This window comes from Evansella clarkii (assembly GCF_002019695.1).
Lineage (GTDB): Bacteria > Bacillota > Bacilli > Bacillales > Salisediminibacteriaceae > Evansella > Evansella clarkii.
On the sequence record NZ_KV917376.1, the window covers coordinates 1,855,404 to 1,913,074 of the forward strand.

The following is a 57,671-nucleotide window of genomic DNA, read 5'->3' on the forward strand; positions in this document are numbered from 1 at the left end:
GAAGCTTTTCAACGATACTATGGCTTACCTGTCGACGGTCAGATCAACCAGACTACTAGAATGAAACTCCAGGAGGTTTTATCTTCACCATACCAGCTGGGAAAGCGTAGTAGGGAAATTCAAGAGTTAAAGCGAGGGCTTGTGAAATTGGGGTTTGGAACGCATTGGACAAATCCCACAGCTTTTTATGGCCAAGATACTGCTAACGAGGTATTAGCGTTTCAACAATACTATGGTCTTCGACAAAATGGCATTATGGATCAAATTTCTATAATTAAACTAGAGGAGATATTATCTTCACCTTATCAGTTTGGAAATCGGAGTGCTGAAATAAGATCTCTTAAATGGAATTTAGTAAAAGTTGGCTTCGGTACACATTGGGTGAACCCTACAACATATTATGGTTCAGATACTGTTAATTTGGTAGAGGATTTTCAAAAGCACTACGAGTTAAGGGTAAACGGAATCGCAGATGAAGTGACCAGAAGTAAATTGGAGAAATTGGCAAATAGATAAGTTGAAACATAAATACAAAAAAGCCGACATGTTGAAACAATGAACAACCCCCCGTCAAGTAGACAGCGGAAATAATAAAAATGTATTAAGCGGCCTTAGCTCTGTATTCACAGGGACTGTGGCCGTTTAGTTTTTCCTGGTAACGGTCATGGTTATAGAACTGTATGTAGTCATCAATGTCTTTTTGTAGTTCTTCGAAAGTATTGTATGAACCAAGCCTGTATTTTTCCCACTTCACTTTGCCCCAGAACGACTCCATCGGGCCGTTGTCAATACAACGGCCAACACGGGACATGCTTTGCTTCATATTCGCCTGTTCGATCATTCTCTTAAAAGGACGGGAGGTGTATGGAAATCCTCGGTCACTGTGTAATAGTGCCTGTGAATCAGGTGCTGCCTTCAGAGCTTTTTTCAGCGTTTTAAACACGAGCTCATTGTTGTTTGACTTACCAAGTACATAAGAGATCACGCTGCCATCATGGAGATCCATAATGGCACTGAGGTAAGCCTTACGGTTACCATACTTCATTTCTGTCACATCAGTTACCCACTTCTGGTTTGGGCGATCTGCCTGGAATTCGCGATTCAGTACATTTTCAGCTTGTATGCTCGGGTGAAGAGTATTTATAACGGCTTTTCTTACGGCGAATGACAGACAAGAGGTTAGCACTTTTCATAAGACGGAGAATACGTTTATGGTTCAAAGTCTCCTTAAAGATCCGGTTCATCGAAATCCTCATTCTCCGATAGCCATAAATACCCTTCAACTTATGTTGAAGAAGAGTCATCTCTTTCATAACCCTTCGATTTAATTTCTCTCTGGCCGAAGGTCTGCGATTCTTCCATTTGTAATATCCCTGCCTGGAAACATGAGCAATGTCACAAAGTAATTGGGCAGACATATTTTCTTCCGTGCTGAGTTCGTATATAGCAGTGTACCGGTTATGGTACCGGGTCTCATTCAGTACCGCCTCCTTTCGATTTCCTCCAACTTTTTTAAAAACGCATTTTCCGCACGAAGACGCTCGTTCTCTATTTTAGCTTCTTCATTTCTTTTTCTTCTTTTGTCAGCTCTTTTTCCGTTCTTTGCTTTCCCCGATTATCCTGAAGAGCTTCTTCTCCACCTTGAAGGTACTTTCTTACCCAGCTGTAAATCTGCGCATAGGAAACCTTGTGAATTTCCATTGACCTGGTATAATCTTTCCCATGAGCCAAATAGTCTTTAACGATTTCAACCTTTTCCTCGAAACAAACCTTCTTTCCCATGGTCATAGAGCGACTCAATCCTTTCCTGTCATTCTTAAGTGCTTTATGACCATTATAAAGCTCAACCCAACCGATGAGAACGGTTCTGGTTGAGATCCCATATTTCCTTATAACCTCTCTTTGTGAAAATCTACCGGAAAGATAGTCATGAACGGCAGCCTGTTTGAGTTCCGCCGAATAAAGTGTATGACCTTTTACCGGTTCAAGGCTATCGGCGACGTACTCTCTATAGAGGGTCCCCCAATCATTGATAGTCCCTGCATTTACACCATATTTTCTGGCTATCTCCTCGCCAGAGAGGTCTCCTTCATTATATTCAGCAATAATCCTTAGTTTTTCTAATGCCGTAAAGTTTTTTCTAGAGACAAAAAACTCCCCCAATGGTAAACAGATTTTGTGTATTTCATCTGTCTACCTTTAGGGAAGCATATCACCACTTGCCGGTCTCTTTTGTTTATATAATTTATGGATAGGAGCCAATAAAAAAAAGAAAAGAAAAGAGACAGTAATTTGGCTCTTTTCTTTTTTATATTATCTGAAATAATTCTGCACACCTTCTAGAATCCCTTCTGCTGCGCGTTGCCTGTAAGATGATTGATTCAACTTAGCCGCATCGCCAGAGTGGTCCATAAAACCTACTTCTAAAAGTGCACTAGGTATTCTTGTTTCTCTGATAACATGGTAGTTACCTTCAGCTACCCTGCGATAATTTGTACCCATTTTTCTGACTACTGCGTCCTGAAGTGAGTTCGCAAGTCTGATACTATTAGATCTTTGATACTTGCCATGCCAGAATGTTTCTGTCCCATTGGCAATACCGTTAAAAGCGTTCGCATGTATACTAATAAATATATCAGCATTAGAAGAGTTAGCTAGTGAAGAACGCTGAGCTAATGTTAGATAGACATCTGTTGATCTTGTCATTAAGACAGTGGCTCCTTGTCTTTCAAGTAATTGCTTGGCACGAAGGGTAATGTCGAGAACTAGTGCTTTTTCAAGCATACCATTAGCTATGGCTCCTGAATCACTGCCCCCGTGACCTGCGTCAAGCATGATTACCTTCCCTCTCAGCGAACCATTTCCGGATGGAGGGTTGCCCATTTCAATAAACTGCCCAGAAACATAACCAACAGAATTATTAAAACTAATTTGATGCCAACCGTTGCCTTCAGTATTCCTAATTTCTACTGTTGAACCATTTGGCAAAGAACCAATAGTGCCATAACTTGTCCCCGGGCCACTTCGAACGTTTAAGCTGGTAGCAGTAACATAGCCAGTTTTATATGTCGGTTGACTAGTTTCCTCAATAAATTGTCCTGAAACATAGCCGACGGAATTATTAAAGCTGATCTTTATCCATCCGTTACTTTCCCGATTAAGTATTTCAACCTGGGTGCCGTTAGGTAAGGAACCAATTGTACTATGACTAGTACCTGGACCGCTTCTGACATTCAGGCTAGTAGCTGTCACTGTCCCATAGCTGGATACTTCGCTGGCAAGTTCAACGATTTTAGCTCGGGTTACTTCATCAATTATCCCATTTACAGCCAAACTGTTAGTACTCTGGAATTCTCTGACTACTTTCTCGGTATCAGCGCCAAAATAATTAGTAGGGTTAGACCAGTGAGTGCCATATCCTGCTTTAACTAAGTCTTCTTTAACCGATAGGACTTCATTGCTTCTCGCTCCACGTTGTAATGGGCTAGAAAGGACTTCGTTTATCTTATTCAGTGTAGCCTGATCGCCTCGGCCATTGACAGATAGTCCGTAGTAGTTCTGAAACTCACGAACTACCTTTTCTGTATCCGATCCAAAATAAGTAGTTGGATTCGACCAGTGGGTGCCGAAGCCAAGACTCATCAGGTCATGCTTGAAATCTACTACACTCTCATGTCTCGTCCCAAGCTCTAAAGAAACAGGCTGAAGTTCCTTCACTTTCCTTAGTGTGACTTCCTCAGCGATGCCGCTTACAGCCAAGCCATTAGCATTTTGGAACTCACGAACTACTCTTTCTGTATCCGAGCCGTAATAGGTAGTTGGATTGCTCCAGTGAGTGCCAAAGCCCGCTTTCATTAAGTCTTGTTTAAATGACTGGACTTCACTGCTTCTAGCCCCCAGCTGCAATGGACTTGAAAGGACTTCGTTTATCTTATTCAGTGTAGCCTGATCTCCACGGCCATTGACAGACAGTCCGTAATAGCGCTGAAACTCACGCACTACCTTTTCTGTATCCGGTCCAAAATAAGTAGTTGGATTCGACCAGTGGGTGCCAAAGCCAAGGCTCATCAGATCATGTTTAAAGTCAACCACACTCTGATGCCTTGTACCAAACTCTAATTTAACGTTTGGTGCGTGGCTCTGCGGCAAAAGCTCTTCTATTTTCCTTAGGGTCACCTCGTCCGCAATCCCGTTAACAGCAAGGCTGTTAGTTTCCTGAAATTCCTTGACTACTTTTTCCGTATCCGAACCAAAGTAAGTAGTTGGGTTTGTCCAGTGCGTGCCGAATCCAATTCTCATCAGGTCCTCTTTTAAAGACTGGACTTCACTGCTTCTTGCCCCGAACTGAAAAGGACTTGAAAGCACCTCGTTCATCTTTTGGAGAGTTGCCTGATCCCCCTTACCAGTGACGGCCAGACCGTAGTATTCCTGAAGCTGACGGACTACTATCTCAGTGTCAGAACCGAAATATGTGGTAGGATTTGTCCAGTGCGTACCGAATCCAAGCTTCATTAAGTCATGCTTGAAATCTACTACACTTTCATCCCTAACTCCAAATTCAAGGGAAGCAGCACTAACCTCACTTTCTGAAGTAACTGCATATAAGGCAGAGATAGTTAGCAACATAATTAATATTATTTTTTTAGGTGTAAATATTTTACTCCACCTCCTTTCTTTCTTGATATTAATTTTATCGGTTAAATGACAATTAATTCAAGGGACTTTTGGAGGTATAAGCGGAAATTTGTCGTATTAAGCATGGTTATGTCTTCATTATAGGAGGGAAGGCAGGGAAATAGTACACAAAAAGAGGGGGGAACATAAGGTAGGAATAGCTATAAACTTAGGAAAAAAGAAGAATTTATATTTTTTATGGTCATATTAAAGGGTTCTAAAGAACGAAAAATACACGCAATTCTCTATACTTATTTATGGTATAATATTTTATTGCTTTACTATTAAATTTATATTAATCATCCTTTGGAAAGGTTTGTTAGATCGATGAAAAAAACTAAAGTATTATTTTTTATCTATCAAATGGGAGCTGGCGGTGCCGCAAGAACTCTGCTGAATATTATTAATAACCTGGACAGGGATAAATTCTCTCCTGTTCTTGTTACACTGAATTTTAATGGCTCGTATGAACAAGAATTAAAAGAAGACGTGGATTTTATAAAGCTGGATACAAAGAGGCTCAGCCGGTCTGTATGGAGCCTGGTAAAAATTATCAGAAACAGGAAAATTGACTTAGTTTTCAGCACTATACCAAGGGTAAATACGATAGCTGTCCTTGCATCAAAACTATCCTTAACAAAAGTTAAAACAGTAATAAGGGAAGCGGATAACTTAGGGGGGACTTTCAAAACCAATTTACAGCTTATTGGATTTGGGCTTGTTTATAAATTGTCCTCCCAGATCGTCTCCTTATCAGAAGGCGTTAAAGAAAACCTGGTAAAAAGATATAAAATTAAACCTAAAGATATTGAAGTGATTTATAATCCGGTAGATCTTGAACGAATTAAACAAAATATTAATGAAGGGATAATACCGGATAACTATAAAGAATTATTTAGTTCTTCTGATAAAGTAGTAATCACCGCTGGCAGGTTAGTAGAACAAAAAGATCAGAAAACACTTTTAGAAGCATTTTCCCAAGTAACTGAAGAAATTAACAGTCGCCTTGTCATCCTGGGAGAAGGACCACTGGAAAAGGAATTGAAGCGAAAAGCAGAAGAGTTAAACATTCATGACAGGGTTCACTTTATTGGTTTCCAAAGCAACCCATACATTTATTTTAAACATGCAGACTTATTCGTTCTTTCTTCTGTCCATGAAGGCTTCAGCCATGTTATCGCTGAAGCGCTTGCCTCCGGGACACCTGTTGTTTCCACAAACTGCAAGTCTGGACCTGAAGAAGTGTTAGATAAAGGTAAGTACGGTCTTCTGTGCGAAGTCGGGAATGCCGAAGAGATGGCGGGAAAAATGCTCCATGTACTGACAGCAGACAGCGGGAGAGTAAGTGAAATTATTAACAAAGGACATGACAGAGCGAGCCATTTTGATGCGAACAAGATTGTAAGACATTACGAACGAGTCTTTACTGCCGTATTGGGAGAAGAATCATAACTTTAAGCAACAGGAGTGTTATAAGAGGTGAATGACACCAAAAAAGTAGTACACATTACAACTGTACACCATCCATTAGACCCAAGAATTTATTACAAACAGTGTCACTCTCTGCAAAAAGCAGGGTACGATGTAACATTAATAGCTCCTTCGTCGTCTGATTTAAAAGGGGAGAATACCGTTCCTGTTATTCCCCTGAAGAAGTATAAGAACAGATTTATAAGTATGTTATTGTCCCCGATTGAAGCATACAAAAAGGCAAAAGAATTAAAGGCGGATTATTATCATTTTCATGATCCGGAATTTTTGCCTGCTGCCTGGCTTCTTAAGAAAAAACACAATACGGTTTTTTATGATATACACGAGGACTATGAAACTGGAATTGTAACCAGGGATTATTTAACGAAACCATTGAGGATTGTTATTAGTAAAATATATAAGTTAATTGAGAAAGTTTTCTCGAAGAATATGGAATTGGTGCTGGCGGAAAAATATTATAAAGAGAAATACCCCCGTGGCAATTGCGTTTTAAATTATCCTATCTTAAATGAAAACCTTATAAATAAAAGACGGGACACTTCTAAAGTTGAGAACAAGCTGCTCTATACAGGAAATGTAACAACCGACAGAGGAGCACTTACTCATGCTGCACTGCCAAATATTGACGAGAATATGTCAGTATACTTTTACGGCAGGTGTCCGGAGTGGCTTGCGGAGCAAATGCTCGAAGTGGCCGGAGAGAATAAGGAACAGCTTTATATTGAAGGTATTAATCGTTATGTGCCAAAAGAGGAAATCGATCACAGCTATATTAGTAAACAATGGTTAGCAGGACTTGCTCTGTTTCCTCCATCTGAGCATTATAAAAAGAAAGAACTGACTAAGTTCTTTGAGTATATGACAGCAGGAATTCCCATAATATGTTCAAATTTCAAAGTATGGAAGGACTTTATTGACAAATATCGTTGCGGAATAGCTGTAGATCCTTATAATGAAGAAGAAATCAGGCAAGCAATAAACTATTTAAGATCAAATCCTGCAGAAGCGAAAAAAATGGGGGAAAACGGACGTAAAGCTGTTCTGAAAGAATTAAATTGGGGAAAGGAAGAAGAGGAACTAATCAGCCTTTATCAGAGGATGCAGGCTGACAGTACTCCGAAATAACAATGTCCCTACAAATATTGGTGGTTCTAAATGAGCTATATAAATGAACGAAAGCATAGAGAATTAATTTCAGTTATCACACCTGCTTATAACGCAGAGAAGTTTATCGATAGTACAATCGAGTCTGTTCTTTCTCAAACGTACCCGGAATGGGAAATGATTATAGTGGATGACTTTTCTTCAGACACAACAGCAGAAATTGTAAGAGAATATGCTCTTAAAGATCAAAGGATAAAACTTATCCAGCTTGACGTGAACAGCGGCCCGGCTATAACAAGAAATACGGCTATCCAAAATGCCAGAGGGCGTTACCTGGCTTTTCTCGACAGCGACGATCAGTGGCTGCCTGAGAAACTGGAAAGACAGTTAAAGTACATGCAGGAAAACAAAGTTGGTTTTTCATTCACAGGATACGAATATATGGACGAACAAGGAAACCTTTCTGGTAAAAAAGAAACTGTGCCGGAGTTGGTGGATTACAACGCCCTTTTGAAGCAAAATTTAATTGGGTGCCTTACAGTTATGCTGGATACAGAAATAACGGGACAAATTGAAATGATTAATATCCGTTCCCGGCAGGATTATACTACCTGGCTGAACCTCACTAAAAGAGGAATAAACGCACATGGAATACAGGAGGTACTAGCCAGATACAGGGTAGTGCAGCATTCTCTGTCAAGCAACAAACTGAAAATGGCAAAACAGAACTGGAGAGTTTATAGAGATATCGAGAAATTAAGTTTCATGAAGAGTGTTTATTATTTTATGTATTATATTTTTTATAAAGTAAAGAAGTATGTACTGAATTAAAAGAAGGAAAAATACGGTTAACATACCACTGATTAAAGATGTTAAAAATCATATTTCCTGTTATAGTATATGAGAAAATTTAGTACATCGATAGTCGAGGTTTTTACTTTAGTTAGGCGGTGTAACTTTATATCATGCGTGATTATATTAATGAAATGTTGAAGAGGAAAGACCTTTTAATATATCTGGTAAAATCCGGCCTGAAGGCGGAACACCGTAACAGCTATTTAGGCTATTTTTGGTGGCTTTTAGATCCGCTCCTTAATGTATTAGTTTATTACTTTTTAATTGGAATTATTCTGGGCGGGGGCGGGGATAATTTCGCTGTATACCTGGTTATTGGTTTAGTAGCCTGGAGATGGATGAATACAACAGTCAATTCATCAGCAAGGGCTATTATGAAATATTCTTCTATTATTAATCAGGTTTACTTGCCAAAGTCTATTTTTCCACTATCAATGTCTTTTACACAGACATATAACTTTGTATTCGGCCTGGTAGTTGTTGCGGTATTCCTGGCATTTTCCGGTATTATGCCAGGCTGGCAGATAATTTACCTTCCGTTAATAATTTTAGTTCAAATGCTGTTTTTACTGGCAATAAGTCTTTTTGTTGCATATATCTGCGTATTTGTACGGGATATTGATAATATTCTTTCACATATACTTCGTATATTCTTTTATGCTTCCCCAATTATTTGGGAAGGTGGCCGTTTGAGAAATACTGAATACAGCTGGGTTGTTGATATTAACCCTGTGGCAATAATAATAGATTCGTACAGAGCAGTACTTATGTGGCAAGCTAACCCTCATTTTACTGGATTGTTAATTATTGGCACAGCTTCGCTTGCTGCTATTGCTGCTATGATTTATTATTATAGCCGAAATGAGCACAAAATTATTAAAGCACTATAAAAAGAGGTTTTTGATATGTCATTAACTGAAAATAAAACTGAATTTAATAGCTCCGGAGAAGTTGTTTTGCATGCTAAAAACCTGGGAGTTTCTTTCCATTCTGGCTATCGGACAGACGATTATAAATCTCATGTTATTAATTTCTTCAAGAAAGATAAAGAACGTGAAGAGAGCAAAATAACATGGCCTTTAAAAAATCTTGACTTCAAGGGGTATAAAGGTGAAATTCTTGGAATTATTGGTTCAAATGGAGCTGGAAAAACAACATTATGTAAATTGATCTCCGGAATTTTACGCCCTGATGAGGGAGCAATTGAAGTGAATGGAAGAGTTTCCGCTCTTTTTTCCTTAGGGATGGGGTTCAATAAAGAACTGACTGGCCGGGAAAATGTATATTTAAATGGTATGATGCTTGGGATTGAAAAAAATAGAATTAATGAATTTATAGATGATATACAAGAGTTTTCCGGATTAGGGGACTTTTTAGACCGACCAATGAAATACTACTCAAGTGGTATGAAGGCAAGATTAGGTTTTAGCGTGGCAGCTCATCTTGAGCCTGAGATTCTTATTCTCGACGAAGCTCTTAATACTGGAGATATTGGCTTTGGCCGAAAAGCTGCTGGAAAGATGAAAGAATTGGTTTCAAAAGCTAAGATGGTTATTCTTGTCACCCATAGTCTTCGTTACGCAAAGAAAAACTGCGACAGATTGATTTGGCTTGACAAAGGATCTATCCGGGAAGTAGGCGACCCAAAAGAAGTAGTTGAGAAATATAAAGCGTCAGTTCCAAAAACAGAACGAAAAGCAAAGAAAAAGTTAGAAATTGCAAAAACAGAGCAGGATATAAAAGACAGAACCGTGGTAAAAGCAGAAAATATGGGAGTTTCGTTTAATATGAAAAAAGAAACTTTCTGGGCTCTTAAAAATATCAGCTTCGAAATTAAAGAAGGTGAAGTAATTGGTATTATAGGCCATAATGGAGCGGGGAAGAGTACTCTCTGTAAAGTAATGACCAGAATCCTTGCACCAGATGAAGGAGATATAGAGCTAAATGGGGAGACCAGTTCTCTGCTTGGCTATGGCACAGGCTTTAACGCACAGTTGTCCGGAAGAGACAATATATTTTTAAATGGAATGCTGCTTGGGATTCCTAAAGAAAGAATTGAAGAGGATTATGAGAAAATCATCGAGTTTTCAAGTTTGAAAAAAGCAATTGACAAACCTGTGAAAAATTATTCGAGCGGGATGCAGGCAAGACTTGGGTTCAGCATTGCCGCAACATTACAGCCGGATATTTTCATTATTGATGAAGCCTTATCGACAGGGGATATGGCTTTTAAGCAAAAAGCCAGTGAGAGAATCCAGGAAATGATGGGACAAGCTAAAGCTGTAATTATTGTATCTCACAGTATGACTTTTGTAGAAAAAATTTGCACACGAGTTCTTTGGGTTGATAAAGGTGAAATTGTTTTTGATGGGGATCCTGAAGAAGCTGTAAAACGATATAAGGAAAAGTATGATAACGATAAAAAAAGTAAGTCGAAAAAAGATAAAGCCTCTGAACAGAAAACAAAAGGACGCAGTGAGAGAAGTACTTCAAAGGGAAAAAAGGCTTCTGAGAACAAAAACGAGGCAAGCAAAACCGATCTAAATAAAACAAGTAATGAATAGGTGTTGAAGAAAGATGCTAAAAGGTTTAGTGAAAAAGTCTTCAAATGTATTAGAGCGCTCTTCTCTTAAATTAATCGGCCCCAAGCAAAGGGAAATGATAAAGAACAGCTTAACTGACAGGCAAAAACAGTTCATCAAAAAGTTTATGTTCGCAGGAAAATGGCAGAGGCGAGAGATTAAAGAAGTTAAACACCGCCTTTATAATCTGGGATTTACAAAGCGGGGATACGAAGACTTGCAGGCGATGGCTGAAAAAAAGGATGAACCCTACCTTAACAGGCTTGCATTCTGGGAATTAGCACTCTGGCATGCGAATCAGTATAACAAAGCTGATGCACAGAAAGCGCTGGAGTACTTCTCAGAGGCGTTAATAGAGGAAAAAGATCCGGTGAAGCTCCGTCAGACCGCAATAATGAAAGCAGAAAGCCTTGAAATTCTCGGGGAAACGGATCGTGCTAAAGATGCCATTTCCCGCAAACTGGTATCTGAACAACATCCTGATTTATATCTCGCTGCTTCTAACCTGGAAAAAACGATGTCTGAGAGATTACAGTGGATTAACAAAATGTACAGCTATTATAATCTCGCTGGTATCTCTCTTGAAGAAACAAAAATGGATAAACCTGCTTATGACCGGCTGGTTGTGAAGCAGGAGCAAGTTACATTAGATCAGGAACAGAATAGTATTAACCCGAAAATCACTGTCATTATGCCGGTGTATAATGCCGAAGATGTGATAGACACCTCTCTGAGTTCTGTACTTGTTCAGACCTGGACAAACCTTGAAGTACTTGTAGTAGATGACTGCAGTAAAGATAACACAGTAAAAATTGTTGAAACTTATGTAAACAAGGATCCGAGGGTCCGCCTTTTAAAAGCTGAAAAAAATGGCGGCGCTTATATGGCCAGAAACCTTGCGCTAAAAGAAGCGACAGGAGAATTCGTAACAATTCATGACGCTGATGACTGGTCCCACCCGCAAAAGATGGAAATACAAGTACGGCATCTGATAGATCACCCTGATATTAAAGGGAACACCTCACAGCAAGCCAGAGCAACAAATGACCTGAAATTTTACCGAAGGGGTAAACCAGGAATCTATATCTTCAGCAATATGTCTTCTTTTATGTTCCGGAGAAAAGAGGTAATGAAAGAACTTGGATACTGGGATAGTGTCCGTTTTGCGGCCGACTCGGAATTTATCCGCCGTATTAAGAAGGTATTTGGAGAAAAATCGGTAACTGAAGTCCCAACTGGTCCCCTCTCTTTCCAAAGGCAGACAGAAACGTCTCTGACCGGAAACTCTGCCTTTGGATACCATGGATATAAAATGGGCGCCAGAAGAGAGTACGAGGAAGGGCATGATTACTTCCACGCTATATCGGAAAATCTTTATTATGATTTTCCTCAAACAAAACGGCCGTTCTCAGCACCTGAGCCAATGTGGCCAAATAAGGAAGAAAAAACAGAGGGCTATCGCACTTTTGACGTTATTCTGGGAGCAGATCTTCGGACAGATGCTGAAAAAGTAATTCGCGATATAGAAAAAATAAAGGCTTCAAAAGGGGAAAAGTGTCGTATAGGTCTCATCCAATTATCCGAATACACTGTCAGCCCGGATAAAAAAACCGACTCTGAAATCAGGGAACGGTTAGAGGATACAGTTCAGACAATTGTTTATGGAGAGAAAGTGCGTTGTGAGTATTTGCTGATACTAAACCCGGCAGCACTTAATGAGTGGCAGAAATATATTCCTGAAATAGATGCAGACGAAATTCACGTTATAGTTAATAAACTCCCTGGCAATGAGGTTAAATACAATATAGCCCATTGCCATATACACTTACAAGAGTATTTCGGAAAACCAGGCATATGGTTTCCTGTAACTTCGGAAATAAGAAACGGACTGACAAATAAGTGTGCTGCAGAAATTAGGGAAGTAAATATAGCAGAAAAGGAATGGCAACTGGAGGAGATTAATGGTGAACAAAAATGAATTCTCTCCAGTCTCAGGAACAGATAAAGACATATCTAAGGACGGAAATTGTGAGAAAGGACAAACTTCTAAAGACAAAATTAGTCCAGCCAGAGAGCAAATTCTTCTGCAGAAACTAATAAAGCGCGATGCACAGCTGCAAAAAGAACAAAAGATGAGAATGCAAGCAGAAAAAGAACGTTCTTTAGCTGAAAAAAATTATAATACAGTAACTAACAGCAGTTTGTGGAGACTATCATGGCCTGCAAGAAAATCTTTTAAAATGATGAAACGGACATTTAATTATCTCAAAAGGAAACTGCTTGGTTCAAAATATATTACCTTAGCTAAAGAGGCCGAAGAACTCGCAGTGAAAAACAGCAAACTGGAGAGGCAAGTAAAAGCTTTAAAAGTAAAACTGGATGCTTCTTTTCAAGAAAATAAGGAGCAGGAAAAACAAAAAAAACACCTTCAGCTGCAATTACAAGAGTTAGATGGTGCAGATTTAACGGATATAATCAAACAATCAAAGGACGAAGGCGAGATAATAGAGGTTCTGGACCTTATAATAAGGAACAGAGCCAGCTTAAATGAAGATTATACTAATGCCCTAAAATTTGCCGCTAAATCTTATATTAATACTGAAAAAAATATTAAATATATGATTTATGAGAAAGTGTTAAAAGGGCTCCAGCTGGAGGAAATTCCGGAGTTTATCACCAGAGAAGCAGAAAAAGAACCAGGGCTGCCGCTAAATGAAGTATCTTCTTTCAAATCAAATTTAACAAGAAGATTAAGGCTGTTAAGGCTAGGAAAAACACTGCCCGAATGGATTCTCGATAATAAATCAGTTGCTTATTCTTTTATTGATAATCTTAAAATCAGAAGACCCTGGGTGAGTGATGAAATTTATAAGTTCACAGAGCTCCCAAAGCACGACGGAATCGTCATAAAACCGCGGGATGGAGCAGGTTCGCGAGGCGTCTATCTATTATCATCACTTGAAGAAATTCAGGATGTTAAAAGATCTCAGACATTAAACGGCTGGGAAGAGCTTGAGACTTTTGTTAAAGAGGACTTTTCTTTAGGCTGGGTAGATAAAGATGAATGGATTATAGAGGAACTAGTTTATGAAACTATAGACAAAAAAATCCCCGCACGGGATATTAAATTCTATTGTTTTTACGGAAAAGTTGGTTTAATTTTAGAGGTGGTCCGTTATCCGGAAGTAAAATACTGCTGGTGGAGCCCTGAAGGGGCTCTTACGGATACAGGGAAGTATAAGGACCAGTTATTTGAAGGTAATGGTGTCACTGCAGAACATATAAAGCAGGCAGAGAAAATTAGTCTGGAAATTCCAGCTCCATTTGTAAGAATAGATTTTCTTAAGACCGGTGATGAACTGGTATTTGGTGAGTTCACCCCGAAACCGGGCAATTATGACCACTTCAATCATTATTATGATAAGCTTTTAGGTGACTATATTCTCGAAGCAGAACACCGTTTAGTCAATGATTTATTAAGTGGCAAACAGTTTCAGAATTATAAAACAATTAATTCAAAATAAAGCGGAACATAAGGCAAATAATAGACTGGATTAAGAAGATTTAGGAGGCAGCAAATAAATGGAACAGAATAACGCCGAATGGCTTCCCCATTTAACAAGCGAGGTAGTGGCAGATGCCCGGGGTCCGGAACTGGACGCATATGCTGTAGCACTTGAAGGATGGAGAAGAGGCCTGATTTTAAAATGGCATGTGAAGGATTCAGAAAAGTTCAGTGAGATGAAAACATGGTTTGATGACAAGCCTGGTAAATTGTTTTCGCTAAGTTTAGGAACTAAAACTCACTATTTCTTCAGGACCAGAGGTGACAAGGTTACGAATGAAGCGGTGGAAATAGGCGGGGACAAAGTAAAGACCAAGGTAAGGCTAACTAAGGCGGGAATCTCTGTTCCGGAAGGCAAATCTTTTTCTGAAGGCGCCCAAAAAATTGATGATATAGTAAAATATGCTTCATCTATTGGCTATCCTGTTGTATTAAAACCAGGAAATGGCAGCTTCGGCAGAGGTGTGTTTACTAATATAAAGGATGAAGAAGGTTTAGTCAGAGCATTAATTTATTACAGAAATAATGAAGAGTTTAAACAGGAAGAAATAATTGCAGAACAATATATTCCAGGAAAAGATTATCGAATTTATGTGGTTAATGACCAGGTAGTAGGGGCAATAAACCGAATACCAGCACATGTTACAGGAGACGGGACAAGCCCTATCGAGAATTTAATAAGGAATAAAAATGAAGACCGAGCCCAAAACCCAAGATTAGTCAGTTGTCTAATCAGTGTTAATAAAGAGCTGGAAGACTTCCTTTCAAAGTCTGGTTATACTGTCGATAGTATTCCTCCCGAAGGGGAAAGAATATATCTTACGGAAAAAAGTAATATTTCCATTGGAGGAGACCCGATAGATGTTCTTGATGAACTTTCTGAAGATCTAAAAGACATTGCCATTAAGGCTATACAGGCAATACCAGGTTTATCCCATGGTTCAGTTGATATTATCACAGATAACAGAAAATCTGAAAAAGATGGAGCTGTTGTACTCGAGGTTAATCCTACCTCTCAGATTGGTGCTATTTTGTTCCCGCTGAAAGGAAAAGCACGTGATATACCTTCAGCTCTAATAGATTATTATTTCCCTGAAACAATTGGGATAGAAACAGATAAAGAAAGAATCTACTTTGACTTTCCTGATATGCTGGAACCACTGTTAACACGGTCAGCCACGATCTCTACTGTCTCCCATACACCTGTAGGTAAAATATATGCTAAAAAGTATACAGTATCTGGGGATGTACAAGGGATTGATTATCATAGAGGTTTGAGAAAACAAGCGTTTGAACGAAAGTTAAGTGGCTTTGTAACAAATCTTGATACTGGGGATATAGAAGTTGTGGTAGCAGGAACGGACCAGGACAGTGTAGATGACTTTAAAAAAGCATTGACTGATGACCCTGACAGGTCAACTGTTAACGATATTCATGAGGAAGTATATAAAGCGCCTGTAAAAGTAGGATTTGAAGTCAAGGGTGATCTTAAAACCTCCTTAGAAGAACTTAGAAGAATAAATCAGAGAATGGAAGTTTTAAAAAGAGAGCTCAAGGTAGCTACTACTCAATACCGAAGTTATGAGAGAAATATTTTTTGGCAAGCTACCTGGCCTGTAAGAAAAGTTGCAGATATAACAAAGTCTTTAGTTAGATTAATAAAAGGGTGATATAGGGATGGAAAAAAATTATATAATAACACTTCCCCATCTGACCAACGAAGTTATAACAAGTGCAAGGAAAACTAAACTTTGTGCATATGCTGTAGCAATCGAGGGATGGCGGAGAGGATTAAAATTAAAATGGTATACAATAGATTCAGGAAAATTTGACCATATGATTACTTTTGGAGTCAACCCCCCAGGCCGGTTGTTCTCTCTAAGTTCCGATGAGCGTACTCATTATTTCTTCAGAACAAGAGGAGATAAAGTAACAAAACAGGCTGTAGAAATAGGGTCGGATAAAGAAGAAACAAAGGTATGGCTTACTAAAGGTGGAGTGCCGGTACCTGAGGGGAAAAAATTCACCGAAGAGGTTACGGATGAAGAGATTTTGAAAGAATGTTCTTCACTTATCTTCCCTATTGTACTAAAACCTACTAATGGAAGTTTAGGTAACGGGGTTGTAACAAATATAAAAGATTTACAAGAATTAAAAAAAGCATTGATATATGTTCGTGAAGAACTAGGTTACCCTGAAGTAATTGTGGAACGATATATTTATGGAGAAGAATACAGGGTTTATGTCATAGAAGACAAGGTAATTGCCGCATATAATAGGTTGCCTGCAAATATTGTAGGTGACGGGGTTCATACTATTGAAGAACTAATAGAATTAAAGAATGAACAAAGACGAGATAATGCCAGGTTAACCAGCTGCCTTATAGAGATAGATAAAGAAGTACTTGAATTTATTGAAGCATCAGGATATACACTTGACAGTATTCCCAAAAAAGGAGAAAAAATTTTTCTGAGAGTAAAAACGAATGTTTCTGCTGGGGGCGATCCGATTGATGTAACTGATAAACTTCCCGAAGCAATAAAACAAATTGCTGTTAATGCAATAAAGGCAGTTCCCGGGTTACATCATGGCGGAGTCGATATTATCGGTGACTTTAATGAGCCTGAATCCGCCGTTGTTATTGAATTAAACCCTACCGCACAAATAGGGGGAATTTTATTTCCGATGAAAGGCCGGTCAAGAGATATTCCCGGAGCGATAATTGACTACTATTTTCCGGAAACTAAGGGAATTAAAACAGACAAGTCAAAGATTTATTTTGATTTCAGTACTGTTTTAGAACCCTTGCAAAACAGGTCAGGTATGGAAGTAGAAGTTAACAATGCTCCGTTAGGGAAAATATATTCAAAGAAATATACAGTTACTGGATCTGTAAGACGCTTAAAATATCATGAGTGGATAAAAAAGGAAGCATTCAATAAGAAGCTAAATGGTTTTGTGAAAAACTCGATTAATGGGGAAATCGAAGTAGTAGTTTCAGGAGTTAATAAAGAAACAGTAAATGAATTCAAACAAACATTGAAGAATAGCGAATTTGCAGAAGTTACCAAGGTCCAAGAGGCTGCCTGGCATTCTCCTGTAAAAGTAGGATTTGAAATAAATGAAGGAATTAACACTACAAGCCTCAGGTCAGTGTCTTCAAAGCTGAGAAAAGCTGAAAAAGAATTAAAAAAGCTGGAAAAAGACACAAGAAGAATGAAAAAAAATTTGAAAAATATCGAGCGCAGCCGGTCGTGGAGGATTACTCAACCACTACGAAAGATCGGAGAGATATTTAAGAATAATAATAGGGTAAATAAAATTGACAAGTTATAATCTTAAAAGATATTTTATCTTCTCCTCAAAAACGGTGATTTTGGCACTGCAGTCTGGAAGTACAACCTTTTGAGGATTAACGAAGTTATGGGGGTAACACAAAATGGGAGATGGAAAAAAATGGTTACAGCATTTGGAAAACGCTGTACCCAAAGAGGCTTATGGATATAAACTTTGTATGTATACTATTGCTCTGGAAGGGTGGAGAAGGGGCTTAGATTTAAAGTTTTTTAATATTTATATTGAAAATAAAGTTACAGTTAGATTTTCATTAGGATCGGGAGATAAGGAATTTAAGTTTGCGGTTTCAAGAGGAAGTATCGTAACCAGTGAAGCAATAAGAATTTGTGTAGATAAAACACGTACTAAGGACTACCTCTTTAAAGCTGGAGTTTCTGTACCACAAGGCAAAAATTTTACCGAAGAAACCTCTGATGAAACGATCGTAAATTATTCCCAAACATTAGGATTTCCTCTTGTTCTAAAACCATCAGATGGCGGAATGGGTAAAGGAGTTATTCCTAATATAAAAAATGAGTCGGAAATGAAAGAGGCTCTGCAATATGTACGAGGCGATTTAAATTACAAAGAAGTTATAGTAGAGCAATACGTAAAGGGAGACGATTTCCGCATTTATGTTGTAGGGGATCGTGTTGCTGGTGCAGTAACCAGGATTCCTGCTAATATACTAGGAAACGGAAAAAATACTATTAATGAATTAATCAAGTTCAAAAATATTGAAAGAAAAAAAAATCCTTATCTATACAGCCGCCTTATAAAAAAAGACAGAGAACTACTTAATTTTATTAAGGCTGCGGGCTATACTCTGGATAGTGTTCCAGAGGAAGGAAAAAGAATTTTCTTAAGAGAAAAAAGTAATGTCTCAGCTGGAGGAGACCCTGTAGAAATAACAGAGGAACTTACACCAGAAATTAAAAATATGGCTATTAATGCTATTAAAGCAGTTCCAGGTTTAGTACAAGGTGCAGTAGATATGGTGGTTGATAAGAAAAATAACACTGGTGTTGTTTTAGAAATAAACTCAAAAGCTCAAATCGCTGCACATTTATATCCTGAAAAAGGAAATGCACAAGATGTGCCGGCGGCAATTATTGATTACTATTTCCCAGAAACAATTGACAATCAAGGAAAAAAACTTTCGAATTATTATTTTGATTTCAAAAGTATTTTATCACCGCTCTCTAATGGACTTATGAAAGAAGTAAAAGTGCCTCCTGCCCCTAAATATAACTATCCCGTTAAAAAGTATATTATATCGGGAAAAGTACAAGGAGTAGGATACAGAAAGTGGTTACAGAAAAAAGCTCTAAGTTTAAAGATTAATGGATACGTGAAAAATCTGAAAAATGGTAAAGTGGTTATATTTGCAGCAGGCAGAAAAGAAAATATTCATACTTTTACAGATATAATTAATAATCAAAGCCCCAAAAAAGCCAAAGTAAGGAAAGTTAAAGAAAGTGATGGTAACAAGCCTGTAAAAGTAGGATTTGAGATTATTCAAACAGAGGAAAAGCCCGGAGGAAAATGGATAAGTAAAGAAAATGAAATGCTGAGAAAAGAACTTGAACAAACTCAGAAGAAATATGAAAACATGAAAAATAGTAATAGTTGGCGATACACAGTTCCGGTTAGAAAAGTAGCAGACCTATTGAAGGGAAGAAAATAGGCGTGCTTAGATAAATTTTAAATCTGGCTTTTAGAGCGAGCCCGGAGGTGACTAGGGTGAAAAACATTTCAGTTTGGCTGCCTCACCTCAACAGAGAGGTAGTAAAAGGGGTACGTGGTTTTAAACTTTGTGCTTATTTAATTGCATTAGAGGGCTGGCGTCGTGGCTTAACTCTTACATGGTATTCGAATTCTAATAACGTAAATAATATTAAGAAATTAGGTAATAGCTACAATGGGAAGTTCTTTTCACTGAGCTCAAAAGATAGAACACATTATTTTTTTAGGTCAAGAGGAGATTTAGTTACAAATGAGGCGGTTGATATAACCAGAAATAAAGAAGAGACAAAAAAATGGTTAAAAAAGAGTAATGTACCGTTTCCGGAAGGCAAAAGGTTTGAAGCGCCAGTATCTGATGAAGAGATAATTGAGTATGGTACAAGTCTGGGCTTTCCATTAGTTGTTAAACCTACCTCAGGCAGTCTAGGCCAAGGGGTAATGACTAATTTAAATGATGAGGCTGCTTTGAGAGAGGCAGTTCTGTATGTACGTTCTGAACTTAATTTTAAGGATATCATTGTAGAGCAATTTATTTGCGGAGAAGACTATCGTGTGTATGTAATAGGTGACAAAGTTGTTGGGGCAGTTAAAAGAAAATCAGCAAATGTGGTGGGGGACGGTAAAAATACCATCCGTGAACTAATAGCTAAAAAAAATCGCAGAAGAAAAAAGAACCCTTATCTTTACACTAGATTGATTAACGTAGATAAGGAAGTAGACAGCATGATACAAAAGCTTAACTATACTATGGAAAGCATACCCAAAAAAGATGAAATTATATTCTTGAAAGGAAAAAGTAACCTTTCCTCTGGTGGAGATTCCGTAGATGCTACTGACGAATTAACAGAAGAAATGAAACAGGTTGCTATTAACTCTTTAAAAGCAGTACCAGGTTTGCCTCATGCTGGCGTAGATATAATATCAGATAAAACAAATACTGTATTAATTGAGATTAATCCTACTGCTATAGTCGGGTCACATATTTATCCGATGGAAGGAAAGGCTCGTGATATACCATCGGCAATTATTGATTACTACTTCCCTGAAACCATTAACGATCAAAATCAAAAGAGTAGAATGTACTTTAATTTCAAAAGTATACAAGAGCCACTAGCAAGTGGGATTACAAGTGAGATTAAAATTGCTCCTCCCGCGAAGGGAGACCTTTCGGCAAAGAAATATACTATAATTGGAGAAGTACAGGGAGTCGGATTTCGGCAATATATAAGAAGAAAAGCATTTGAATTTAGTTTAAGTGGCTGGGTTAAAAATACTGAGGACGGTAGTATCGAAGTAGTAGTATGTGGTAAAGAGAGTCTAGACTTAGACCGGTTTAAATTAATATGTGTAGAAGGCACAGAGAGAACAAATGTAAAAGAAGTAAGGGAAGAGCCATGGCCTGAAATGGTTATGTCCAGCTTTGAGATACTTGATGACTCTGAGAAAAATCAAAAAAAGAAAAATCACAAGGAAATTGAAGAATACAAAAAAGAAATTGAAAACTTAAAAACTCAATTAAATGAGAGAAATGATATAATCGTTGCTAACAAACAACAGTTAGAGGAAATTAGTAATCTTAACTTGGAAATTAAACAAGAAAAAGTAAAAGCAGAAAAGGAACTAAATAAAATAAAAAACAGCCGAATTTGGCGTTATACGCAGCCGGTTAGAGATATTCTTACAAGCAAAAACAAAAATTAACTTCATTACTCCCGCAACGATATTATTTTGATAGAAAGTGAAGTGAAAGGGATGCCACAAAAGGTTATTGGAATATTAGGCGGAATGGGTCCTGCAGCTACTGGAGAACTTTTTAATAGAATTGTAAACAACACAGTAGCAAAAACTGATCAGGAACATGTGAATATGATAATTATAAATGATCCCCAAATCCCTGACCGAACTAATTATATACTTGGGAAAGGGGAATCTCCTCTCCCGAGGATGATAAATAATATTAAAAAATTATATTATGCGGGAGCAGAGGTAGTAATTATACCATGTATGACAGCTCATTCTTTTTTAGAGGAATTGCAAAAAGAATCTCCGGTGCCGATTGTAAATGCTATTGAACTAGTGGAAAGTTATTTTAAGTCTTTTTACCCTTCAATTAGTAAAATAGGATTACTGGCAACTACCGGTTCTGTAAAATCAGGAGTATACAATAAATATATCTCAAAAGAGATTATTGTGCCCGACGAAGATAATCAAGGAAAACTCATGAATACGATCTACAGTGAAAACGGTATAAAAGCAGGAAATACATCTAAAGAGACAACCGATGAAATAATTACCATCATAAATACTTTGAAAGAGAAAAATATTGAGGCTGTTATTGCAGGGTGTACGGAATTAAGCCTAGTATTAGACGATAACAACGTAAGACTGCCGGTAATTGATCCAGTATTGCTTTTAGCAAAAAAGGCAGTTGAGTTAGGGAACAATTGTTCAATTTTAAACGTAAGGTGACAAGCAGGATTAAAAGGTTCCTTCTTTAACCGAGAAGCCTTTTATGGGGGAGGATGTTTCAATATACTTCCCTTTCTGGCAAAGTAATAAATATCGTTTTATTTGGAGGGCACCATGGGAATATTATCATTTTTTAAAAAAAATAACACTGGTAATATAAATGCAAACAAACTATCTATTACAGATCATACAAACTCTGTGGAAATGCCACCAGAAGCCGACTTTGTAAAGGAGCGGCAAGAAGAAGGGATCGGTATGAAATCGGCATTGGTGGAGTATGCTGCTCTAAAGAGAGGACATAAAGTGGACAGGTTATCTGAAAAAATAATAATCGTCCATACAAACTACGGACATACTTTTGCGTTTACGCAGATGAATGGTATTAGTTCCAGCAGAATAGGAAAGTATTTGTGTGACAGAAAGCATGATGCCAGGTACATTTTGAAAGGTAAGGATATATCTGTAGTGGAATCTGAAGTCTTTGGATTTTATGAATATAACCAGGCCGTGAGTTATATTAATAAAATAGGTTTTCCAGTGGTTGTTAAACCAACAAATATGTCAAGAGGAAAAGGTATAACAACGAACATTAAATCTATAGATGAGTTTCAAACTGCTTGGGAAAAGGGATTTAATGCTTATAAAAGTAACAGGAAAGCAAAACAATTACTGATTGAACGACATGTAAACGGGGATGATTTTCGTCTTTTTGTAGTTGGTAATAAAGTTGTCTCTGCCACACACCGTAAACGTGCTAATGTAGTTGGGAATGGACAATCCACAGTGCTTCAGCTGATCCAGTTAAAAAATGAGGAAAGAGCTGAAAATCCTTATTTATCAAATTATTTAATACCGGAAGAACACGAGCAACTTGACCTTTTAGTAAAAAAAGAAATAACACTAGATTATGTTCCTGGTAAAGGGGAGCATGTTATTTTACGCAGTCAATCAAATCTTTCAGCAGGCGGAGATAGTGTGGATGTAACAGATGTTGCTCATCCTGAATTTCTGTCTATGGCAGTCAAGGCAGTAGCGGCTATCCCCGGTGTCGAATACGGTGGAGTGGATGTGATTACACCAGATATTTCAGCAAAACCTGATATAGATAATCATATTATTAGCGAAATCGAATATTCCCCAGCACCTTTAGCACATTTTCCATATAAGGGTAAAAACCGTGATATGGCAGGAGCGGTTATCGATCACTATCTTTTAAAGAATAAAACTAAATTATAACTAATTTTATATATATACATCTTTTACTACTTTCTCCTTGAATAATCCGTTAGGAACCTATTTAATTTTGAACATAAAATTAAATAGGTTTTTTATGTAGAATAATAGTATAGAAACGAATTCCAAAAAATAACTTATAATGAAAAACTTAATAAAATTGTAATAGAAAAAAGAAAGATATAGTATTAAAATAGATTTTAAGGTCGAATGATGGAAGGAGCTGAATAAATTAGCATAACTTACCTTAATACAACTTAATATATTGATAGCTTGAAAAGGAGTGACGTGCTTGTCAAAGAAGATGATAAAACGGATTCTTATTTACTTTTTAATTTCATTAATTCTTCTCCCAGCCAATATGAGTGCTCTTGCAAGCGGGAGCGAAAACGATCAACAGGCATCCGTGGAAATAGAACCTATTAATCAGGAAGATCATTTAGAAGGTTATACTATTTCAATAAACTTGGATACACCTGTCGAAACTATTAGTCTTTACGCAGTTGATAGTGAAACAGGAGAATCTGTAGGTCTAATTAATAAATGGGAGGAAATGCATGAAGAAGAAATTCAATTTAATTGGGATCTGACAGTCTTTAGCGTATTAACTGAAGAAGAGTATTCGGAAAAGCGTACTTATCTTCCTAATAACACTTATTATATTACTCTTTTAACAGAGAAAGTTAATGGGGAAGAAGAAGACATTATTTCTACTGTTACAGAAACAGAACGCATTTTTATAGACAGAGATTTACCATCTATTGAGTTTAGTGAAGAGCATACTGGTGATTCAATCATCATAGAACAAAACTCTCTGTATGGGATGTTAGGCTCTTCGTTTCCAAAGATAGATTCTTCTATTAGATCTTTCAATTACTCACTTGTTGCAGATGGTGAGTTATATAATGAGGGAGAGATACCTGTTGATGCAGAGGGCAATTTTTCCCTTAAAGGTATATTTACCACAGGAGAAAGCACTTTAAACCTCTTTATTGAAGATTTAGCAGGGAACAATGTTAAAAAAACATTTTCGGTAAAACTATTAACCACCGGTTTAGAATCTGAGGAAAACAATGAAGTATCACAAGAAGAGACTAACAATAAGAGCGAAGCAGAAGAAAATGCAATATCAACTGATGAATCAGGGAACCAAAGTGACAGCATTACTATAGACGAAGAGAAAGAGGATATTATCCCTTCAGAGACTCGAGATGAAACAATTATAATCGAGGAATCTGAAAATCACACTCCTGAAGAAACTATTGCAACTGAGGAAGAAGCAACTATTTCTTCTTTTAGCATGAATAGCCAGGCTATAATGAGTGAGGAATTTCAATTCGGCGATAGGAATGAGAGAATAGTAGATTTCAAGCATGATTTAATGAAGCTTGGATTCGGTACGCACTGGACAAACCCTACGACATATTTCGGTCCTGATACAGAGAAAGTAGTCCGTCAGCTTCAGGAATACTACGGTCTGGCCGTCACTGGTAAGGGAGATCAGGCAACTCTCCAAAAGATGAACGAGGTGCTTTCAAGTCCTTTTCAGTTCGGGGCAAGAAGCAGTGACGTCCAGTCTTTAAAAGAGGACCTGATGAGAATTGGTTTCGGCACGCACTGGACAAACCCAACTACTTACTTTGGTTCGGATACGGAAAAAGTAGTCAGGGAATTTCAGGAAACTAACAGCCTTGCTGTTAACGGGATTGCGGACGAGGTGACCCTAAGGAAGATAGAAGAACTTTTGCCACAAAGCCACGCACCAAATGTTAAATTAGAGTTTGGTACAAGGCATCAGAGTGTGGTTGACTTTAAACACGATCTGATGAGCCTTGGATTTGGCACCCACTGGTCGAATCCAACTACTTATTTTGGACCGGATACAGAAAAGGTAGTGCGTGAGTTTCAGCGCTATTACGGACTGTCTGTCAATGGCCGTGGAGATCAGGCTACACTGAATAAGATAAACGAAGTCCTTTCAAGTCCATTGCAGCTTGGTAAACGAAGCAATGAAGTCCAGTCATTTAAACAAGACTTAATGAAAGCGGGCTTTGGCACTCACTGGAGCAATCCAACTACCTATTTCGGCTCGGATACGGAAAGAGTAGTTCGTGAGTTTCAAAAAGCCAACGGACTGGCTGTAAGTGGCATCGGTGAGGAAGTCACACTCCGGAAAGTGCAGGAGCTTCAGCCTCCAACACTAGAGTTCGGAGCAAGACATCAGAGTGTGGTTGACTTTAAACGCGATCTGATGAGCCTTGGTTTTGGCACCCACTGGTCGAATCCAACTACTTATTTTGGTCCGGATACAGAAAAGGTAGTACGAGAGTTTCAGAGCTACTACGGATTATCTGTCAATGGCCGTGGAGATCAGGCTACACTGAATAAGATAAACGAAGTCCTTTCAAGTCCATTGCAGTTAGGGGCCAGAAGCAGTGAAGTCCAGTCATTTAAACAAGACTTAATGAAAGCGGGCTTTGGCGCTCACTGGAGCAATCCAACTACCTATTACGGCTCGGATACAGAAAGAGTAGTTCGTGAGTTCCAAAAAGCGAATGGTTTGGCTGTAAATGGGATTGCTGATGCCGTGACAGTTTCGCACCTAAACGGCTTACTGACTTCCTCCGAGCGGGTTGTGTATACTCCATATAACCTTACGCTTGCAGAAGCATTAAATATTCAGCTAACTGCATCACCACAAACAACTAATAATTATAATACGTATGTTTCTAAGTCTCATATTAATAATAATAATGAAGTTACAGCTACTACGTTAAACGTCCGTGGTGGACCAGGGACAAATTATTGGATTGTTGGACAACTAAGCCGAGGGGACAGAGTTTCTGTGATTGGAGAAACTAATGGTTGGTATCAAATCCATTTTACTAACACTCGTCAATTCGTTAATGCTAAACCTGAAGATGTTATGTATTATTTGGATCCTACTAATTTCATTAACGATGAAAGAGCAAGGTTTCAATTTCTGGATTTATCGAAATCTAGTGGGGCTTCCGCAACTGTATTAAATGCCGCTTTACGTGGGAAGGGCATTCTTGAAAATCAAGGACAAGCATTCATCGATGCAGGTCGAGCGCATGGCGTTAATGAACTTTATTTGATTTCTCATGCGATATTAGAGACTGGCCATGGTACCTCGCAGTTGGCAAGCGGAGTAAGATATAATGGTGTGACAGTTTATAATATGTATGGTGTTGGGGCATTTGATCACTGTCCTGTTGAATGTGGTGCAAGGGAAGCTTTTGATAGAGGATGGACGAGTCCGTACCTTGCTATCATCGGAGGAGCCGAGTTTATCGGCAACAGGTATATCCAGGCTGGCCAAAACACATTATATAAAATGCGGTGGAATCCTGCTGCTATGCAAGGTGGAACTTTTGGAAGACAGTATGCTACCGATATAGGATGGGCTTCTAAACAAGTTGGTAATATTTTTAACCTTTATCAGCAAGTAGGTACTTACAATCTCCATTTAGACATCCCGCAATACAGATAGAACATTTCTTGAACCCTTAGCGTTAGTGAGCTAAGGGTTTTTCTTTATTTGTATTATGTTGCTATAATTATTTGCTAGTTTAAACTTATTTATAACACTATTCAATAGTTTTCATCGAACGGTGACTTGGCTCGAGTACTTATTCGTATTATAATAGTATGAGTTAAGTAAGAATGCGTAGAATTTATATATATTTTGTAGAATTTTTGAGGAAGGAGATTTATAATGCAAGTAAAAAAAGCAATCATTCCAGCTGCAGGACTTGGAACAAGATTCCTGCCTGCAACAAAAGCACAGCCGAAAGAAATGCTGCCAATAGTAGATAAGCCTACTATCCAATATATTATTGAAGAAGCTATAGAATCAGGTATTGAGGATATTATCGTTGTAACCGGTAGAGGTAAACGGGCAATTGAAGACCATTTCGACAAATCTTTTGAATTAGAGGAGACTCTCGAGAAGAAAAATAAAATGCAGCTCCTTGAAGAGGTTCAGGCAATTTCCAGTATGACGAATATTCATTACATCCGCCAGAAAGAGCCAAATGGACTTGGACATGCTATCTGGTGTGCGAGGAAGTTTGTAGGGAATGAACCCTTTGCTGTTTTACTTGGTGATGATATTGTTCAGTCAAATACGCCTTGTTTAAAGCAATTAATTGATGTCTACGACAGGTACCATTCTTCTGTGGTGGGAGTTCAGACAGTACCAGACCAGGATGTATCTAAATACGGAATTGTTGCGCCAAAAGGTGCTGAGATAGAACCGAAAGTAATTCACGCAGAAACTCTTGTTGAAAAGCCTTCTAAAGAAGAAGCGCCATCTAACTACGCTATTATGGGAAGATATGTTTTAAGGCCAGAAATTTTTGATATTCTTGAAAATCTTCCGCCGGGAGCTGGTAACGAGATTCAACTGACAGACGCGATCAAAGTGTTAAACCAGCAGCAAGTAGTACTTGCCTATAATTTTGACGGCGTGCGTTATGATGTAGGAGATAAATTTGGGTTTATTAAAGCAACAATTGATTTTGCACTCCAGCGTGAAGATCTTTCCGAAGATGTTTCCCATTACTTAAAGGAAGTAATCGGAAAACAGCTTAACTAAGCACTTAACCACATTTTTTCATAAAAATTTTCTACTTCGCCCTGAACAAATATGTTAAAATAACCGGGGTGGATTTTTAAACGCAGAACCAGACAATTAAATTTAATTACCTAAATCCCCCTTTTGTTTTATGGTGTAACATAAGGGGGTAATTAACGTCTATAGATGTAAGTTTCAAAGTGATAGTTAAAGGCGTAACCAAACAAGGGAGAGAAAAAACATGCCCAGCATCAGTGAATTAAGAAATCATAAAGTTATAATCATCCTTATGGATCTGCTGTGTATTCTGGCAGCCTATATAGGGGCTTTCTATATACGATACAGCGGTTTTCCGGAAAGAAACTGGGATTCCTTTGTGTCGCTGTTGCCGTGGATTCTTCTAATAGGGCTGTTCTTTATTTCCGTTTATGAACTTTACGCCCTGGACAGAAAAAATACATTGTGGGACATAGTGATAAAAATTGTAGTTGCTGTTACATTCATGTCATTTCTAACTATGTCAGCTTCCTACTTATTCAGAGAGTTTGCCATGCCACGTTCTGTTATCTTAATTGCGACAGTGTTCACAATTGTATTGATGACAGGAGCGAAATTACTATATTTGAAGCTTACAAGAAGAAATATAGTAGGGAAAGTTTTACTAATCGGTGATGATGAAAATTCACAGCGGATGATTGCTAAAATTAAGCATCCGATGGTGAAAGGCACTCATATTAAGCACATACAGCCGAATACTTCTATGGATAAAATCAAGCACCAGATTAAACAGGTAGATTATGTCATCCTTTGTACCAGTATTAGTAAAGAGATGAAGTCGGAAATTATCTATCATTCTATGGAAGTAAATAAAGTAGTTTATGTTATTCCTACTTTATATGAGCTTTTAATGCAGCGTTCACACGTAAGTCCGATGGAAGACACGCTTGTTATGTCTGTGAAACCGTTTGGACTTACCTGGGACCAGGCACTTGTCAAGAGAGTATTCGATATGGTTGCTTCAGGGATCCTCATTCTTTTAGCTTCTCCGATACTATTAATTACTGCATTGATGGTAAAATTTGAAGATCCAAAAGGGAGTATTATTTATAAGCAGGAAAGGTTCGGTAAGAACAATAAACCGTTTACTATTTATAAATTCCGTTCCATGATAGAAGGTGCTGAGAGCAAAACTGGTCCGGTGCTTGCCACAGAGAATGACGCAAGAATAACAAAAATAGGCAGATTTATCAGGGCTACAAGACTCGATGAACTTCCTCAGTTGTTCAATGTTTTAAAGGGCGACATGTCACTTGTGGGTCCGAGGCCGGAGCGTGGATATTTCATTAAGCAGCTGTCTAAGCAGTACTACCATTATGGATACCGAAATACTGTGCAGCCAGGTATTACAGGTTACGCACAAATCATGGGGAAATACAGCACTGAAGTAGATGACAAGCTCCGTTTTGACTTATACTACATCAGAAACTATAGTTTCTGGCTGGATATTCTTATTTTGCTGAAAACATTTATCGTTTTATTTGATAAGACGAAAGCAGAAGGTACTGCGGAAAAGAAAAAGCCTGCTGCTGTTTCCAAAAAGAAAAGACAGAGTGTATCCATGAATGCTAAATGATGCAAAATACAATAAATCATAATTTTATTTAACAAAGAGAGGTATCCTCATGGATAAAATATTAGTAACTGGAGGCGCCGGCTTTATTGGTTCCCATGTTGTTGATCTCCTTATAGAACAGGAGAAAGAAGTTATTGTCGTTGATAATATGAGCACCGGAAGCTATGAGAACTTAAATAAAGACGTGAAGCTCGAAGAAACGGATATTACTGATAACCTTGGACTAAATGAAGTATTTAATAAGCATAAGGATATTAACGGGGTAGTTCACTTAGCGGCACAAAGTAAAGTAGGACCATCTGTAGAGGATCCGGGAACTGATGCTAATATAAACATTCAGGGAACAATAAACTTGCTTGAACTTTGCAGGAAGAATAATATAAACTCTTTCGTTTATGCTTCCTCTGCGGCCGTATATGGGCACGCAGAACAGCTCCCCATTACCGAAAATGCGGCGACTAATCCACTCTCTCCCTATGGGGTCTCAAAGCTTGCAGGGGAAGAGTATGTAAAAGCGTATGGCCGGTTATATGGCATAAACGTTTTTGCTTTGCGATTCGCCAATGTGTTCGGACCACGGCAAAGCCCCCATACTGAAGCTGGTGTAATTTCTATTTTCATCGAGCAGCTTCTTCAGGGAAAGAGGCCGGTTATCTTTGGCGATGGTAAACAGACAAGGGATTTTATTTATGTTAAAGATATTGCCGAGGCAGTTGTTAATTGCTTAACTAACAAAGATAAACCAGCAATTGATAATGCAGTCTATAATGTAAGCACCTGCAGCGAGACAAGTGTTCAAGAACTGCTCAGTACACTATGTGACATTACTGTTGCTGAAAACAAACAGCAATTTGAGGAAGAGAGGCCAGGCGACATTAAGTACAGTTACCTGGATAACAGCAGATTATCAGCTGACTTTAACTGGAAGCCTGGGGTTTCTTTAAAAGATGGACTCGAGCAAACTGTTAAATATTACAATAATAAAAAAAAATAATTATTTAGCCTGGAATTCTTACAGAGAGTTGCAGGCTATTTTCTTGTATATCGTTACAATGTTTTGTACTACCTTTTATATAAATGAAGCAACTAGGGCAAGTTAGTAGGAAGGATGCAACATGGACGCCTCTATAACAGTCAAGATTTCATACATGCTATTCCCTACTACACTTTCAATTTAAAACTACGCTTTTGAAACCTATCTTAAAAATTCAAAGTTTTCTTCAGAAGATAATGGCGTGCTTATCATAGCAAAATAGGAGCAGTAAACTTACTTTTCATAAAGTTTATTTCAGCCTGATCAGCATAAGGACTTCCGGACTTCTGACCTTATAGCTCACCTTCACTAAACTTTTTCTTATAAAGTTTGATACAGATCAAGTTAAATAATTTTATATATCAGACAAGGGAATGAAATTTTTCTCAAAGAAATTTTGAATATTTATTTTCCTTTTTTCAGGGCCATGAATCCTACCGATAAGAACGACCACATCTTTCCTCTGCAGCTAACAATAAAAAGGGCATGTAAACATTAGATGTCTACATGCTTCCATTGAACTGATTAATTAAATGCTAACGTTTTTTAACTAGTAACCCTGTACAAGGGGAGTTTGGGAATAAAATCGATTCTATTTTATGGAGAAACGTTCTTTAAAATCTTGCTTTAACTGTGTTATTACAGGTTTCCCGGATTTATCCCTCTTCTTGTGTCCAAGGATTTCTTTTGCTACATAGTTATAATACTCCGCTTTTAAAACAGCAACTTCTCCCATGCCAAAGTCCAGTCCAGGGGCCGTATTTGCTTCAAAGAAATAAACTTTATGGTCACTGTCAATTCCAACATCAACTCCCAAAGCTTGCAAATTCGTATTAAATATTTTCTCCAATTTGTAAGGAAAAGTACGGGCAACTTCCTTAATATGACGTTTTATTTTTTTCCAGTCATCTCCATAATTAGCCTGTAAAAATGGATCTAATTGGCTGGCGCTGCCACCCTGGGTAATGTTAGATACTACCTTATTTCCAGTACCAATTCTTACAAGATAAATAGCAACCTCCCATTCGCCTTTTCCGTTTTTCTCCAGCCTAATCCGTACATCAAAAGGTTCTTCTGACTTTGATTTCGAATGTATGCACTTTTGATATAAATAATGCTTCACATTGATCTTATTGTTTAAAAAATCATCTGCTTCTTCTTTTGAAAGAGTTTTTTCCTCCTTATTTACAGCTAGAAAATAATGGCCATCTCTTAAAGAAAGTTTATATATGCCTTCACCTCGCTGGCCATTTTTAGGTTTAAGAATAATTTCCTTATATTTATCCAGAAAGTCATAAACCTCTGAAGGATCTTCGGTCACTATGGTAGGAATAATTAAGTGAGCGAATTCCCCGTCTTCCAGAATTTTTTTATATATATTATATTTTGATCCTAATCGTCTATTAGATAAAATACTGTTTTCCTTTAAAAATTCAACTACTTCCTTGTATTTATTGCAGAAGGTTGAGTAGTCGATAAAAGCGGGAGGCGGCAGCTGCCTTGATTCCCATTCATCATCAACTAAAACTTTCCCGGTTATAATTCTATTTTCTATATCCACATCTTCCGGACCGAAATGAAATAGATCAATCCCATGATATTTAGCAGCCTTAGCAACAAGCTTTGCAAACTTTTTTGGTTTGCTTCTTTTTCGCATGTAACCTATATACATAGCCGTACACCCTTCCATCTGATTTAAGTAACTTAAAGAATTTATTCGAAATATGATAGAGTAGTGTGTCCATGGAAGGAACTTACAAACTTCCCTCAGCTGGTTTGTTTATCTTTTGACTAGACTAATTCCCTTTGTATTTTGTCTCAAAACTAACATAAGGTAAAAGTCTTGCAACTGTAATAATTGATTTATATTTGATAAAAAGGACCAGGAAAAATTCACCTGGTCCTATTTAAATAATAGCTTATCATTTATACTTTTATCCCATGTAATCCTTAGTAATATTATTAATACATTTTCCATCATATATTTTCACAAGTGTTCTTCTACTATTATAAAAGAAAGAAGTGATAAGTATTTACCTGCTTGTGTCGGCGTCTTATAAAAAATGCAAAAATCTGATGAATTTAAAGCTTTGAGTAATGACTAATCTAATTTATCAAAAATTACCTCTACTACTAGGTCCTCATTTAAAAGCAATTCAATAGTATCGGAGCTTTCAATTAGCTGTCCGGACCATCCGGCAAATTCATAACCATCTGCGGGTTCGGCAGTCAAAGTTACCGGAACTCCAGCAAAGAATTCCCCTGTCCACTCATTAGGATCTGTAATTCCCAGGGTGTCCTCATCAATAATAATAGAATTCACCTTAACTGTTCCACGTTCAGAATCTGAGTGGATTGTTAAGGTGGCCATTCCGTTTAAGTTAAAATGTTCCACCGTGTATTCGCGGACAGCTTCAGGTCTGTTCAATGCGAATTCACGCATAATTTCCACATTTTCTTCCCATTCATCCATACTCTCAGGAATGCCCCATCTATTTATATGGTTATCCATTTCTGGTTCTATTCCCGCTGCGAGATCATTAATAACATTAACAACTCTTTCAGGTGAAAAAGTAGTATTCAAATGATCCGCTAGTGCTGTAAGAAACTTTTGCTTAAACTGGTCATTTTTCAAAAGCTCACGGAAGAGGAAGTTAGGCCACTCTTCTTCTTCCCTTACATGGTTAAAGCGGTCTGTCACCATTTCAATTGTATTGTGGTCGTACTCTACGTATCCTAGCGACCTATCTACATCAAATAAGAACCAGCGCCAGCGGCCGTCCAGTTTATCTGGCCGACTTTCTTCATTATAAGGATTTTCATATCTCCAGTAACTGATATTATTATGCGGCCAGTCGGTGTTAGCATTATATATTTGTACAACATAATACTGAATAAAGTTATCAATATCCATTAACGTTCTTATATGCTCATAGTGTTCCTCTTCCTCTAAGCCGTTTTCTTCAATGTACTCAAGCATAGAGATGTAATTTTCCTGACCATCAGGCGAGCCATCATCCAGTTCTGCATTTGCACTCAAAATGGTGAAATCATCTCTGTCTGCACCATAATGTGTCTCTAAGTAGTGTTTATCGTGCCGGTCACGTATATTGTGGATGCCCCAGTACTCTCCATTCAGATAAACTACTGCTGGCTGATAATGCTGTGTATCGAGGTCCAGATGATGTACGAGGCTTTGCATGGCTGCATCTCTGAACATGGTTGTTCCCCAGTCATTCCCGGAGTTCCTTAACAGCAGCCGGTTAAAATCGTCCATTTCTTTTGTCTCGAAAAATTGATGACTGAATCTGCTTTCTCCATAATCGCTTCTGGAATATAATCGAAGTGATTTTTGTGGAAATCTTCTTGTAAAGTTCCCATGTATTCTTATGCCTGCTTCCTGTGAAAAGGCGAGCTCTCCACCCGCTTCAAAATATTCAATATGGATCGGCCGTTCCCATTCCCTGCCTCTTTCATAAAAGTTACCCGTGGCTTCTGGGTTTTCACTATTTGGCTCATAACTTGTACCAGCTACATATATACCTGAATCGTCATTGAACAAGTTATCAGGATGTGTGGTGATTGACACCACTGGCAATGGTGTCTCCTGTTTTAAAAAAAATGAGTTTGTAATGATATCACTTAAAGCCCCATTTTCACTTTGCATAACTGCTCTTACAACTGTAGCAGGGGCGGTCGGTTGTAAAGGCTCATTCCAGGCCCTGCTGCCTTCTGCTATATTATTCGACGGAATATATGAGAGAGACAGTTCATCCTGGGTTCTCTTACCGATCAAAATAGGCTCTTCATAAAGGTAAGTATTTTCCTCATTGTTTTCGGGATCAGGTTCTGAGCCGTCGAGCGTGTAATAAATTGCTGCATCCTCTACAGTTGCCTGTATTTCGAGATTAAATTCCTCGTCGTAAAACCCTCCGGCATGAGAAAAAACAGGATAGACTTCCGGGGCTGAGGATATATCCTGATCAAACTCTGTGTCAGGATAAAAGTCTGTATCTACAATTTCGTCTGCAAAATCAAGCACCGGGGTCAAGTCTGTAACTGGGTTTCCTTCAATATAGAGGCGTTCCGTCAAGCTTCTGAGGTTTCTTAATGGTTCCAGGTCAGATATTTGGTTATGCCGCAAGTTCAAGTCCTCAAGCATGTGCATATTTTCCAAAGAGGAAATATCTGTTATTTCGTTTTCCCTAAGGTTTAACTCAGTCAATGATGTGAGATCTGCCAGTGCTTCAATATTCCGGATCCGGTTTCCCCGCAGGTTAAGTTCTCTCAAATTAGTCAGATCGCTTAGTAAACTGATATCAGTAATAAAGTTGTCTCTTAAATCAAGGGAAACTAGTGATGTAAGATGTTCGATGCCGTCCAGATCAACGATTCCGGCGTCCCTTATCGTCAGTTCTTCAATGTCTGCAAGCTGATTTGGCCGGATTTCCCCTCTTTCGTAATTTATTTCCTCTCTAATGGCTGCTTCCAGGTTTGCATCGTTAATTATTGGTCCGGGTGCAGCCCAGTATGCCGCAGCCCAGCTAATAAGTAAGAGTGGTATTATTATGATCAAAATGTATTTAGAGTTTCTTGGTTTCATAAAATCCCCCGTCTTCTGAACTAACATTATTAACTTTAAGTTTACTTTTTTCGTCAAATTACTATATAATAAATGGCGATTGTTCTATAATCTTCATAATTTTAACATATTATTAATCTTTTAGGTCCTTTAACAAATTTTTTACCGCTTTGGAGGAGGTTTATCATGGCAGGGGAAATCTTCAGCCGCTATGAAATAAAGTATTTAATCCCTTTTGAACTGTATGAAACACTTGCTGAGAGGCTGAAAGAGAGAATGTCCTTTGATATGTTTGGTGACGGGGAAGGCAGGTATACAATTACCAGTTTGTATTTTGATTCTCCCAACCGGGATATTTATTTTGAAACGAAAAATAAAAAGCGCTACCGCCAGAAGCTGCGCCTGAGAATCTATAATTCTGCCACCCTCCAGGATAAAGCGTATTTAGAAGTAAAGAAAAAGTACAAAAAAAGAGTGAATAAGCGTCGTACAAGTATTAATCTTGCAGAGGCATACAAGTATATTAATAACGAAGTTGCAGGTGAAGATGTTATTAACATATCAAACCGGCAAATTTTTAATGAAATAGACAGCTTCCGTAACTTATATGATTTAATGCCTGATAACATTGTCAGTTATGACAGGCAGGCTTTTTCCGGAATTGAGGATGAAGATTTAAGGGTGACGTTTGACTATAATTTAAGATGCAGGAAGGACGACCTGCGGATTGAAAACGGTCCCCATGGTATACATTTCGTGGATTCTGAACTTGTAATCCTTGAAGTAAAGGTGAATTTCAGTGTTCCACTCTGGTTATCCCGGCTGCTTGCCGAACTGGGCTGTGAAAAAAAGAGTGTGTCTAAGTTTTGTACAACCGTAGAACTGCTGGAAGGTGAAGAATTTACGGAGAAACATAATATAGCTGTTAGGTGATTGTTTAAAGGAGAGTATATATGGACAGTTTGCTTGAGTTTTTTAATCAATATGACAATACAACCAGACTGACACTGGTTGACGGATTTTTAGCCGTCTTTCTTAGTTTTATACTAACTGTTATTATTACACAGGTGTACAAGCTGACTTATAAGGGGCAGCGATATTCCCAGTCTTTTGTTCAGACAGTGATCATTATGGGTGTGGTTGTGTCGCTTATTATGATCGTTATTGGCAATAATATCGCGGTTGCTTTCGGGCTGGTTGGTGCGTTCTCAATTATTCGTTTCAGGAGTGCCATGAGTGACCCGAAAGATATTGCTTTCATTTTCTTTGGAATGGCAGCCGGGATTGCGTGCGGGTTAGGTTTTTATCTGCTGGCGGTTATCTTTACATTTTCATTGTGTGTACTTATTTATATTTTATATTTATTTGACTATGGGAAACGTGGGGGCGAACCACGAGTTCTGAAAATTACGGTGCCGGAAAACCTGCAATATGACGGGATGTTTGATGATTTGTTTGAACAGTATTTTCTCAGTTATTCCTTAACGAGAGTCCAGACAACGAACCTGGGTACAATGATATCTCTTGAATACGAAGTGGAAGTGAAAGAGGGAGTTAAGGACAAAGAGGTCATCGACAGTGTCAGGGAGCGTAATTCTAATTTAAATGTTGCACTGAATTATGCAAGTACAGGTTATTAAGCAAAAAACGCCATGGCAGAGCTGCCATGGCGTTTACTGTTTTACACACAAGAAAACGCAGGTTGCAATAGCCTGCGTTTGAATTCTTACATATCAGTATTTGTTTCTTCTTCACTGCCTGCCTCTGTTTCTGCAGGCTTTGGATCAATTTCCAGGTGCCATCTGAATCGCTGGGAAATTTCAGCTACAGATTCATCGTAAAGTCTGTAATAATAAACACCATTTTCGGTGTGGTTCTCACCGTTAAAAGAAATATGGTCGATATTGTCAAGTTCACCAGCGTACGTATGCATTCCAAGAATACTGTTGAAGGAAAGGTTTGTATGCAGGTTGTTTTCCAGACTGTCCATTATCGGGCCGAACTTTGTGATAGAACTAAAGTTTGCTGATTTTCTAATGATTGCTTCAATAACTTCTTTCTGCCTGTCTCCCCGGCCAAGATCACCCCTTGGGTCCGATTTTCTCATTCTTACATATGCGAGAGCTTCTTCACCGTTTAGTGTCTGAACTCCCTCTTCTAAAACAATTGTGCCGTAAGTAGCATTATCTTTTTCAGTGAATCCTGACTGCACATCTACTTCTATTCCGCCAAGTTCATCGATGATTTGCATAAAAGCATCGAAGTTCAGGGAAACGAAGTAATCAACAGGGATGTTAAGCAGGTTTTCCACTGTGGATACTGTCATATCCAGACCGCCGAATGCGTGAGCGTGGTTTATTTTATCCCTTGTGCCTCTGCCTGCAATATCCACCAGTGAGTCCCGGGGAATGTTGAGCATCTTAATAGATTTCTCATCCGGGTTGAAGGTTGCAAGTACCATGGCGTCTGTTCTTCCGCTTAAGTCACCGTCTCTGCTGTCCAGTCCGAGAAATAGAATAGATATAGGATCAGAAGTTGGGTTAACAGCTTCTTCCCTCAGTTCTGAGCGGTCGCCCCGGTCCAGTTCATGCTGTGCGCTGGAAGTTACATTGGCCATCGAATAGTAAAGGTAGGCTACTGCACCGCCGGCGAGTATAAACAGGCCGAGAAAAGTAAGCATCGTTATCTTTAAAAATCGTTTAAATGGCGATTTCTTCTTTGTCCTTTTAAGCTCTGTACGTAATTGTGCCAATTTTAGACACTCCTCTATTTTTATAGAATGTTAATTGCCTGATTAGTTTGACGAGAATTGAAGATTAATAGTTACAAAAACCTGAGTCATTATAACATTTTACCACCATTCAGTTAGACAGTAAACAGAATTTTAAGCTTAAACAGTATTGTCTTCCCTCCTGCTGGCAGAAATAAACTAAAAAACTTTTTTTCTTTAGTCTCTCGGCAGTAAAAACATATTTTCTGCAAAAAAACAGAAATTTTGAGGAAAAGTAGTATTTATTTACAAAGAAGATTATGGTATTTTTATCATTATAAGAATTTAAGCAAGGAAGCAGTCAAGGCGCAGATGAAAATTTGGATGATAGTATAAGTGCAATGAAGGAAATTCCTGTTTCATAAGGGATGATTTGCCAACTTTTATTTTAATTTTAATAATGAAGATTTACAGGAGGAAGACAGCATGAAGGATATTTCGTGGGGCTCACCGTTAAGTGTTGCCTGTATAGGCGTTTTTTTCTTTGGCCTCGCAACATTGCTTGATACAATCTGGAAGTATTTTCTGAGTTTCGGATAATAAGAGAATGGAGGAGGGGTTGGGACATTTGAATAAAAAACTATTAACTGCAGCCATCATTGGATTATTATTCTTATCTTTAGCAATCGCTGCCGGACAGCACGTACAGCCCGTGCTCGCAAACAGCGGCGAACGGGGGGAAATAACAGCAAGTTCCCTGAATGTAAGAGAGCAGCCTGGCACTAATTCACGGATAATTGGAAGCTTATCAAGAGGAGCAACCGTGGAACTCCATGAAAGAACAGGAAGCTGGTATAAAATCAGGGTAAATAACCGTTGGGGATATATTCACGGCGACTATGTGAGGGTGCAGAGCTCCGCATCTTCAGGTTCCCAGATTACCGGCACCGGAAAGATTACTGCTTCGAGACTTAATGTCAGGGCAAGCGCAAGTACTGGTGCACGAATCGTTGGCACTCTGAATAGCGGCCAGCAGGTGGATTTATATGAAAGGTCAGGACAGTGGTACAAGGTTAAACTGTCTAATGGCTGGGGATACATACACGGAGATTACGTACAGGTAACGCAGTCTTCGGGAGGAAATTCTTCCGGATCAGGAAGTTCCGCGGGCAGCGGAAGCAGCCAGGTAACAGGAAGTGGGACGATTACTGCTTCGAGACTTAATGTCAGGGCAAGCGCTAGTACAAGCGCCCGTATCGTAAGCAGCTTAAACCAGGGTACAAAAGTTGATTTATATGGTAAATCAGGTCAATGGCATCAAATTAAAGTGAATAATGGCTGGGGTTACATCCACCAGGATTATGTCCAGGTAAGCCAGTCCGGCGGAAGCTCATCCGGATCAGGAAGCTCCGCGGGCAGCAACAGTGAGGTAACGGGCAGCGGCACGATCACTGCCTCCCGGCTGAATGTAAGAGCCAGTGCAAGCACTGGTTCCAGGATAATCGCCAGTCTTAACCAGGGCACAAAAGTAGATTTATATGAGAGGTCCGGCCAATGGCATAAGGTGAGAGTAAATAACCAATGGGGTTATATTCACAGTGATTATGTGCGGGTCAGCCAGACATCCGGCGGCAGCTCTTCCGGCGCTTCTGAGCAGGTTACAGGGAGCGGGACAGTAACTGCAAGCCGCCTGAATGTCAGAGAAAGTGCATCCACCTCATCCCGGATTGTAAGCTTCCTTAGCAGCGGAGCCAGAGTGGATTTATATGGTAGTTCCGGCGATTGGTACAAAATCAAAGCTGGAAACGGCTGGGGTTATGTTCATAGTTCTTATATAAATACGAGCAGCCAGAGTCAGGGAAGCAGCAGTTCAGGAACAGGGAATATTAATCTCTCAGGAAAGACTATATTTCTCGATCCTGGACACGGCGGCAGGGACCCCGGGGCTGTAGTAAGCGGTGTGTACGAAAGTAATATCGCTCTCGGTATATCTAATAAACTGAAATCAAGGCTGGAAGCTGCCGGAGCAAGGGTGGTAACTACGAGGACTACTGATGTCTTTTTATCATTGGGAGAGCGTACAGCGCGTGCAAATAATTCCGGGGCAGATATCTTTATCAGTATTCATGGGAATTCATTTGTCAGTTCAGCTGCAAGAGGCGTTGAAACCTACTATAATACTCAGTTTCAGGGGGCAAACAGCAAAAAGCTGGCCGAAGCTGTCCAAAACAGAATGGTCAATGGTGTAAACCTCCATAACCGTGGTGTAAAAACTTCTAACTTTGAGGTTATAAGGTATACGCGTATGCCTTCTGTTCTTCTGGAAACGGGCTTTATGACGAACCCGGGCGATCTCAACATACTCAGGACACAGCAGGACAAAATCGCAGATGAACTGTTAATAGCAATCAATAATTACTTTAATAACTAGAACAGCAGGGAACCAGGAAGCAAGTGATGCTTTCTGGTTTTTTTGTATGGTCGCAAGCTGTCCGGGTGGAAAAGAATTGCAAAGTCCAGGTAGATTATGTGTGGCTTAAGCCTTAGAAAACTTCCTGCAAAACGGGAGAAACTCCCCAAATTAGCTTCCCAATCTCGTGTTTTTCCAACAAAAACTTACATAATACTACAGGAGTAGCGTAATGCACTCAAAATAATTCGACTTTTCCGAAAATGTGTTTGCTTTTTTACAAGCGGTTTTGTACTATATTTATAACTTGAAGAATTAGGAAAGAACAATTAACTTATTTGTTTGACTGCCTGCTGAAGAAGCAATATACCTGTTTTTCCGCCGCGAAAGCATATGAAGTTTTCACACAATTAGCCAGTTTATGATAGGTATTATGAACTGCGTTTCGATTGCGGCTGTTGAAGTAATTTGTCAAAAAAGCGCAATTAGCGAAAATATATACCTGCATCGGCTGTTAGTGGATGGGGGAAGGGTGGGAGCAAATATGGGGATTGATGCGATTTCAGCGTTCAGTCTGGTTAACAAAAAAGTTAATAGATGTAGTGAAGGCCTGTTTCTTGTAGATAAAAAAGGGACAGTACGTTTCCTGAACGAGAAAGGCCGTGAAATATTCAGCAAGATCGGTTCGATACAGCAAGGGGATAACATTTTTAATTCTGCGCTCGCTCCTTTTTTCCTCAGCACTGAAAAACATGAGAAGACAGGGGTTATTGAAAGGGAATTATACAGGGATGGCCAGATTATAAAGCTTAAAATCGAAGCTATTATTAGCGGCAATGAGGAAGAAGAGCAAGGATGGGTGTGCGCTGTAGATACTCATACGGAACCCGATTCCTTTGGGGCCGGGGGCCAGAACTGGGGTACGGCTACAGAAGAACTGGTGCAGCAGTTGAGCCTGAGATACGCTCATGAAGTATTAAACGCATTGACACCTGTATATGGTATTCTACAAATGATTAAGGATGAGCGGGTTTCCGCAGGTATTGATACTGGCCTGTTAGAGCTCGCACAGAATGAAGTAAATAAAAGCAAAAATTTCGTTAATGACTTCATGTATATGAATTACCCGGGAAAGCCTGCACCAAAGTGGCATACGGCGGGGCAGCTTTTAGCATATATTAAGGAAAAAACAGAAGAGCAGACTCCTGAATTTATCCCTCATCTGGACTGGAAGATTGCAGGTGAGGAAGACGTTCTTGTACAGGTTGACGCACATCATCTTAGGACTGTCCTGCAGCTTCTGATAAAAAAATGGATCGATTTTGCGAAGAGCCATAATGTAATTACTATTACATTTCATACAAATGACCACCATTTTTATGTAATAATTAATCAGCCAGAAATGGATGAGACTTTGTACTTCACTGATAGTGAGTTCAACTACTATCTCCATCTTGCCGGGAAGGTGATGGAAATAAATGAAGGAAAGTTACAGGCTTGCGGCGGTGTAAAACTTACCTTTATACAGCCGGGAGGGCTAAACGGCTGATCTCTCCTGAACGAAAACAACCTGCAGGGAGCTGTACTAAAGTGGTACAGGCAGTCTGCAGGAAGCAGTTCTCATAAATAACAAAAGAAAATAAACAAACGCCTGGATTTTATGATCCAGGCGTTCTGCTTGTTAAATTATTTTGTTCAATTAAACTGTTTCTCTTGGAGATCTAGTTGTGCTGTGTTTCTTAAGGATCCTCATTCCGTTATTTCCTTAAATTGCTTGATTTCAGCGGGTTTTCGGATCCTGGTTCATTTGATTTCTTCTTCGAGATAGGTAAACTCTGTTTTTTCCAGCTGCACCTGTCCGTTTGTAAGGTTGGTCATAAACTCCTCGAATGCCCCTTCTTGTCCGGAATCAACAAATGTTTCTACTTGTACCTGATCCAGGTAATCGATTTGTTTAATGAGATAAGGGGAGGCCCTCAGTTCATTTTCCACTTTGCCAAGAAAATGGTAGTCCATAGTGCTTCTGTAGACTTGTGCAAGGCGGCGTTCTACTGTGCCGGCTGCATTAATGCCTTCAGAAGCAGCGGAGCTGTAAGCGCGGATAAGCCCGCCGGCTCCAAGTTTTATACCACCAAAATAACGTGTAACAACGACAACGGTGTCTTTCAGGTCACGTTGTTTAAGCACCTCAAGAATCGGGACGCCAGCTGTACCGGATGGCTCCCCGTCGTCGTTTGCTTTCTGTATATGGTTATTCTCTCCAATCATGTAAGCGGAACAGTTGTGATTTGCATTCCAGTGCTGTTTTTTTATTTTTTCAATAAAGGCCTGAGCCTCTTCTTCTGTCGTTACCCTGTCCACATAGGTGATGAAGCGGGAACGCTGGATGGAGATCTCGTTTTCACCGTAGCCTTTTACAGTAAAATAAGATGTAAGCATAATAATTTCTCTGCCTTTCAGTTCATTTAGAACCGCACTTGAATCAAACAGTTCTGAAATTGAATTAGTTTTAGGAACGGAGGGACGTAGCCCTTTTCGTTTTTTCTCGGAAAAGTTCATCTTTACATTCAGGTTAAGGTGAACCGGAGAGCGTTGTCAAGCAGCGACGCCGCCGGGATGTTTCCCGGTATTGAGCTCAAAACTATCTCGTTTTGTACGAATACGTATTTATACATACATTAGAACTCCCCCAGATAAAAACCTGTACTCCAAAAACAACAGTTTTTTTCACAGCCAGTTCGGAAAATAAAAGTCCTAATAAATTACCTTATAATGTAAAATGAACATCATCCACTATCAACAGGGATAAAAGTCCTGTATAGGAGGAGAATTTTGCAGGTTTGCAATAATAATTCCAGCCTGGCAAAGCTAATTATTAATTAACGGCAGGTATTTAAATTACGGGCGGATTACATTAGTTTTGAGGTGGTAAAAACCGGGAAAAAGTCGGGAGGTAATATATATCTTTTATATTAAATTATTATTTCATTATGTTTTTTACTCACTTTTCCCTATAGATGCCTGATAAAATATTAAATAAGCGACCGGATAAATACAAGGGATTAGTATTTTACAACAGACTATTGTACTGTAATCCAAAAAAAGAAGGCACAAGCATAGTTCTAAGGTCTTTTTTATCTGAATATGTAGTAAAATGAAAAAATGAACCAAAATGCCCCCAAAAAACTGCTGTTTTACACGAGATATAACAGTATAGGAAGAATAGCATAAAGGGAAAAGCCTTAATTATCAGGCTGAATGACCGGGTATCCCAACGAGGGGAAAATTATTGTACGAAGGATTCCTGTATTTTCCGGCTATCATTTTTATGCCTGAAAGCGGGACATTTGGCGGTATTTGAATTTTGAGGAATTTGGCTTAGATTTTCCTCTTCTTCTTACTTCTTCATCCAATTTTTTCAGCTTGAAAGCGGGGAGTCACATGGCTACACCATTAACAATCGAAGAGATACTCGGAAGGATGCTGGAAGCAGTAGGAGACAGCCGGGAGAAAATATTTGAAATCGGCGAAGACTCCCGGAGTGAATATGAGCAGTTAAAAAACGAGTTAAAGCAAATTCAGGACAAGGTAATTGAAGTAATCAGGAAAACGGAGCAGACAGAACTCCACTCAAGGTTCGCGAGGAACAGGCTTGCTGAAGTGAGTAAGCATTTTGCTGACTATAGTGACGAGGATGTGCGCGTTGCTTATGAACAGGCAAATGATTACCAGGTAAAGCTTGCGATTCTGAGACAGGAGGAAAAGCAGCTCCGAGAGCGCCGGGATAATATAGAGCGAAGGCTCATGAGGCTGAAGGATACGGTGGAAAGAGCAGAGACCCTTGTCGGCCAGATCACTGTGGTCGTGAATTTCCTGACGGGAGATTTGCAGCAGGTATCTGAAATGGTTGCTGATGCGGTTGAAATGCAAAAGCTCGGTCTGAAAATTATCGAGGCTCAGGAAGAGGAGCGTAAACGCCTTTCCCGGGAAATCCATGATGGTCCGGCACAGATGATGGCTAATGTAATGCTTCGTTCTGAGCTGGTGGAACGGGTTTATGAGCAGCAGGGTGTGGAGGAAGCGCTGAAGGAAATCAGAGACCTGAAGAAGATGGTGAAGGATTCTCTGGCAGAAGTCAGAAGAATCATCTACGATCTCCGTCCAATGGCTCTCGATGATCTTGGCCTCATACCTGCTCTGGAAAAATATATAAAGCATATTAAAGAGCATTATGATTTTGACATTCAATTCTCATACCTGGGGAAACCGAGGAGACTGCAGGCGGATCAGGAAGTTGCCTTATTCCGCCTGATCCAGGAATCTGTGCAGAATGTGCATAAACATGCGAAGGCAACGGAAGTTCAAATCAAGATTGAGCTGAAACCGTCGCTCGCAACAGTAGTGATTAAAGATAATGGGAAAGGCTTTGACACTTCTGTAAAAAAAGAAGGTTCGTTTGGCCTCCTGGGTATGAGGGAACGGATAAATATGCTTGAAGGGAAACTAAGCATCGATTCTAAACAAGGAAAAGGGACATTAGTCATGGTCCAGATTCCGGTAGAGCCAGCATCATAAGGCTATCGGGATAACATTTCAAACAATAAAAAGCACGCAGATAAAAATGGCAGGAAGCAATAACCTGGAGGAGGAGAAAAATATGGATAGAGAGAAGCAGATCAAAATAGTTTTAGTCGATGACCACCAGCTGTTTCGTGAAGGAGTCAAGCGTATACTGAATATGGAGTCCTCCATGGAGGTAGTCGCGGAAGGCAGTGATGGGGATGTAGTAATAGACCTTGTAAGAGCGCACAACCCGGATGTTGTTCTGATGGATATTAATATGCCGAATATTAACGGGGTGGAGGCTACTAAAAATCTCGTAGAAAAATTTCCGAATATTAAAGTGCTCATTCTCTCCATTCATGACGATGAGTCATACGTTACGCATGTGCTTAAGACAGGAGCTTCCGGCTACCTGCTTAAGGAAATGGATACGGATGCCTTAATAGAAGCAGTAAAAGTAGTGGGAGAAGGCGGAGCTTATATTCATCCGAAGGTCACCCATAACCTGATTAATGAGTACCGTAGACTGGCAAGCGATGACAAACCAGAAACAGAAATCGGCTTCCGTGAAGTGGAATACCGCCGTCCGCTCCATTTACTGACGCGCCGGGAATGCGAAGTTCTCCAGCTGATGACAGACGGAAAGAGCAACCGTGCCATCGGAGAAGCATTATATATCAGTGAAAAAACGGTTAAAAACCATGTAAGTAATATTCTGCAGAAAATGAATATGAATGACCGCACCCAGGCAGTCGTTGAAGCAATCAAAAACGGCTGGGTGAAAGTGAACTAACTGTTTTTCAATTGCGATCCTCATGCAACAGCTGGTTCGGAGAGATATATGATTATATTTTTCCGGCCGGCTGTTCTTCCACTTTTACTTCAATTCTTTATTTCACTCCCATTCTTTGTGACTATACGGAATAAATACAATCTTTCTTATTTAGAGAAGTTACGTCAAAAAATAGACATTTATGATCATTGCTTGCTACTATAGTTTAAAGGGAAAGAAAACAGGGTATTATTATTAACTTTATTTTGCAGGGAAAACAGGTAAAAAGCTTCCCCGTGAAGAAAACTACTAAATAGATTTTTCCTGAGATCTCTTGGGTGTGTTCCCTGTTAGTTAATGAAATAAAGAGTCAGAAATGCGAAAAGGTGCCCGGCACTTCCGAGCTGACTAAATTATTAAGGAAGAAGTGAAAGTAAGATGAGTAAAATAGCGATCATTACCGACAGCACAGCTTATATCCCGAAAGAAGTAAGAATTGAAAACAATATTTCCATGGTGCCGCTTAACGTAGTGTTCGGAGAAGAAGCATATAAAGAAGAGAAGGATATTACGACCGAGCAGTTTTATGTGGAAATGAAATCGAAAGAACAGCTGCCGAAAACTTCTCAGCCGGCGATCGGGCTGTTTGAGGAGAAATACAAGGAGCTGGCAAAGGATCACGATGAAATCATTGTTATCACTCTTTCCAGCGGAATCAGCGGAACGTACGAAACGGCCTTCAGTGCCGCACAGATGGTTGAAGAAGAAATTAAAGTACATATTTTTGATTCGGAAATCAGCTGTATGGTTCAGGGATTTTTTGTGCTGAAAGCAGCGAAGCTTGCCGGGGAAGGGCGCTCAAGCGCTGAAATCCTTGATACACTTGAAAAAATGAAGAAGAATACACGGGCCTATTTTATGGCAGACGATCTGAGCCATCTCCATCGCGGCGGCCGGCTGAACGGTGCCCAGCTATTCGTAGGGAGCCTGCTGAAAATTAAGCCTGTTCTGCACTTTGAAAACAAAGTGATTGTTCCGTATGAGAAGGTGCGTACGGAGAAAAAGGCGATGAATCTTATTCTGGGCCTCCTTGATGAAGACGCGAAAAAAGGCACACCGATTGATATTACCGTCATCCATGCAAACCGTCCGGAAAAAGCTGAGCAGCTTGCTGAAGAACTGCGTGCCAAATACAGCAATGCGAACGTAATTGTGAGCTATTTCGGCCCGGTTATCGGCACTCACCTCGGTGAAGGCAGCATGGGAATCGGCTGGGTGCATTAAAAGGGGAAAAGGTTAATTGAGCTTTTTATACTGCTGCGGAGGTCACTGTGGAGGAAGTGTTTGCTTTGAAGTCACGAATGGGGTGCATTCGTGACTTCGTTGATAGGAAAAGTGCTTTCGAATTCCAGAATCAGGTATGTTCGTGACTTCGATAGCAGGAGAGGTGCTCGTGAATTCCAGAATCAGGTGCATTCGTGCCTTCGTTGATAGGAGAGGTGCTCATGAATTCCAGAATGGGGTGCATTCGTGACTTCTATAGCAGGAAAAGTGCTCATGAGTTCCAGAATCAGGTGCATTCGTGACTTCGATAGCAAGAGAGGTGCTTGCGAGTTCCAGAATCAGGTGCATTCGTGACTTCGATAGCAGGAGAGGTGCTTGCGAGTTCCAGAATCAGGTGTATTCGTGACTTCGAAAGCAGGAGAAGTGCTCGTGAGTTCCAGAATCAGGTGCATTCGTGACTTCAACATTAGAAACTCTATGAAATTGAGCGCTCGTCCCCCTTTAGGATGCCCGCTCCATTATATTCTGCACGTACCCCGCTTTATTCGTAACATTCCTCAAATATGCTTGGGAAACCTTCCCGCAGATACATCCCCAAAGATAGCAATTCTTTTAATTAACTCCGTTATACCGCCAGCTCAAACATATCGCTATATACCTGACAAATGAATAAAGAGGTGATTCAATTGCGGTTCTATCCATTTGCTTTAAGTGTACTGAACAACATGCCGGAAAAGGAATTTGCCAATCTCCAACACCTGATTCCGTATACTTTCCCGACTTCCCAGTTTCCCGTCCCAGCTCCTAACCTAGTCCCTGATGACAGTGACAAAAACATATGGCTCATACCTGAAATACCTTCCTGTCTTCACGCCCAGAATGAAGAACAAATGTCCAGCGCTCCCAAACCTACCCTGGAATCTGAACTCCACCAGCTTCCGCGTCCATACCCTCTGATTGACATCATCGAAAAGAAAACCAACTTTTATTTTCCACCCAAAAATCCAGAAATCACACCCAACAAAAAAATAGAAGAATATTTACGTGGCAGGCGGCTGCTCCTTGATGAACTTCCATTCGCAATAGAAGAAATATATGAGCATATAAGAAATGGTTTCGTCCATTTCCACCCGGGGCTAGTCAGAAAGGGAAGGAGCTGTCAGTGCCAGCGATGTAGTAATGATGACAAAGAATTATTCGGCAGCTTCCAGTGCTTTCGCTGTAAAAAAGAATGTCTGTACTGCCGAAACTGCATCATGATGGGGCGGGTGGCTGGCTGTACTCCGCTATTCAGCTGGGTACCTGATAAAGGTGCACCAATCCAAGAGGGCGACCCGCAACCTCAATTCAATTTAAAGTGGACCGGCCAGCTTTCTCCATTTCAGGCCATGGCCTCTCAAAAACTCATGAAATTTTTGACTGCATTTCTTAACGGGTCAAATGTACGTGACACCTTCATGATATGGGCGGTATGTGGTGCCGGGAAAACTGAAATGCTTTTCCACAGTATTGAGAAGGCGCTGAAGGGGGGACTGAACGTGCTGATTGCCACACCGAGAACAGATGTTGTGCTCGAGCTGGAGCCCCGGTTCAAAGCAGCATTCCCGGGAACAGCAGTGAAAGCTTTATACGGTGGAGGAGAAGACCGGTTTTCGCAAGGAGAGCTTACGATCAGCACGACCCACCAGCTCCTCCGCTACTATAAAGCTTTTGACCTGGTGATCATCGATGAAGTGGATGCATTTCCGTACACCGTGGATGAAAAGCTTCGCTATGCAGTGAGGCAGGCTGGGCAGGACAGGAGCATTACCGTTTATGTGACAGCAACACCTGATGAAAAAATGAAAAAGCAGGCTTCAGAAGGAACTATCGGCAATGTGAAAGTGGCTCGAAGATTTCACGGCCATCCACTGCCAGTGCCGGTACCTGTCTGGGCTGGCCAATGGAACAAGCTTTTGGAAAAGAATCGTCTTCCCCGTCCTCTGCTCCGCTGGCTCCGTACCCACCTTGAGGCAAAAAAACAAATTTTCCTGTTTGTCCCGAAAGTCTCCATGCTTGTGCCAGTGGAAAAAATAATTATCGAGCAATTTGATGTGGAAACGGAGTCTGTTCACTCTACAGATGAAAGACGCCGAGAAAAGGTGAGGAGATTCCGTGAGGGAAATACCCGAATCCTTGTCACGACAACCATTTTGGAGCGGGGAGTTACAGTGAAAGGAGTACAGGTTGCTGTGTTTGGAGCTGACGACGATATTTTTACCGAATCGGCGCTCGTTCAGATTGCCGGGAGAGCAGGGAGGAGTCCTGAGGAGCCAGATGGCAGTGTGGTCTATTTCCATCACGGTAAGACACAGGAAATGCTTAAAGCAATCAGGCACATCAGGGAAATGAACGAGCTGGGGGAAAAGGAAGTTTTGTATGAGGGGTTAGAAAACCACGGGGAGGCTGGAAAAAATGAGCCGCTGGACGAATGAATTTTTAGGGAATCAAAATTTGTGCCTCATCTGTCTGGAGAGGTTTGACACTCCCGTAGGCTGGCGATGGGCATTGGGGATCGAGGAAAGAACCTCCGTATGCGGAAAATGCAGCAGTAAAATGGATCGGATTACAGAGGTGGTCTGCCATATTTGCGGCCGACCGCCTTCTTCGGGGGTAACCAGGAGTGATGCCGGAAAAAGTAACGGAAAATTGCTCAGGTGTTATGACTGTGAACGGTGGGCGAAGGAGGAACCATGGGACACCAAGCCATTTATCCACCAGTCCCTGTATTCCTATAATCCATTTATGCAGGAGGTTCTTGCGCAATTTAAATACCGTGGCGATAGTGAGCTTGCCCGGATTTTTTCAGAGGATGTGGTGAAACTCGCCCGGACACTGGGAAAGTTTGATATTGTCACTACAATTCCATTAGATGAAAAACGGCAGTGGGAAAGAGCTTTTAATCAGGGAGAGCTGCTGGCCGAACCTTTTTTCCCGGTTAATCTTCTACAACGACCTGGTGCTGCTGCAGGTGAAAAACAGAGCAAGCGCTCCCGTGAGGAAAGGCTCGCTGCATTAAAAGGAGTGTTTACTCTTTCGGAGAATGGGGCGAAGGTGAACCTCATAGGGAAATCGATTTTAATAGTGGACGATATTTACACCACTGGAGCTACATTGCGCAGTGCGGGAGCGGAGCTTTATAAAGCAGGGGCGGCTTGTATTTTTGCAGTAACAGTCGCACGGGCAACAGGCGAGAGGGAGGATGAGAGGGTTTCAGACAAAGGAACGGAAAAAACAATTGAATAGTCCCTTAAAAAATGTCCCTCTTCTGCCGTTATTAAAATTATAACGGAAGGTTTAAGGGGGAATCAGTAGTGGGCAGCTTAAGCAATTGTCCTGTTTGCGGCAGTTTATTTGTAAAGGGAATAAGATCCGTCTGCCAGGAATGCCATCAGGCAGTGGAAGAACGGTTTGAAAGAGTTTATACATTTATCCGGCGGCGTGAGAACCGGACAGCAACAATAGAGGAGACGGAGGAAGCAACAGGTGTGGCTAAGGACGAGATTGTCAAGTTCATAAGAGAAGGACGGATTCAGCTCGCACAGTTTCCGAAGCTAGGTTACCCTTGTGAAAAATGCGGAACATTGATCCGCGAAGGAAGGCTTTGTCAGGACTGTGGTCACAACATACGCTCAACTTTGGAACAACTAGAAAGAAACAACGCTTTTGAAAACAGGAAAGCAGCACGGGAGAAAAAGAAAATCCAGACATACCATTCGCTGAATGACAGGCTTCAGAAGTAGGTGAGACTTTTGGTTTTGGGAGTCAGGGCGCCCCGGAAAGGAAAGTCATAGCGGACAGAAAAAGCTTTTACACTTTTAATAAGGTGTAAGGGCTTTTTGTTTTGAAGCAGGATGTGAGCGTCGTGGCTTTAAAATCGTGCCCATTCAATATAGCTTTGTTTCTGCTCTAAAGAAGTGCCTGGAAAATGGTAAAGCAGGGGAGAGATGTTCATGTACGGAGGAAGGGGTGTTTCTTCCCCTGTGAGGAAAAAGGAATAACTGCTCCAGCGGTAGTCTTCCGGATGTCTCACAATATCTGCTTTCACAGGATTTTGGTGGATGTATCGGCTCAGGTTGAGGTTGCTGCGATGGTCGTAAGCGGGCTTTGAGAAAAACTTTCTTTCGAACAAATGGCCGGTAAGATTATATTTTTTGTTAAAATGGTCTGCGTATTTTTTGTTGATGAATGCCATTACGGCGGAAAGAGAGGCATGTTTCGAGCGAAGTTGCAGGTGGTAATGGTTACCCATGAGGCAATATGCGCATATTTCGATGGAATAAAGCTTATGGGCGCGCTGGAGAAGGTCGAGGAAAAATAAATAGTCACTCACATTTCTGAAAATGGGCTCCTTCCTGTTTCCGCGGTTTGATACATGGTGAAATAAGTGAGGAACCCAGATTCTTTTACGATTTCTCAATAACTATCCCTCCAATCTCTTAAGTTCTAAGTGAAACTAAGAGTAGATTTTCCACATAATCCACCAAGAATCCTTCTTTTTTGTATGAAAAAGTTTGAATTTTCCATAATTTAATTTGTTTGGTGTAATGTGGGTTGGAAGTTGCCCGCCCCCAACTGTCACTATGACATGTGCCACTATGACGCAAGGGGGTTTTTAGCTTCCTGAAAACACAAAATCTTTATATACCCAGGGTTCCAGCGATGTTGCCCTAACGCAACTGTCACTATGACATAAATAGAAAGTAAGAAAGCATTATGCAAAAGGGGTTAAACATTGCAGCAAGAGTGCCGATATATAAGGTAGATATGCGGTTGGAGGGTGTGAAACCGTTGATGTTATGGGCGTTATGATAATATAAAAAGAGATATAAACTATATTGGGACCGGGTCCCGTTATATTAACTTTTTAATAAAAAGGAGGTACTGCGCGATGAAAATTAATCCAATGCATTCTGTAAATGCGTACAGGAAGCAGCAGGGTGTGAGCCAGCAACAGCAGGCTGGACATCCAAACAAGCGTGATGAGGTGCAAATTTCATCTGACGCGAAAAAAATGCAGCAGTCATCTCAGGTTTCACTGGAGCGGCAGGAGAAAATCAGGCAGCTGAAGGAAAAGATCGATAATGGTACTTATAAAGCAGACGCCCACGAAACTGCGCGGAAGTTTTATGACTTCTGGAATGAGAAATAAAGGATCGATAGTTCATTAAGTTACTTTTTTATAAAAATGCCAAAGGGTGTGATGAGGTTGGCGAGAGAGCTGCTTACTATTTTTCAGGCAATGACGGTACTGCACGAGGAATTTAATAAAAAGGCTTTGGAGAAGCAGGAGGCGGTGAAGACAGGGAATATGGCCGGTCTTGACCAGATTATTAAGGACGAATCCATGCTGGTTTCCAAGCTGAGAAAACTTGAGTACACCCGTGAGCAGACAGTGAAAATGTGGATGCAGGAAAGAGGGATTGTAAGCGAGGATGTGACGATGGAGCATCTGCTTCAATTTTTCCCGGAAGAAGACCGGAAAACTCTTCAGTACTGGCAGCGGCGCCTCATCACCGAGATCAACAAGCTGAAGGAACAAAACGAGTTTAACCAGCAGCTGATTGAAGAATCACTTCGTTTTGTGAATATGTCTCTCGATTCTTTTCACCCGCAGAAAGAATACGGCAACTACAACCACCCTGGCGCCAAATCCACTGATAAAGATGATTATGAGGCTGGAGGCCGTTCCCTGTTTGATTCGAAAGTGTGAGCTGGGACACTGAATTTCGTAAACAGGTCGACTCATTTCGCCATCAGTAAATTTACAGCAAAAACCGGGAATTAACCCGTAAATACGATAAGCAGTACATTAAGTAAGATGGAGGAAAAATCAATGACTTCTACGTTTCACGGGCTTGAGACTGCCCGCCGCGCTCTTGCGACTCAGCAGGCAGCACTTCATACAACCGGACATAATATTGCCAATGCCAACACTCCAGGCTATACACGGCAGCGTGTGAATTTTACCCAGACCGAAGCCTTTCCGTCCCCCAGCTTTAATAAACCAGGTATCCCGGGGCAGATAGGTACTGGTGTAAAAGCGGGCGAGATTCAGCGGGTAAGGGAAGCATTCCTCGATACGCAGTTCCGGACAGAAAGCAATAAGAATGGCTACTGGGAAGGCAGGCACACCGCTCTTCACAAAATGGAAGATATTATGAATGAGCCGACGGAGAACGGCCTTGCCAATACGATGGACCGTTTCTGGCAGTCGCTGCAGGATCTTGCCGTTCATCCGGAAGATTCCGGTGCCCGTTCAGTCGTAAGGGAACGGGGAATCGCATTAGCTGAAACTTTTAACCATACATACGAGTCACTGGAAGCGATCCAGCGCGATTATCAAAACCAGATTGGTGTGCAGACGAATAAAGTTAATTCTCTTCTCACACAGATCAATAATATAAATAAGCAAATTGCAGGTGTGGAGCCTCATGGGTTTCTGGCGAACGATTTGTATGACCAGCGGGATCTCCTTGTAGATGAACTTTCCCAATACATAAATATAAAGGTGGAGCAGGTTGGCAGTGGCGGGCTTTCAAAAGAAGTGGCCGACGGAAGATATACTATTAAGCTCCTGGATGACCAGGGAAAAGAGACGGGCTTTACACTTGTAGACGGCAGAAGCCTTGAATCCAATGAGATTCATTTTACTTACGCAGGTGAAGATGGCAGCGGGCCAGTGAACGGAATTTTTATCGTCCCTGCAAAATTAATGGATGATATTGAAGATGTAAATGAATTGCACGGGAACAGCCGGGCTATTTTTCTGGACAGTATGGACCATTTTAATTCTCCGGGGAAACTGTGGGCGACTATCGAGGCCTATGGATATAACGACAAATCCGGCAATGAAAAGGGACTCTATCCGGATATGATGAAGGAGCTTGACCTCATGGCGGCGACTTTTGCCGCTGAATTTAATGCTGTACACAGTTCAGGCTGGAGTATGTCAGAGATTGAGGATGGAGCAAAAACCGGCTACAACTTTTTTGCCTTTGCTGAAGTTTCAGGCCAGCCTTCAATTAATCCTGATGCAGGAAATATAGCAGGAGCGGCAAAACGCCTTATGCTCCACACCGATATGAATGATCTCAATAACATCGCTGCATCAGGTGCTGCAAGAAACGGAGCGGAAAGGGAAGAAGCTTTCTCCGGAGACGGCTCTAATGCACTTGCCCTTGCAGGGGTTAAGGATGCTACCCTTAATTTCGGCAGTACGAGAACAAACATCCAGACATATTATCAGGGTGTTATCGGTGAAATGGCAGTAAGGACAAATGAAGCAGAGCGAATGATGAAAAATACAGCTGTGTTAAAAGACTCTGTGGAAGGGCGGCGCCAGTCTGTCAGCGGAGTTTCCCTTGATGAGGAAATGTCCAATCTGATCCAGTTCCAGCATGCATACAATGCAGCCGCTAGAAATATAACAACAATCGACGAAATGCTTGACCGGATCATTAACGGTATGGGAGTAGTCGGACGTTAATATCCAGATTGGCTACTATTAATTTTTACAAGCAAAATTGAAAAAAAGCAGGTGAACGATATGCGGGTAACCCAATCGATGCTGACACACAGCTCGCTGCGCCATTTGAGCCAGAGTTATCAAAACCTCCACACATTACAGAATCAGCTTTCTACCGGAAAGAAAATCAGCCGGGCTTCCCAGGATCCTGTAGTGGCAATGAACGGAATGCGTTACCGGACCCAGTCAACGGAAGTGACCCAATTTAAGAGGAATCTGTCCGAGGTGTACAACTGGATGGATAACGGGGATGCTGTACTGGATAAAACGGGCAGCACATTGCACCGGATGCGGGAGCTGGCTGTACAGGCTTCTAACGATACCTATGAAGAAACGCAGCGGAAAAATATGGCCCAGGAAATCCGCCAGCTGAGAGAGCATCTTGAATCACTGGCAAACACGAAAGTAAATAATAAATTTATTTTTAACGGAACAAACACAAAAAATGCTCCTGTGAGCGCTGATAAAATCAATATAGGTGTAGGGGTGCTTTCAGAGGATCCAGCCGGCCACGTGATTACTTACAACAGTAAAGTTTACGAGCTCGATACAGAACATGTAGGAGAAGGACTTGTCTTCCGAAAAGCTGACAGCGATGAAACAATTACGATAACAGACCTTGGCGGTGAAAATCAGGAAATTATTTATAATAACGGCAGTGGGGGAACAAATGAGCTGCTGGAGCGTCAAGTCGTTGTTTCTGAAAAAGGGGCAGTCTCTACTAACAACGAAAAAGTGGAGATCGAGCTTATGAAAGGGGTTAATGTACCGGTAAATGTTAACCCAGGCAAAGTCTTTTCCGCCGATTTCTTCGGTGATATTATCCAGCTGGAAAAAGCGCTGGAAGACCCGTCCACAACATCAGAAGAGCTGACAGGACTGATCGCAAGCTTTGACAGGCAGATCGAGAAGGTTGTTAACGAAAGAGCGGAGCTTGGCGCCCGTTACAACAGGGTGGAAATGATCGATGACCGAATCCAGGAGCAGGAAGTTATTGCGAAGAGAATTCTTTCTGAAAACGAAGATGCAGACATCGAAAAAGTAATTACGGAACTTCTGGCCGCTGAAAACGTGCACCGGGCAGCACTAGCATCCACCTCCAGAATCATGCAGCCAACATTGATGGACTTTTTAAGATAACGAACTTAGAAGGCAGGAGCTAATGGCTTCTGCTTTTCTGGGTAAAGAAGACTAGCCGATTGGCGAGCTTTAAGGCAATCCTTCGCCTTTTAAGGCTTAGCTTGCCAAGTTTTCTTTATCAGTGTAAAGAAGTGGAGGAGGGAATCTCAGATGAAAATGCCACAAATTGAAATCCAGCAGCAGAACGCCAGGACAGCTATTCAACATTCCCGGCCCCAGATGAGCATTCGCCAGCCTTCCGCCACTCTGGAGATCAATCAGGACCTGGCTGGTACGCTGAACATCAGCCGGACAGCTTCAAAAATGTATATCGATCAGTCAGAAGCCTTTGCAGATGCGAATCTGAAAGCACCGCTAAGACAATTGAAAGAATGGTCACAAGCTGGAAAGCAGGCTGCCATGGCTTATATCGCCAAAACAGCGGGCCAGGGGGAACAGCTGAAAAAAATTGAGAACGGAACGAATGCCCTGCCATCTATCGCCAGACAAAACGGCGAGAAGCCGCAGCGCCAGGCTGGACTGGTTATGATGCCGGAAAGCGCTTTTAAAGTACGGTTTAATTTTGTCCCTTCAGAGCTGAACATTGAATCCAAATGGGGGAAACCGACGATTCACGCAAGGAAAAACGACCCGGAAATACATATTCCGAAATGGCAGGCAGACGTTTACCTTGAACAGAAAAACTGGATAACCTTTTCGGTTGCAGGAAGCACGGTGAATCAGCAGCTTTAAGGGGCAATAACTTATAGGTGTACTGTAAAACATTGCAGCTTTAAAGTGACAATAGCAGCAAATAAATTTAACCGAATATTAAAAAACTGCTTAATCCACAAAAGTGTTACAATAATTGAGTGATTGAGTGGCTGATTTTTAAAAAAATTTTGAATTGGTAAGATTTCCTCGAAAATGTGCTAAAATTTATACAAGCACTTCAGAGGAAAATATTTAGCATGAAGGTAAAATTTTTCTTCATTGGAGTGATTAACCTTGCAAATTGAAACAAAGTACACCGGAAAGACAACAATTGACCGTGAAAATATCATAGCATTCGAACACGGTGTCCCAAGCTTTGAAGAGGAAAAAGAATTTATTCTCCTGCCATTCAGTGACTCGCCAAGCCCGTTTTACATACTTCAGTCAGTTAATACAGCAGGACTCGCCTTCGTAGTGATGACTCCATTTCAGTTTTTCCCGCAATACGAAGCAAAGCTTACAGACAGTGTCATCGAACAGCTTGAAATTGAAGACAAAAATGATGTAGCAGTATTTGTCATACTGACACTTCGCGACACATTGGAAAAGTCTACAGCAAACCTGAGCGGCCCCATCGTAATTAACAGCAGGAAGCAAAAAGGGAAGCAGATCGTATTGAGTGATACCTCCTATAACACGAAGCATCCGCTGGTACAGCCAGCAGAAGCCGGCAGAGGGGAGAGGTAACTCATGCTTGTACTCACGAGAAAGCTCAATGAATCCATCAAAATCGGCGATGACGTGGAAGTGAAAATTATCGGTATTGAAGGGGACCAGGTAAAACTGGGGATCAGCGCGCCCCGCAACATTGATATCCACCGGAAGGAAATCTACCTGGCGATTCAGGAAGAAAACAACGCCGCTGCATCAAGTTCCCTCGATGTGCTGAAGCAGCTCACCAATGCGACAGACAAAAACAACGACTAATCTCAGAATAATACAGAGGCACAGTATTTTTTTAGCCAACAGGAAAATTATTTTCCTCAATTTGGATGCTCAGTTGTTCTGTGACTAACAAAGAAACCTTAAAAAGAGTAAATGATGACCATTGGTTCTTGTCACTTCAGGTAATATTTAGGAACCCTAAATAAAAGGATAGGAAGGGAGGAGACTTTCATGCTAGCAACTATGGACGTACAAAAAAGCCCTACTGACAGACTGAATATCCTCATCGTTGATGGACAAGACGAAATTTCAAACGGTGTTATAACAGAGATTTCCCGCCAGCTCGAACCAGCGGGAATCAGCAAAGAGGAAAAGCTTCCGCTGGAAACGTCATCCTACAATTGTCTTTTTTACTTTATTGACGGTTATGATAAGAAAGTAATCAATTCTCTGGAGAAAGTGTATAACAGGCGTGGAGACGACCCGGATTTAAACATTTTACTCGTACATAAATCTTGTACGGACAAGGAATTATTCCCTTATCTCCATTATCCGGTTAACGGTATTGTCTCCCTGAGATATTTAAAAAGCCACTGTAAAACAATGATGGATCTTGTGAAAGAAAAAGGAGTTTTCCTTGAGCCGTGCCTGCACCGGGATCTCGTAAACGAGATTGAAAGAAAG

45 protein-coding genes (2 of these 45 cut by a window edge) are annotated in these 57,671 nt (G+C 40.3%); 36 read left to right on the forward strand and 9 right to left on the reverse strand.

Features of this window, described 5'->3' with window-relative positions; all coding sequences use genetic code 11:
* Positions 1–516, forward strand: the final stretch of a protein-coding gene (locus BK582_RS08365; RefSeq protein WP_078594200.1) for a peptidoglycan-binding protein. It extends 1,887 nt beyond the left edge of the window; the window shows 516 of its 2,403 coding nt (coding positions 1,888–2,403); the start codon falls outside the window, past its left edge; its stop codon occupies positions 514–516.
* An 85-nt stretch (positions 517–601) separates the two neighbouring features.
* On the opposite strand, the gene BK582_RS08370 is transcribed toward BK582_RS08365, so the two are convergent.
* The 4 genes from BK582_RS08370 to BK582_RS08385 all read right to left on the reverse strand — a co-directional run bounded on the left by BK582_RS08370 (position 602) and on the right by BK582_RS08385 (position 4,626).
* Complete coding sequence (locus tag BK582_RS08370) at positions 602–1,186, reverse strand: IS3 family transposase (protein ID WP_139368225.1); 585 nt, start codon at positions 1,184–1,186, stop codon at positions 602–604.
* Positions 1,113–1,418 (reverse strand): IS3 family transposase, encoded by a 306-nt coding sequence (locus tag BK582_RS28295; RefSeq protein ID WP_078594206.1) that lies wholly within the window; start codon positions 1,416–1,418, stop codon positions 1,113–1,115. The genes BK582_RS08370 and BK582_RS28295 overlap by 74 nt, the downstream gene beginning before the upstream one ends.
* A 130-nt stretch (positions 1,419–1,548) precedes the next feature.
* Positions 1,549–2,163, reverse strand: a complete 615-nt coding sequence (locus BK582_RS08380; RefSeq protein WP_078594209.1) for a helix-turn-helix domain-containing protein — start codon at positions 2,161–2,163, stop codon at positions 1,549–1,551.
* A gap of 150 nt (positions 2,164–2,313) precedes the next feature.
* Positions 2,314–4,626 (reverse strand): peptidoglycan-binding protein, encoded by a 2,313-nt coding sequence (locus tag BK582_RS08385; RefSeq protein WP_078594212.1) that lies wholly within the window; start codon positions 4,624–4,626, stop codon positions 2,314–2,316.
* Between the two features lie 375 nt (positions 4,627–5,001).
* Here BK582_RS08385 and BK582_RS08390 point away from each other — a divergent pair, with 375 nt between their 5' ends.
* The 17 genes from BK582_RS08390 (at position 5,002) to BK582_RS08470 (ending at position 30,282) form a co-directional block, all read left to right on the forward strand.
* Positions 5,002–6,126, forward strand: coding sequence for a glycosyltransferase (locus BK582_RS08390; protein WP_078594215.1), 1,125 nt, complete (start codon positions 5,002–5,004; stop codon positions 6,124–6,126).
* A 27-nt stretch (positions 6,127–6,153) separates the two neighbouring features.
* Positions 6,154–7,290 carry a glycosyltransferase gene (locus BK582_RS08395; protein ID WP_078594217.1) on the forward strand — a complete coding sequence of 379 codons (1,137 nt, stop codon included), beginning with the start codon at positions 6,154–6,156 and terminating at the stop codon, positions 7,288–7,290.
* 30 nt (positions 7,291–7,320) lie between these two features.
* On the forward strand, positions 7,321–8,100 hold the full coding sequence (locus tag BK582_RS08400; RefSeq protein ID WP_078594219.1) for a glycosyltransferase family 2 protein: 780 nt from the start codon (positions 7,321–7,323) through the stop codon (positions 8,098–8,100).
* Between the two features lie 134 nt (positions 8,101–8,234).
* A complete protein-coding gene (locus BK582_RS08405) occupies positions 8,235–9,014 on the forward strand; it encodes an ABC transporter permease (protein WP_078594221.1) in 780 nt (259 codons plus the stop codon).
* Between the two features lie 15 nt (positions 9,015–9,029).
* Entirely contained in the window at positions 9,030–10,688 is a 1,659-nt protein-coding gene (locus tag BK582_RS08410; RefSeq protein ID WP_078594223.1) for an ABC transporter ATP-binding protein, read from the forward strand.
* 13 nt (positions 10,689–10,701) lie between these two features.
* Entirely contained in the window at positions 10,702–12,684 is a 1,983-nt protein-coding gene (locus BK582_RS08415) for a glycosyltransferase family 2 protein (RefSeq protein ID WP_078594225.1), read from the forward strand.
* Positions 12,668–14,230 (forward strand): ATP-grasp fold amidoligase family protein, encoded by a 1,563-nt coding sequence (locus BK582_RS08420; RefSeq protein ID WP_078594227.1) that lies wholly within the window; start codon positions 12,668–12,670, stop codon positions 14,228–14,230. Before BK582_RS08415 ends, BK582_RS08420 begins: the two co-directional genes overlap by 17 nt.
* Before the next feature lie 58 nt (positions 14,231–14,288).
* On the forward strand, positions 14,289–15,941 hold the full coding sequence (locus BK582_RS08425) for an acylphosphatase (RefSeq protein ID WP_078594229.1): 1,653 nt from the start codon (positions 14,289–14,291) through the stop codon (positions 15,939–15,941).
* Positions 15,942–15,948: 7 nt separating this feature from the next.
* On the forward strand, positions 15,949–17,607 hold the full coding sequence (locus BK582_RS08430) for an acylphosphatase (protein WP_078594231.1): 1,659 nt from the start codon (positions 15,949–15,951) through the stop codon (positions 17,605–17,607).
* A 103-nt stretch (positions 17,608–17,710) separates the two neighbouring features.
* Positions 17,711–19,294: an acylphosphatase gene (locus tag BK582_RS08435; protein ID WP_078594233.1), complete on the forward strand. Its 1,584-nt coding sequence runs from the start codon at positions 17,711–17,713 to the stop codon at positions 19,292–19,294.
* 56 nt (positions 19,295–19,350) lie between these two features.
* Positions 19,351–21,054 carry an acylphosphatase gene (locus BK582_RS08440; protein ID WP_139368226.1) on the forward strand — a complete coding sequence of 568 codons (1,704 nt, stop codon included), beginning with the start codon at positions 19,351–19,353 and terminating at the stop codon, positions 21,052–21,054.
* 27 nt (positions 21,055–21,081) lie between these two features.
* On the forward strand, positions 21,082–21,822 hold the full coding sequence (gene cuyB / locus BK582_RS08445; protein ID WP_218190713.1) for a cysteate racemase: 741 nt from the start codon (positions 21,082–21,084) through the stop codon (positions 21,820–21,822).
* A gap of 114 nt (positions 21,823–21,936) precedes the next feature.
* Positions 21,937–23,058 (forward strand): ATP-binding protein, encoded by a 1,122-nt coding sequence (locus BK582_RS08450; protein WP_078594239.1) that lies wholly within the window; start codon positions 21,937–21,939, stop codon positions 23,056–23,058.
* A gap of 301 nt (positions 23,059–23,359) precedes the next feature.
* Positions 23,360–26,569 (forward strand): peptidoglycan-binding protein, encoded by a 3,210-nt coding sequence (locus BK582_RS08455; RefSeq protein WP_218190714.1) that lies wholly within the window; start codon positions 23,360–23,362, stop codon positions 26,567–26,569.
* A gap of 225 nt (positions 26,570–26,794) precedes the next feature.
* On the forward strand, positions 26,795–27,676 hold the full coding sequence (gene galU / locus BK582_RS08460) for a UTP--glucose-1-phosphate uridylyltransferase GalU (protein ID WP_078594243.1): 882 nt from the start codon (positions 26,795–26,797) through the stop codon (positions 27,674–27,676).
* 220 nt (positions 27,677–27,896) lie between these two features.
* Positions 27,897–29,288, forward strand: a complete 1,392-nt coding sequence (locus BK582_RS08465) for a sugar transferase (RefSeq protein WP_078594245.1) — start codon at positions 27,897–27,899, stop codon at positions 29,286–29,288.
* Positions 29,289–29,337: 49 nt separating this feature from the next.
* Positions 29,338–30,282 carry an NAD-dependent epimerase/dehydratase family protein gene (locus tag BK582_RS08470; RefSeq protein ID WP_078594247.1) on the forward strand — a complete coding sequence of 315 codons (945 nt, stop codon included), beginning with the start codon at positions 29,338–29,340 and terminating at the stop codon, positions 30,280–30,282.
* 631 nt (positions 30,283–30,913) lie between these two features.
* Here the strand turns inward: BK582_RS08470 and BK582_RS08475 are convergent.
* Both BK582_RS08475 and BK582_RS08480 read right to left on the reverse strand, forming a co-directional pair.
* Positions 30,914–31,882 (reverse strand): YheC/YheD family protein, encoded by a 969-nt coding sequence (locus BK582_RS08475; RefSeq protein ID WP_218190715.1) that lies wholly within the window; start codon positions 31,880–31,882, stop codon positions 30,914–30,916.
* Positions 31,883–32,422: 540 nt separating this feature from the next.
* Entirely contained in the window at positions 32,423–34,951 is a 2,529-nt protein-coding gene (locus tag BK582_RS08480) for a CotH kinase family protein (protein ID WP_139368227.1), read from the reverse strand.
* Between the two features lie 138 nt (positions 34,952–35,089).
* Here BK582_RS08480 and BK582_RS08485 point away from each other — a divergent pair, with 138 nt between their 5' ends.
* A complete protein-coding gene (locus BK582_RS08485; protein ID WP_078594253.1) occupies positions 35,090–35,836 on the forward strand; it encodes a polyphosphate polymerase domain-containing protein in 747 nt (248 codons plus the stop codon).
* A gap of 20 nt (positions 35,837–35,856) precedes the next feature.
* Positions 35,857–36,543 (forward strand): DUF4956 domain-containing protein, encoded by a 687-nt coding sequence (locus BK582_RS08490; protein WP_078594255.1) that lies wholly within the window; start codon positions 35,857–35,859, stop codon positions 36,541–36,543.
* An 86-nt stretch (positions 36,544–36,629) separates the two neighbouring features.
* Here BK582_RS08490 and BK582_RS08495 read toward each other — a convergent pair whose 3' ends face one another.
* Positions 36,630–37,655 carry an LCP family glycopolymer transferase gene (locus BK582_RS08495; protein ID WP_078594257.1) on the reverse strand — a complete coding sequence of 342 codons (1,026 nt, stop codon included), beginning with the start codon at positions 37,653–37,655 and terminating at the stop codon, positions 36,630–36,632.
* A gap of 586 nt (positions 37,656–38,241) precedes the next feature.
* On the opposite strand from BK582_RS08495, the gene BK582_RS08500 reads away from it, so the two are divergent.
* Positions 38,242–40,044, forward strand: a complete 1,803-nt coding sequence (locus BK582_RS08500; protein ID WP_169910909.1) for an N-acetylmuramoyl-L-alanine amidase family protein — start codon at positions 38,242–38,244, stop codon at positions 40,042–40,044.
* A gap of 400 nt (positions 40,045–40,444) precedes the next feature.
* A complete protein-coding gene (locus BK582_RS08505) occupies positions 40,445–41,572 on the forward strand; it encodes a hypothetical protein (RefSeq protein ID WP_218190716.1) in 1,128 nt (375 codons plus the stop codon).
* A 254-nt stretch (positions 41,573–41,826) separates the two neighbouring features.
* Here BK582_RS08505 and BK582_RS08510 read toward each other — a convergent pair whose 3' ends face one another.
* Complete coding sequence (locus tag BK582_RS08510) at positions 41,827–42,462, reverse strand: YigZ family protein (protein WP_078597903.1); 636 nt, start codon at positions 42,460–42,462, stop codon at positions 41,827–41,829.
* 1,002 nt (positions 42,463–43,464) lie between these two features.
* Between BK582_RS08510 and BK582_RS08515 the strand changes: the two genes are divergently transcribed.
* The 6 genes from BK582_RS08515 to BK582_RS08540 all read left to right on the forward strand — a co-directional run bounded on the left by BK582_RS08515 (position 43,465) and on the right by BK582_RS08540 (position 50,424).
* On the forward strand, positions 43,465–44,598 hold the full coding sequence (locus BK582_RS08515) for a sensor histidine kinase (RefSeq protein WP_078594263.1): 1,134 nt from the start codon (positions 43,465–43,467) through the stop codon (positions 44,596–44,598).
* Between the two features lie 82 nt (positions 44,599–44,680).
* Positions 44,681–45,379, forward strand: a complete 699-nt coding sequence (locus tag BK582_RS08520) for a response regulator transcription factor (protein ID WP_078594265.1) — start codon at positions 44,681–44,683, stop codon at positions 45,377–45,379.
* A 417-nt stretch (positions 45,380–45,796) separates the two neighbouring features.
* A complete protein-coding gene (locus tag BK582_RS08525) occupies positions 45,797–46,642 on the forward strand; it encodes a DegV family protein (RefSeq protein ID WP_078594267.1) in 846 nt (281 codons plus the stop codon).
* A gap of 665 nt (positions 46,643–47,307) precedes the next feature.
* Complete coding sequence (locus BK582_RS08530) at positions 47,308–49,116, forward strand: ATP-dependent helicase ComFA (protein ID WP_244895368.1); 1,809 nt, start codon at positions 47,308–47,310, stop codon at positions 49,114–49,116.
* Positions 49,097–49,927 (forward strand): ComF family protein, encoded by an 831-nt coding sequence (locus tag BK582_RS08535; protein WP_078594269.1) that lies wholly within the window; start codon positions 49,097–49,099, stop codon positions 49,925–49,927. Before BK582_RS08530 ends, BK582_RS08535 begins: the two co-directional genes overlap by 20 nt.
* Positions 49,928–49,995: 68 nt before the next feature.
* Positions 49,996–50,424: a TIGR03826 family flagellar region protein gene (locus tag BK582_RS08540; protein WP_078594271.1), complete on the forward strand. Its 429-nt coding sequence runs from the start codon at positions 49,996–49,998 to the stop codon at positions 50,422–50,424.
* 128 nt (positions 50,425–50,552) lie between these two features.
* Here the strand turns inward: BK582_RS08540 and BK582_RS08545 are convergent, their stop codons facing one another.
* Entirely contained in the window at positions 50,553–51,101 is a 549-nt protein-coding gene (locus BK582_RS08545) for a transposase (RefSeq protein ID WP_078594273.1), read from the reverse strand.
* 471 nt (positions 51,102–51,572) lie between these two features.
* Between BK582_RS08545 and flgM the strand changes: the two genes are divergently transcribed.
* The 8 genes from flgM to BK582_RS08585 form a co-directional block, all read left to right on the forward strand.
* Positions 51,573–51,833: a flagellar biosynthesis anti-sigma factor FlgM gene (gene flgM / locus BK582_RS08550; RefSeq protein WP_078594275.1), complete on the forward strand. Its 261-nt coding sequence runs from the start codon at positions 51,573–51,575 to the stop codon at positions 51,831–51,833.
* Between the two features lie 57 nt (positions 51,834–51,890).
* Positions 51,891–52,394 carry a flagellar protein FlgN gene (locus BK582_RS08555; protein WP_169910911.1) on the forward strand — a complete coding sequence of 168 codons (504 nt, stop codon included), beginning with the start codon at positions 51,891–51,893 and terminating at the stop codon, positions 52,392–52,394.
* 123 nt (positions 52,395–52,517) lie between these two features.
* Positions 52,518–54,170 carry a flagellar hook-associated protein FlgK gene (gene flgK / locus BK582_RS08560; protein ID WP_078594279.1) on the forward strand — a complete coding sequence of 551 codons (1,653 nt, stop codon included), beginning with the start codon at positions 52,518–52,520 and terminating at the stop codon, positions 54,168–54,170.
* Positions 54,171–54,230: 60 nt separating this feature from the next.
* On the forward strand, positions 54,231–55,349 hold the full coding sequence (gene flgL, locus BK582_RS08565) for a flagellar hook-associated protein FlgL (RefSeq protein ID WP_078594281.1): 1,119 nt from the start codon (positions 54,231–54,233) through the stop codon (positions 55,347–55,349).
* Positions 55,350–55,499: 150 nt separating this feature from the next.
* Positions 55,500–56,081 carry a DUF6470 family protein gene (locus tag BK582_RS08570; RefSeq protein WP_078594283.1) on the forward strand — a complete coding sequence of 194 codons (582 nt, stop codon included), beginning with the start codon at positions 55,500–55,502 and terminating at the stop codon, positions 56,079–56,081.
* A gap of 255 nt (positions 56,082–56,336) precedes the next feature.
* Positions 56,337–56,789 carry a flagellar assembly protein FliW gene (gene fliW, locus BK582_RS08575; protein ID WP_078594285.1) on the forward strand — a complete coding sequence of 151 codons (453 nt, stop codon included), beginning with the start codon at positions 56,337–56,339 and terminating at the stop codon, positions 56,787–56,789.
* A gap of 3 nt (positions 56,790–56,792) precedes the next feature.
* Positions 56,793–57,029 carry a carbon storage regulator CsrA gene (gene csrA / locus BK582_RS08580; protein WP_078594287.1) on the forward strand — a complete coding sequence of 79 codons (237 nt, stop codon included), beginning with the start codon at positions 56,793–56,795 and terminating at the stop codon, positions 57,027–57,029.
* Positions 57,030–57,218: 189 nt separating this feature from the next.
* Positions 57,219–57,671 carry the 5' portion of a response regulator transcription factor gene (locus tag BK582_RS08585; protein ID WP_078594289.1) on the forward strand. The gene runs 258 nt beyond the window's last position, so 453 of the gene's 711 nt are visible here — the first part of the coding sequence; it begins with the start codon at positions 57,219–57,221; its stop codon lies off the right edge, out of view.

Bases quoted from the DNA above. Each gene is read 5' to 3' on its own strand.
- BK582_RS28295 (WP_078594206.1), bottom strand. From the start codon at position 1,418: ATGTCTGCCCAATTACTTTGTGACATTGCTCATGTTTCCAGGCAGGGA.
- BK582_RS08385 (WP_078594212.1), bottom strand. From the start codon at position 4,626: ATGTTGCTAACTATCTCTGCCTTATATGCAGTTACTTCAGAAAGTGAG.
- BK582_RS08390 (WP_078594215.1), top strand. From the start codon at position 5,002: ATGAAAAAAACTAAAGTATTATTTTTTATCTATCAAATGGGAGCTGGC.
- BK582_RS08400 (WP_078594219.1), top strand. From the start codon at position 7,321: ATGAGCTATATAAATGAACGAAAGCATAGAGAATTAATTTCAGTTATC.
- BK582_RS08405 (WP_078594221.1), top strand. From the start codon at position 8,235: ATGCGTGATTATATTAATGAAATGTTGAAGAGGAAAGACCTTTTAATA.
- BK582_RS08410 (WP_078594223.1), top strand. From the start codon at position 9,030: ATGTCATTAACTGAAAATAAAACTGAATTTAATAGCTCCGGAGAAGTT.
- BK582_RS08415 (WP_078594225.1), top strand. From the start codon at position 10,702: ATGCTAAAAGGTTTAGTGAAAAAGTCTTCAAATGTATTAGAGCGCTCT.
- BK582_RS08420 (WP_078594227.1), top strand. From the start codon at position 12,668: ATGGTGAACAAAAATGAATTCTCTCCAGTCTCAGGAACAGATAAAGAC.
- BK582_RS08425 (WP_078594229.1), top strand. From the start codon at position 14,289: ATGGAACAGAATAACGCCGAATGGCTTCCCCATTTAACAAGCGAGGTA.
- BK582_RS08430 (WP_078594231.1), top strand. From the start codon at position 15,949: ATGGAAAAAAATTATATAATAACACTTCCCCATCTGACCAACGAAGTT.
- BK582_RS08435 (WP_078594233.1), top strand. From the start codon at position 17,711: ATGGGAGATGGAAAAAAATGGTTACAGCATTTGGAAAACGCTGTACCC.
- BK582_RS08450 (WP_078594239.1), top strand. From the start codon at position 21,937: ATGGGAATATTATCATTTTTTAAAAAAAATAACACTGGTAATATAAAT.
- BK582_RS08455 (WP_218190714.1), top strand. From the start codon at position 23,360: ATGATAAAACGGATTCTTATTTACTTTTTAATTTCATTAATTCTTCTC.
- galU (WP_078594243.1), top strand. From the start codon at position 26,795: ATGCAAGTAAAAAAAGCAATCATTCCAGCTGCAGGACTTGGAACAAGA.
- BK582_RS08465 (WP_078594245.1), top strand. From the start codon at position 27,897: ATGCCCAGCATCAGTGAATTAAGAAATCATAAAGTTATAATCATCCTT.
- BK582_RS08470 (WP_078594247.1), top strand. From the start codon at position 29,338: ATGGATAAAATATTAGTAACTGGAGGCGCCGGCTTTATTGGTTCCCAT.
- BK582_RS08480 (WP_139368227.1), bottom strand. From the start codon at position 34,951: ATGTTAGTTCAGAAGACGGGGGATTTTATGAAACCAAGAAACTCTAAA.
- BK582_RS08485 (WP_078594253.1), top strand. From the start codon at position 35,090: ATGGCAGGGGAAATCTTCAGCCGCTATGAAATAAAGTATTTAATCCCT.
- BK582_RS08490 (WP_078594255.1), top strand. From the start codon at position 35,857: ATGGACAGTTTGCTTGAGTTTTTTAATCAATATGACAATACAACCAGA.
- BK582_RS08505 (WP_218190716.1), top strand. From the start codon at position 40,445: ATGATAGGTATTATGAACTGCGTTTCGATTGCGGCTGTTGAAGTAATT.
- BK582_RS08510 (WP_078597903.1), bottom strand. From the start codon at position 42,462: ATGCTTACATCTTATTTTACTGTAAAAGGCTACGGTGAAAACGAGATC.
- BK582_RS08515 (WP_078594263.1), top strand. From the start codon at position 43,465: ATGGCTACACCATTAACAATCGAAGAGATACTCGGAAGGATGCTGGAA.
- BK582_RS08520 (WP_078594265.1), top strand. From the start codon at position 44,681: ATGGATAGAGAGAAGCAGATCAAAATAGTTTTAGTCGATGACCACCAG.
- BK582_RS08525 (WP_078594267.1), top strand. From the start codon at position 45,797: ATGAGTAAAATAGCGATCATTACCGACAGCACAGCTTATATCCCGAAA.
- BK582_RS08530 (WP_244895368.1), top strand. From the start codon at position 47,308: ATGAATAAAGAGGTGATTCAATTGCGGTTCTATCCATTTGCTTTAAGT.
- BK582_RS08535 (WP_078594269.1), top strand. From the start codon at position 49,097: ATGAGCCGCTGGACGAATGAATTTTTAGGGAATCAAAATTTGTGCCTC.
- flgM (WP_078594275.1), top strand. From the start codon at position 51,573: ATGAAAATTAATCCAATGCATTCTGTAAATGCGTACAGGAAGCAGCAG.
- flgK (WP_078594279.1), top strand. From the start codon at position 52,518: ATGACTTCTACGTTTCACGGGCTTGAGACTGCCCGCCGCGCTCTTGCG.
- flgL (WP_078594281.1), top strand. From the start codon at position 54,231: ATGCGGGTAACCCAATCGATGCTGACACACAGCTCGCTGCGCCATTTG.
- BK582_RS08570 (WP_078594283.1), top strand. From the start codon at position 55,500: ATGAAAATGCCACAAATTGAAATCCAGCAGCAGAACGCCAGGACAGCT.
- csrA (WP_078594287.1), top strand. From the start codon at position 56,793: ATGCTTGTACTCACGAGAAAGCTCAATGAATCCATCAAAATCGGCGAT.